We start from the raw sequence: 54,965 nt of genomic DNA on the forward strand, positions 1-54,965 counted from the left end.
GTCCGTCCCCCTCTCTACCCCCCGCCTGATCCTCGAGCCCGCCGCCCGCAACACCGCGCCGGCGATCGCTTTGGCCGCGCTCGCCGCCGGTCCGGGCGCGCTGCTGCTCGTTCTCCCCAGCGACCATCTGATCCGGGACTCCGCCGCCTTCGTGGAGGCCGTCCGGCGCGGCCTGCCCGCCGCGCGCGACGGCTGGCTGGTCACCTTCGGCATGGCGCCGGACCGGCCGGAGACCGGCTATGGCTATGTGGAGCGCGGGGCGGAGATCGCGCCCGGCGTGCTGCGCGCGGCCCGCTTCGTCGAGAAGCCCGACGCGGCGACCGCCCAAACCTATGTCGACAGCGGACGCTACGACTGGAATGCAGGCATCTTTCTGTTCCAGAGCGGCACGTTCCTCGACGCGCTCGCCCGCCACGCACCCGACATGCGCGCGGCCGCCGAAGCGGCGATGGCGGCGGCGACCCGCGAAGGCGCGCGCATCCGCCCCGACGCCGCCCGCTTCCGCGCGTCGCCCGCCCAGTCGATCGACTATGCGGTAATGGAGAAGGAGGCGCGCATCGCCCTCGTGCCCGCCGCGATCGGCTGGTCGGACGTCGGCAGCTTCGACGCTTTGTGGGAACTCGCAGACAAGGACCCGCTCGGCACGGCCGCGCAGGGCGATGTTCTGGCGATCGACGCGGAGAATTGTCTGCTGCGCTCCGACGGTCCGCTGGTGGCGGCGGTCGGCGTCCGCGACATCGTCGTCATCGCCGCGCCTGACGCGGTGCTGGTGGTCCCGCGCGGCGACAGCCAAAGAGTGCGCGAAGCGGTGGAAGCGCTGAAGGCTTCGGGCCGCAACCTGCCCTGAGAGGTGCGGCCCCGCCGCCAAGGGGCGGCGGCGGGGTCGCGACTCGAGCCGCCTCCCCCAGGATCGGCGAGTCCGTTGATCCATATCAGTTTTTCGGGAGGATTGCCGGATTTTTCGCTACGGAAACGAGCGGCTATGCGCAAACGGGCCGGGCGCGAGGGGGCCTGCGCCCGGCCCTGACCGGCAGACAGGGTCCATCCGACCGGCTCCCGGCATCTTAGCACCCTTTTCGTCCCCGCAAAGGCGCAGATCGGTCCCGAACGAAAACTTTTTCGGCCGGCTGTCCTGATGCGGCGCGGGTCCGGCACGCCCGCCATGGCCGGCGGCGTCGCCTAGTTCGACACTGCGCCTTCCGCCACCGGCTGCGCGCGGCGCAGCAGCGCCAGGCAGTCGGCAAGCTCTTCCTGGCGGAACGGCTTGGCGAGGCGCGCGAAGGCGCCGTCGAGTCCTTCCACCTCGGCATAGCCGGAGACGATCAGGACCGGCAGCTCCGGGTCGAGCTCCCGCAGGCGCAGCGCCAGCTCCACCCCGGTCACTCCCGGCATCAGATGATCGGTGACGACGATGTCGGCGCTGAGCCCCTGGTGCAGCCAGGCAAGCGCCTCGGTCGCATTGTCCGCCTGCACCACCCGGTAGCCGAGCTCCTCCAGCATCGCCGCGGTCGATCCGCGCACCAGTTCCTCGTCGTCGACCAGCAGCGCGACGCCGGATGCGCGCGGCGTCTCCGTCCGCGCGCCGGCCTGCCTGCCCTCCGGCTGCACCTCCGCCTCGCGCAGCCAGATTTCGGCGCGCGTGCCCGCGCCGGGGCTGCTTTCCAGCCACAAGGCCCCGCCGAGCTGAGCGGCCAGGCCATGGACCATCGACAGTCCAAGCCCGGTGCCCCGGCCCAGCCCCTTGGTCGAGAAGAAGGGTTCGATCGCCCGCTTCAGCGTCTCTTCCGGCATGCCGACGCCATTGTCCTCGACCGAAAGCGCGACATAGCGGCCGGGCGGCAGGCCCAACCTGTTGTCCCCGGCAAGTTCGGCCTGCGCCGCCGACAGAGCGAGGATGCCGCCGTCCGGCATGGCGTCGCGCGCGTTGAGGCAGAGGTTGAGCAGCGCCATCTCGATCTGGTTGGCGTCGGCATGAACCGCGGGGAGCGGCCGCGCCACGTCGAGCACGATCCGCACCCTCGGCCCGAGCGTGCTTTCGATCAGGTCCGCCATGCCTTCGACGAGGGCGGACAGATCGACCGCGGTCGGTTGCAGCGGCTGGCGGCGCGCGAAGGCGAGCAGGCGCTGGACGAGGGTGCGCGCCCGCTCGGCCGCCTGCAGCGCGCCTTCGATGATGCGTTGGTCGCGGGCGTCGCCGACGCCGCGCCGCTGCAACAGGTCGAGTCCGCCGATGATCGGGGACAGAAGATTGTTGAAATCGTGCGCCACGCCTCCGGTCAGCTGGCCCATCGCCTCGACCTTCTGGCTCTGGCGGAGCGCTTCCTCGGTCTTCCTCTTGCCGGTGATGTCGACCAGGGCGGCCATGGTGCGGGCGAAGCGCCCCTGGGAATCGTGCCAGATGCGCGACGAGACCAGCACCTGCGCGATCTCGCCATTCTTCTTCACCGCTTCATATTCGACATCGTCGAAGCCGCCCTCGGCCAGCAGGCGCGGCCAATGCTCGGATAGGTGCCGTTCGATCGAGGCGGCGGTCATGAAGTCGCGGATCGGCCGCCCGATCACCTCGTCGCGGCTGTCATAGCCCATGAATTCCAGCCAGCGGTCCGATACGCTGATCAGCCGCCCCTCCGGGCTTTGGGAATGAAGGAGCGTCGGCGTGCGCTGATACAGAGCGTCGAGCTCGGCGGTGCGCTCGTCGACCAGCGCCTGAAGGCTCGCCTCCAGCGTCATCCGCTCGGTGACGTCGCGCAGATAGACGGCGAGGCCGTCATGTTCGGGAAAGATGCGCGCTTCGAGCCAGCGGCCCTCGTGCCGGGCCGAAGGTCCGACGAATTCGGTCGGCGTGCGGTCGGCGAGGGCCTGACGGTAGTGGGTTTCGCATTCGGTGCCGAGCAAACCGGGCGCAAGCTCCCAAAGCGTCCGGCCGACCGCCTCGCTTTCGGGCGTCGCGAAATAGAAAGCCGCGATCGCGTTCAGCTCCACGATCCGCCACGACCCGTCGATCCGGTAGAAGCCGTCGAGAGGCGCCGCTCCGGGGCGGGCGACGGAGGGCGCGGGCTCGACAAGATCGAAGGTCGGCAGGACCGGATCGGCGTCCCCGTTCATCCTCGCGCGACTCCCGACACGGCCGCCCCGTCGGCAGCCTGCAGCCGGTCTAGCAAAGCGCCCCGCAATGGCAATTTCGATTTTTCGCTCCCAGCCTCGGTCAGCGCGCCGAAAAGCGCCAGAGGATGCGGTGGCGGTAGGTGTCGCCCGGATCGAGGCGGATGGAGCCGAAATGGGGGCGGTTCGCCGTGTCGGGGAACATCTGCGGCTCCAGCACGACGCTGTCGCCCTGGCGGTAGAGCCGCCCGGACTTGCCGGCGCTGGTGCCGTCGAGGACGTTGCCGGAATAGAATTGGACGCCGGGCGCGGTCGACAGCAGCTCCATCGCCCGTCCGGAGCCCGGATCCTCCACCCGGGCGAGCAGCCGCGGCTCGGCCGCCGGGGCGCGGTCCACCACCATATTGTGATCGTAACCCCGGCCGATGCGGATCTGCGCGTCGGATGCGTCGCGCACTCCTCCGGCGACGGCGCGCGGCGTCCGGAAATCGAACGGCGTTCCGTCCACCGGCCGCAGCTCCCCGGTCGGGATCGCCTCCTCATCGGTGGGCAGATAATGATCGGCCGGGATCGTCAGCACATGGTCCATCGCGCCGCCGGCGCTGCCTTCGCCGGCGAGGTTCCAATAGGCATGGTTGGACAGGTTGACGATCGTCGGGCGGTCGGTCCGCGCGACATAATCGAGCGTCAGCACGTCGTCCTCCGACAGCGCGTAGCGCGCCGTCACCCGCAGCGTGCCGGGAAAGCCCTGGTCTCCGTCCGGGCTGGTGAGCGCGAAGGTGACCGCATCCGCCTCCACCGCGGCGACCGTCCAGTTGCGCTTGTCGAACCCCTCCGGCCCGCCGTGCAGCGCATTGCCGCAATGGTTGGCGGGCACGCGATAGATGTGTCCGTCGATCTCGAACCGGCCGCCGGCGATGCGGTTCGCCACCCGCCCGACGGTGGCGCCGAAATATTGCGGCTGATCGAGATAGGGCCGGAGCGTCCCATGGCCGAGCGTCACGTCGGCGAAGCGGCCGGCGCGGTCCGGCACCAGCAGCGACTGGATGGCGGCGCCGTAGCTTATGAGACCCACCGTCATGCCGCGCGCGTTGACGAGCGTCAGCCGCTCCACCTGCCGACCGTCCGGAAGGGTTCCGAAAGGATCCCGGTCGATCCTCACCATTCGGCGAAGCTGCCGTCGGCGTGGCGCCAGACGGGGTTGCGCCAGCGGTGCCGTTCCTTGTCGGCTTCGCGGACCTTCTGCTCGTCGATCTCGACGCCGAGGCCCGGGCCGGTGGGGATGGCGAGGAATCCGTCCTCCGGGGTCAGCACCGACGCGTCCGCGCAGAAGCTGAACAGATCGTGCCCTTCATTGTAATGGATGCCGAGCGACATCTCCTGCAGCACCACGTTGGGCGTGCAGGCGGCGAGCTGCAGGCAGGCGGCGAGCGCCAGCGGACCTAGCGGACAATGCGGCGCCACCGCCACGTCATAGGCCTCCGCCATCGCCGCGATCCGCCGGCATTCGCTGAGGCCACCGGCGTGGCTGAGGTCGGGCTGGATGATGTCCACCGCGCCGCTCGCCAGGAACGGCTTGAAGTCCCAGCGCGAATAGAGCCGCTCGCCGAGCGCGATCGGCGTGCCGACCAGCTGGGCGATCTGCAGCAGCGCCTCGGCATTTTCCGACAGCACCGGCTCCTCGATGAACAGGAGCCCCATCGGCTCCAGCACCTTGGCGAGCTGCTTGGCCATCGCCCGGTGGACCCGGCCGTGGAAGTCGAGCCCCACGTCCATGCCCGCCTGCTGCGCCGCCGCCACCCGGTCCGCCACGTCCTGGAGCTTGGGCGCGACCAGATAGTCGATCTCGGCGGTGGCGTTCATCTTGACGGCGGTGAAGCCCTGCTCCCGCCGCGCCTGGGCGGCCGACGCGATGTCGTCCGGCCGGTCGCCGCCGATCCAGGCATAGGCCCGCACCCGATCGCGGACCCGGCCGCCCAGCATCTCGTGCGCGGGCAGGCCGTAATGCCGCCCCTTCCAGTCCCACAAGGCCTGGTCGAGCCCCGCCAGCGCCGACATCAAGACCGGTCCGCCGCGATAGAAGCCGCCGCGATAGGCGACCTGCCAGATGTCCTCGATCCGCCGCGGATCGGCGCCGACGAAGCGGTCGCGCAGCGCCTCGAACGCGCCGGCCACCGCCTCGGCATGCCCCTCCAGGCTCGCCTCGCCCCAGCCGAACGATCCGTCGCCCGCCTCGACCCGGACGAACAGCCACCGCGGCGGCACGAATAAGGTTTCGATACGGGCGATCTTCATCTTTTGGGCTTCACATCCGGCAAGCTGTCAGCAATTGGCTATTATACGATAAATGAACCGCGGCAACATCGCTTCCGCGCGAACGCCGCCCTGCGGGCGGAGGAGAAACGGACGAAAATGGGCTGGCGCGAGGGCTATATAGCGGTCGATTGGGGCACGACCAACCGGCGCGCCTATCTGATCGACGGCGCGGGCCGGCTGGCCGATTCGTTCGAGGACGCCCTCGGCCTGATGGCGGTGCCGGCGGGCGGGTTCGAGGCGGCGGCCGCGGACATCCGCGACCGGCTCGGCGACCGGCCGATGCTGCTCGCCGGCATGGTCGGATCGAACCGCGGCTGGCGGGAGGCGCCCTACGCCCCCTGCCCCGCCGGCGCGGACGACCTGGCGGAGGCGATCCTCTGGATCGAGCCGGGGCGGACCGGGATCGTGCCGGGCGTCTGCCAGCGCGGCGCGGCCGGCGCCGACGTGATGCGGGGCGAGGAGGTGCAGGTGCTGGGCGCCGTGGCGCGCGGCCTGGTGCCGCCCGACGCGACGATCTGCCACCCCGGCACCCACGCCAAATGGATCGTGATGGAGGACGGCCGCATCGCCGCCTTCCGCACCATGATGACCGGCGAGCTGTTCGCGCTCCTCTCCGCCCACGGCATCCTCGCCGACCAGCTCAACGGCGAGGTGCGGGCGGACGCGGCCTTCGAAGCCGGGGTCCGGGACGCGCGCGCGGGTGAGGGCATCCTGTCCGGCCTGTTCCGGATCCGCGCCCGCCATCTCCTCGGCGAGACGGTGGGGGAACCCGCTTCCTATGCCAGCGGTCTCCTCATCGGGCGCGATGTCGCGGCGGGGCTGAAGCTCCATCGCGGCGGCCCGCTCGCTCTGGTCGGCCGGCCCGACCTGTGCGCGCTCTACGCCGCCGCGCTGGCCGGGGCGGGACATGAGACGACGCAACTGGACGGCGCTGAAGCGTTTCTCGCCGGCATGCACATGTTGACGGAGATGCTGTGATGAGCGCGCTCGACGATTTCCGCCGCCTGTTCGCCGCTTGCCCGCTGGTGGCGATCATCCGCGGCGTGCGGCCCGGGGAGGCGGAGGCGGTCGGCGACGCGCTGGTCGCGGCGGGGATCCGCATCGTCGAGGTGCCGCTCAATTCGCCCGACCCGCTGGCCAGCATCAGCCGCCTCGCCCGCCGCTTCGGCGACGAGGCGCTGATCGGCGCGGGCACGGTGCTGCGCGCGGAGCAGGTGCCGGAAGTGCAGGAGGCCGGCGGGCGGATCGTCGTGTCGCCCAATTCCGATCCGGACGTGATCGCCGCGACGGCCGCGGCGGGGCTCGTCTCGGCGCCGGGCTATTTCACGCCGGGCGAGGCCTTCACGGCGTTGAAGGCGGGCGCCCATGCGCTGAAGCTGTTCCCCGCCGAGGCCGCTTCGCCGGCGGTGGTGAAGGCGCAGCGGGCGGTGCTTCCGCCCGACTTGCCGCTGATCGTGGTCGGCGGGATCACGCCGGAGCGGATGGCGGACTATCTGGAGGCGGGAGCGAGCGGCTTCGGCCTCGGAGGCGCGCTCTACCGGCCCGGCGACGGCGCCGAGGCGGTGGCGGAAAAGGCGCGCGCCTTCGTCGCCGCGCTGGCGAACAGGGGGCCGCGGTGACGATCCGGGTCGCGATCGTCGGCTTCGGCAAGATCGCGCGGGACCAGCATGTCCCCGCCATCGCCGCCGATCCGCGCTTCGAACTCGCCGCCATCTCCACCCGCAGCGGCGATCCGGGGCTGGGGGTTCCGAGCTTCACCGACCCGGCCGACCTGTATCGCGAGATGGCGGGCAGGCTCGACGCCGTGGTGATCGCGACGCCGCCCTCCGTCCGCCACGCCATCGCCGCCGAGGCGATGGAGGCCGGGCTGGCGGTGCTGCTCGAAAAGCCGCCGGCCGCGACGCTCGGCGAGATCGAGGATCTGGAGCGGCGCGCCCATGCGCTCGGCCGCTGCCTCTATGCCGGCTGGCATTCGCAGCATGCGCCCGCCGTCGCGGCCGCGGCCGAGGCGTTGCGCGGCAGCCGCGTCGAACGGCTGCGCATCTCCTGGCTGGAGGACGTGCGCAAATGGCATCCGGGCCAGGAATGGATCTGGGAGCCGGGCGGGTTCGGCGTGTTCGATCCCGGCATCAACGCGTTGTCGATCGCGACCGCCATCCTGCCGATGCCCCTGTTCGTCGCCGAAGCGCGGCTGGACGTGCCCGCCAACCGCCAGGCGCCGATCGCCGCGCGGCTCGCCTTTTCCGGCGGGGACCATGCGGCGGAGTTCGACTGGCGGTTCGAGGCGGGGGAGCAATGGACCATTCGCGTCGACACGGCGGACGGCCGCTCCGTGGAGCTGCGCGACGGCGGCGCGCGGCTGTTCGTGGACGGCGCGGAGCGCCCCGTGGCGCCGCACGGCGAATATCCCGCGCTTTACGCCCGCTTCGCCGAACTGTTCGAGACGAACCGCGTCGAAGTGGACAGCGAGCCGCTGCGGATCGTCGCCGACGCCTTCCTGATCGGCCGCCGCGAGGCCGCCGAGCCGTTCAACTGGACCCGAACCTCTTGATCGCGCATGATGTCTTGGCGTGGGGGCAGCCGGAGGTTCGGACATTGAGTGACAGAGCGGCCAGGCAGGAGGCATCCGGCTCCCAGGGGCGCAACCTCACTTATGGAATGCTGGACCGGCTCGGCAAGGCGATCGTCACCGGCCGCTACGACGACGCGCCCTTTCCGACCGAGGCCGATCTCGCCAAGCAGCATGCCGTCAGCCGGTCGGTGACGCGCGAGGCGGTGAAGATGCTGACCGCCAAGGGCCTGCTCACCGCCCGCCCCCGCAAGGGCACCAGCGTCCAGCCTTCCGCCAACTGGAACCTGTTCGATCCGGACGTGCTGCGCTGGCTGCTCGAACGCAAATTCTCGCTGGAGCTGCTGCGCCAGTTCACCGAGCTGCGCATGGCGATCGAGCCCGCCGCCGCGGCGCTCGCCGCCCGCGCGGCCGATGCCGACGGCATCGCCGACATCCAGGCCGGCTACGAACGGATGGCGGCGGCGGAGGCGGGACGGGACGATCCGCTGGAGGCCGACATCGCCTTTCACATCGCGATCCTCAGCGCGTCGGCCAATCCCTTCTACGCGCAATTCCAGGACGTGGTGACGACGGCGCTGCGCACCTCGATCCGCTTCACCAACCGCTTCAAGGGCCGCACCGCCAGCCTACCCCAGCACCACAAGGTGCTGAGCGCGATCGAGGGGCGCGCGCCGCATCTGGCGAACGACGCGATGACCGATCTGATCGCCGACGTGATGGCGCTGATCGCCGATGCCGAACGAAAGGGCTGAGATGGACTGCATTGCCGATGTGAAGGCCACGCTCGGCGAGGGCCCGATGTGGGTCGCGCGCGAACAGGCGCTCTATTGGGTCGACATCATGGAACGGCGGATCTTCCGCTGGTCGGAGGCCGACGGCGTCCGCACCATCGAGGTGGACCGCCACGTCTGCTCGCTGCTGCCGCGCGCGCGGGGCGGCTTCGTCGGCGGCGGCTATGACGGCTTCCTCGCGATCGGCCCCGAATTCGATGTCGAGCCGATCGCCAATCCCGAGGCCGACCTCCCCGGCAACCGCTTCAACGACGGCAAGGTGGACCGCGAGGGGCACCTGTGGGCCGGGACGATGGACCGCAAGGAGCGGGAGGCGAGCGGCGCGCTCTACCGGCTCGACGCGGACCTGTCCTGGCACCGGGCGGACGCGGGCTATCGCGTCACCAACGGCCCCGCCTTCAGCCTGGACGGCCGGACCATGTATCACACCGATTCGGCGCGGCAGACCGTCTACGCCTTCGAGCTGAGCCCAGGCGGGGAGGCGACGAACCGCCGCGTCCACCTGCGCTTCGGCGAGGGCGAGGGTTATCCGGACGGCATGACGGTCGACGCCGAAGACTGCCTGTGGATCGCCTTCTGGGACGGATGGTGCGTGCGCCGCTTCTCGCCGGAGGGCGAGCGGCTGGCGGAGCTGCGGGTACCGGTGCAGCGCCCGACCAGCGTCGCCTTCGGCGGCCCCGGGCTCGACCGGCTGTTCATCACCAGCGCCGCCCGCGACCTCGACGAAGACGAACGCGCCGCCCAGCCGCAGGCCGGCGGGCTGTTCGCCGCGACGCCCGGCGTGCGCGGGGTCGAGGAGCCGATGTTCGCCGGCTGACGCGCCGGGCGGGCGGTCAGAGCATCCGCGACAGGAGTTCGTTCACCCGCCGCTCGGCGTCGGCGAGCGCGCGTTCGACCGGCTTGATGCCCGTCACCGCCGCCTCCAGCTCCTCGCCGATCAGGCCCTGGATCGCGCTCTGCCGCTGGACATAGTCCGGCAGCTGCACGCCGATCTCGGCGATGGCGGCATAGTCGCGGCGGTGCGGCAGGCGCTGGAATTCGGGCATGGCCAGCACCGCCTCGAACGCGGGAAGCTGCCCGGTGCGCGCCCATTCGTAATTGTGGTCGGCCAGGAAGCGCAGAAAGCGCGCGATCGCCGCCCGCTCGCCGGCGCTCCGGTCCGCGCGCGGCATCACCCAGGCATGGCCGTCGACGAAGGCGGTCGCCTCTCCCCACAGGCGCGGGAACGGGCGCACCATATAATGGCCGTGGAGCGGCCGCCCCGGCAGGGCCGCTTCCGCCTCATAGGGTCCGATCATCCAGGTTCCGACCGGAAAGATGCCGCCGTCGCCCTTGATGAAGCTCGCCGTGGCGGCGGGGAAATCCTGGTTGCGGGTGGTGAGCGCCTCCTGGTGGATCTGCCGGAACAGCGCCACGATCTGCCGCGCCTCGGGCGTGTTCAGCCGCACCCGCCGCTCGTCCGGGAAGACGATCGCCCGCTGCGCCAGCAGATAGGTGTAGAGCAAGGCGACGTGGAAATCGGGTGCGTTGACATGCGCCTGGATGAGATAGGGCTTGCCGGTCGCCGCCCGGAAACGGCGGGCATGGTCGAGCAGCTCCGCGGGCGAATTGGGGAGGACCGGCCGGCCATTCTCCATCAGCCCCGCCTCCGCCATCAGCGCGGCGTTGATGTGGAACAGGCGCCCGATCGTGTCCCAGGGCATGGCGTAGATGTCGCCGTCCTTGACGACGCCGGCCCGCGCCGCCGCGGTGAACCCGGCCGGATCGATCCCCGCCTCGCGCAGCACGCCGCTCACCGGCTCCAGCAGGCCGCGGCGCTGATAATCGGAGATGACCGACTGGTGCATGGTGACGAGATCGGGCGGATCGCCGGCGGCGACCTGCGCGGACAGCTGTGCATAACCCGGCCAGGCGACGACGTTCACCTTCACCCGCACGTCCGGATTTTCGGCCTGGAACCGGTTGATGAGGGTGGTCAGGATCCCGCATTCGGTGTCGGCGGCGGCGACGTCGGTGCTCCGGCCGTAGACGGCGCCGCATTCGCCGAAGAAGCGCTGGACGACGATCTCCGTCCCGTCGCCGCCGCGCGCGCAGCCCGCCGCCAGCAGCGCCAGCGCGATGGCCACCAGCCGCTTCATCGCACCGCCGCGCCCGCCATCGCGCGGACGATCTGCTTCTGGAAGATGATGTAGACGATGAGGATCGGGATCGACGCGAACACCGCCTGCGCCATCAGGAAGCCGAGCCCGCTCGTCTGCGCATAGTTCATCTGCGCGGAGGCGAGGCCGACCGTCAGCGTGAAATAGTCGCTGGTCGTGGCGGAGATGAGCGGCCACCAATAATCGTTCCACGAGGCGAGGAAGGTGAACACGCCCAGCGTCGCCTGGGCCGGGATGGTGAGAGGCAGCAGCACCTTCCAGAAGATGCGGAAGCGCGACGCGCCGTCCAGCATCGCGGCTTCGTCCAGCTCCTTCGGGATCGCGCGGAAATATTGGGTCATGAAGAAGACGCCGAACGAACCGGTGAGGCCCGGCAGCATCAGGCCGGGATAGGAATTGTGGAGCCCGAGGTCGGCGAAGAACTGGTGGCGCGGCAGGATCACCGCCTGCTCGGGAATGGCGAGGCCGAGCAGCACGAACACGAACAGGGTCCGCCGGAACGGAAAGTCGAGCCGCGCGAAGCCGTAGCCGGCGAGCGAGCAGAGGATCAGCACCCCCGCCGTCGTGCCGAGCGACACGATCAGGCTGTTCACCAGCCACTGGGTGGTGAGCGATCCGGCGAAGATCGCGCGGTAGTTTTCCAGCGTATAGGGCGCCGAGAAGGCGGCGGCGCTGTTCCCCATCAGCTCCGCATTGCTCTTGAACGACAAGAGCAGGGTCCACAGCATCGGCGTCAGCATGACGAGGGCGCCGAAGCCGAGCGCCGCGAGCACGGGCAGCGACAGCCGCCGGGAGCCGGTGGCGGCGCTCACCGCTCGGTCTCCTGCCGCGTCACCAGCCAATATTGGAGCAGGGTGACGCTCAGGATCATCAGGAACAGGATCTCCGCGATGGCGACGGCATAGCCCAGCTCCCACCGGCCGAACGCGGCTTCGAAGATGTAGAGGACGATGGTGCGCGACGCGCCGCTCGGGCCGCCCGCGGTCAGGAGCTGCGCCTGGCCGAACAGCTGCAGCTGCGCCGCCGTCTGCAGCATCACCACCAGCAGCATCGTCCGCCGGATGGACGGCAGGGTGATGCGGCGGAAGGTGGTCCAGCGGCTCGCTTTGTCGAGCGCGGCGGCTTCGTAGATGTCGGCCGGCACCTGCTGCAGCCCGGCGAGGAACAGCATGATCGGGAAGCCCAGCGACCACCAGATGGTGGCGACGGCGAGCGAGGGGAGCGCGAGGTTGGGATCGCTGAGGAAGGGGATCGGCTCGCCCCCCGCCGCGCGCGTGATCTCCGCCACCAGCCCCGCGTCCGGCGTCAGGATGAAGCGCCAGATCAGCGTGACGATGGTCACCGACAGGACCGAGGAGGAAAAGAAGATGCCGCGGAAGATCGCCGCGCCCCGCGTCGCCCGGTTGAGCGCCAGCGCCAGAGCGAGCGCGAGCAGGGTGAGCGGCGGCACGATCATCAGCGCGAGCAGGATCGTGTTCAGCAGCGACTGGTGGAACACCGGGTCGGCGAGCACCAGCGCGTAATTCTGGAGGCCCACCCATTCGCGTGCGCCGAACGGATCGGCGCGGTGGAAGCTGATGCCGATGCCGAGCAGCAGCGGCCAGATCAGCACCGTCGCATAGAGGAACAGGAACGGCGCGACGAAGGCGAAACCGGCCAGCTGCGGGCGGGCCCGTCCGCCGCTCATGGAGCGGCCTCGCCATGGTGGCCGGCGCCGTCCGCGCCGAAGATGTGGGCGGCCGCGCCGTCGATCCGGAGTCCGATCCGGTCGCCCATGCGGATGCGGCTCGCGCCTTCGTCCTGCGCGGTGACCTCCAGCCCGTCGGGGAGCCGGGCATAGACCAAAGTCCGGTCGCCGAGCCGCTCGACCAGCACCGCCTCGGCAGCGATCCCGCCCTCGGGCTCCGTCACCGCGACATGTTCGGGGCGCAGGCCGAGCTGCACCCGCTCCCCGTCCGCGAGGCCCTCGCGCGCGACCCGCGTCTCGACCTCGTCGCCGCCGGCGAGGCGGACGCGCGCATGGCGGCCCGTCCCCGGCACGATCTCGCCCGGCGCCAGCGTCATCGCCGGCGAGCCGACGAAGCGCGCGACGAAGGTGTTGACCGGCCGCGCATAGATGTCCATCGGCGCGCCGACCTGCTGGATGCGGCGGTCGTTCATCACCACCATCCGGTCGGCCAGCGTCATCGCTTCGGCCTGGTCGTGGGTGACCATGATGAGCGCCGCGTCGACCCGCTGCCGCAATTGCGCGAGCTCGACCCGCGTGCGGTTGCGCAGCGCCGCGTCGAGGTTCGACAGCGGCTCGTCCAGCAGGAACAATTTGGGCTGCTTCACGATCGCCCGCCCGATCGCCACTCGCTGGCGCTGGCCGCCGGACATCTGCCCCGGCTTCTTGTCGAGCTGCTCCTCGATCTCCAGCACGCGGGCCGCCTGCGCGATCCGGCTTTCGATCTCCGCCTTGGGGACGCGGGCGTTGCGGAGGCCGAAGGCCATATTCTCGCGCACCGTCATGTGCGGGTAGAGCGCGTAATGCTGGAACACCATGGCGACGTCGCGCGCGCCGGGCGGCAGCGGATCGATGCGGCGCCCCTCCAGCCACACCTCGCCTTCGTCCAACGTCTCGAGGCCGGCGATGATGCGCAGCAGGGTCGATTTTCCGCTGCCCGAGGGGCCGAGGAAGGCGATGAACTCCCGCGCCTCGACGCTGAGCGAGACTCCGTCGAGCACGCGCGTGTCGCCATAGGATTTGCGAACGTCGTTCAGCTCGAGGCTGGCCACGGGCATCCTTCTTTTATCTTATTTATTGCGCTTGTCGGTCAGAAACGGGGAAGCGTCAATGGCTCAGTAGGCCGGGCTCAGCAGCCCTTCGATCACATGATGCTGGATCACCGGCTCCAGCCGCTCGACCACGCGGCAGGCGAGATGGTCGCGCACCCGCGGCGGCAGCCGGTCATGATAAGCGCGCGTGACCTGCAGGTCGTGATGGTCGGCATTGGTGGCGTCGGGCGCGTCCACGCCGACCACCAGCACCGGGCGCGGCGCGTTCGACCGGTTGGCGGTGCCGCGATGGACGGTGAGCGCCGAGCGCGCCGAGATGTCGCCGCGCCGGGGCAGCTTCCGCACCGCCCGCGCCGCGTAGCGTGGCCAGAGATCTCGCGGCGGGAACATGCCCTTGGGGCAGCCTTCGAACTCGTCCCACTGCGTGCCGGGGGCGATTTCGAACGGCCCATGTTCCGGCCGCGTGTCGACGGTGGTGAGGTTGAAGGCGAGCGAGTTCAGCCGCCGGCCCCGGGTGGTGGCCTGCGGGACGGCGAAGTCGCGGTGCCACGGCTGGTCGGCGGCGCCCGGAAAGGGGATGTCGAAGCCGACCTCCACGATCCGGTACTGGCGGGTCAGCACCGCCTCGCACACCGCCACGAACCAGGGATGGGTGGCGATCTCGACGAAGCCGCTGATCCGCTCCGGCTGCACCTCGACATAGAAACGCTCCGGGCCCCGCGGCAGCGCGCCGCCGCGCACCCGCCGCGCCTCTTCGAACAGCGCCATGATCTCGCCGTGCATCCGGTCGGCGAAGGCGGTGTCGAACGCGCCCTGGAGGCCGATGATGCCGTCGCCGTAGAGGCCGCCCATGATCTCGGCCGGCTCGAAGATTGCGGCTGCGGAACGACTCGTCACAGGGACCTCACGATTTATCGTACAAATCAGATTTAACCTCTTTTCGGCGCCATGGCGAGGCCGCTAACAGGCGCGCCCATGAGCCAGACCGAATCGTTCGAAGTCGAACCCGTCGCCGAGGGAATCGCCACCCGCATCACCGTCCGCTTCGGCGGGGAGGAACGGGAATACCGTCTCCCCACCGGCCAGCATCAGCATTACACCATCTTCTTCAGCCAGCTCGCCCGCGATTTCGGCACCCGCACGCCCGAAGTCCACAAGACGGTGCCGCTGACCGACGAGCCCGAGCCCGACTGGCGGCCGCTGATCATGGAGAATCTGAGCCCGCGCACCACCGCCGGCTATGGCGATCCGGCCGTGCTCCGGACGGACGAGGGCTATTGGCTGGTGGCGACGTCGAACGACGCGCCCGACGCCTTTCCGATCCTCCATTCGGACGACCTGGAATCCTGGACCCATCGCGGCTTCGTCTTCCCGGAAGGGGAGGCGCCGGCCTGGACCGCGCACGGCCGCAACGTCGGCGATTACTGGGCGCCGGAAATGGCCAAATGCGGCGACGAATATTGGCTGGTCTACACCGCGCGGGAGCGGTCCAACGCGCTCGCCATCGGCCTCGCCAAGGCGCCGCATCCGACCGGCCCGTGGCGCGACCTCGGCGGTCCGCTGATCAGCGGCCATGCGGTCAACACCACGTCGCTGCCGGACGATCCCACCCAGCCGCGGATGAGCGGCGGCGTCATCGATTCGCACATCTTCATCGACACCAACGGCGAGCGCTACCTGTTCTGGAAGCGGGACACGAACGGCGTCTGGCCGCGGCCGCTGGCGGGGCTGCTCGGCCGCCGGCCCGACCTGATCGCGCGCCTGTTCGACAAGGAGGCCGATCGCCGCACCGCCGCCTTCGCGGCCGCAGTCCAGCCCTGGGCCGACGGCCGCCGGCCGATGGAGCGCTTCTTCCTGATGCAGCTGCTGATCGAGGCGGTGCTCGACAATTGGGCGCATGTGAAGGACGTGCTCGCCGGGGTCGAGGGCGCCGAGCCGATCCTCGACGCGATGAGCACGCCGATCCACGCCCAGCGGCTCGGCGAGGACGGCGAACTGATCGGCGAGGACCGGATCGTCCTCACCAACGATCAGGAGTGGGAAGGCCATCTGATCGAGGGACCCTGGGTCACCTGCCAGGAGGGGCGCTACTGGCTGTTCTACGCCGGCAACGATTTCGGGACGCCCGCTTACGGCATCGGCGTCGCGGTCGCCGATCACCCGCTCGGCCCCTATGTCAAGCAGGAGGCGCCGCTCCTCAAATCCACCCGCAGCTGGTGGGCGCCGGGCCACGCCTCGGTCGCGCCGGGGCTGGACGGCGCGCCGCAGCTCTTCTTCCACGCCTTCTTCCCTGGCACCGGCGGCTACAACGCCTTCCGCGCCCTCCTCACCACCCCGCTCCATTTCACCCGCGACCGCGTCGAGGTCCCCTGAACTTCCCCAGCGTTTCCGCTGAGAGCGTTCAGGCGAGGAATGGGTGAACGCTGCGTCCGGCGCGTATCTGCCACGAGCGGGTCTGACGTTCCGCTCACGGTCGCACCGGAACGCCACAGCACCTGAATTGTTATAGTATATCGTCATGTTATACTGTATCGTGACACTCAGCCGCAGCATAAGCGGCGTGTGATGGAGAGGACCGATGACCCGCAACCCTGCTTTGCCTCCCGCTCTTTCCCGGTCGCCGGAGGGATCCGGAAGCTTCCTGGACCAGAAGCCGCGCAGCCCCGGCAGTCTCATGATCGTCATCCTGCTGCACGGCGCCGCGATCGGCGCGCTGCTGCTCGCCAAGGGTCCGATCATTGTGTCCGACCCCTGGGTCCGGACCGAGGTCGAGTTCATCAAGGAGCCGCCCCCGCCGCCGCCCACCGAGCCCGAGGCGCGGCCCGAACCGCCGGAATCGGTGATCGCACGCGTGGAAAGGATCGTGCCGACGCCGCCGATCGAGCGGCCGCCGGTGATCGACCAGGTGCCGCAGGCGCAGCCCCCTATCTTTGATCCGCGGGTCGGCCAGACCGCCGAACCGCCGCGGATCGAGCCGACACCGCTGCCGCCGATGCCGGTGCCGAGCCCGTCGCCGGTGCGGGTCGAGGCGGACGTCGATCCGCGCTACGCCGCCCAGCTGCAGCCGCCTTACCCCGCGTCCGAAGAGCGGGCCGGGAACGAAGGAACGGTCGCCATCCGGGTGACGATCGGTACCGACGGACGCGTGAAGGATGCGGAGAGGGTGCGCGCGTCGAGCGAGACCTTCTGGCGGGCGACCGAGCGCCACGCCCGCGCCAATTGGCGGTTCAAGCCGGCCACGGTGGACGGCCGCCCGGTCGAAAGCCGCAAGACGATGACCGTCCACTTCCGGCTAACGAACTGAACCGAAGGGGAAAAGCGGGGCTGGCGCCGGGCGGTGCCGAGCACTATCTTGGCGCCATGCCCCTTCCCCGCCCCGCTTCCCCCAAGGCGCTGTGGACCGACCTCAGGTCCTTCTTCCGCCAGCGCAGCAAGCACCAGCTGATCGCCGCCTTCCTGGCGCTCACCATGCCGCTGGTCATCATCTTCGGCTTCATCCGCGACGCGCAGACCAATATCGGCCCCAGGCCGCAGGTCATCTATGTCGAAAGCTGGCCCGAGGACCGCACCGACGAGGAAATCGTCGCGGCGCAGCGCGAGCATCAGGCGCAGCGCGAGGCGGCGCAGGCCGAGCGCCAGCGCCAGTATAAGGAGCTGCAGCGCCGGCTGGGCATGCAGTGAGCGACGCGCGCTGGATGGCGGCGGCGATCGCGCTCGGCGAGCGCGGCCGCGGCCGGACGGCTCCCAATCCCCATGTCGGCTGCCTCGTCGTGAAGGACGGTGCCGTTCTCGGCCGCGGCTGGACGCAGCCCGGCGGCCGCCCCCATGCCGAACAGGTCGCGCTCGACGCCGCCGGTCCCGAGGCGCGCGGCGCGACGCTCTACACGACGCTGGAGCCTTGCGCCCATCAAAGCCGCCGCGGCCCGACCTGCGCCGATCTGATCGTAAAGGCCGGCATCGGCCGGGTGGTGGCGGCGCTGATCGATCCCGACGCGCGCACCTTCGGCGGCGGCGTGCGGCGGCTGCGCGAGGCCGGCATCCAGGTGAAGGTCGGCACGCGCAAGCGCGAGGCGGAGCGGTCGCTCGCCGGTTTCCTCGCCCGCGTGACGCTCGGCCGGCCCTACATCACGCTGAAGCTCGCCATGTCGCTCGACGGCAAGATCGCGCTTCCGTCCGGCGAATCGAAATGGATCACCGGCGAGGACGCCCGCGCCCACGTCCATCTGGAGCGGGCGCGGGCGGACATGATCCTGGTCGGGCGCGGCACCTACCTTGCGGACCGGCCCCAACTCGACGTGCGGCTGCCGGGGCTCGAGGAACGCAGCCCGCGCCGCGCGCTCCTCACCCGCGGCGCGGCGGTGGACGGCTGGACCCGGATCGGCGATCCGGACGAAGTGTTCGGCCTCGCCGACGTCAACGACCTGCTGGTCGAAGGCGGGTCGGGCGCCGCTTCGGCCTTCCTCGCCGCCGACCTCGTCGATCGGATGCTGATCTACCGCGCGCCGGTGCTGATCGGGGAGGGCAAGTCGTCGGTCGGCTATATCGGGCTGGACCGGATCGCCGACGCCCATCATCGCTGGCGCCTCGCCGACACCCGGCCGCTTGGCATCGACCGGCTCGAAGTCTACGAGCGGGTGCGCTGACATGTTCACCGGAATCATCACCGACATCGGCCGGATCGAGGCCGCCGAACAGAAGGGTGACCTGCGCCTGACGATCGCCTGCGGCTACGACATGGCGACGGTCGATCTCGGCGCGTCGATCGCCTGTTCGGGCGTGTGCCTGACGGTGGTGGACAAGGGCGAGGGCTGGTTCGCGGTCGACCTTTCGGAGGAAAGCGTCTCGCGTACCGCGCCGGGCCGCTGGCGCGAGGGCGCGCGGCTCAACCTCGAACGCGCGCTGAAGGTCGGCGACGAACTGGGCGGCCACATCGTCACAGGCCATGTCGACGGGGTGGGGATGGTCGTGGCGGCCGAACCGCAAGGCGATTCGACCCGCCTCACCATCGCCGCCGGACCGGAGATCGCGCCCTTCGTCGCGTCCAAGGGATCGATCGCGCTCGACGGCGTGTCGCTGACGGTGAACGAGGTCGCGGGCGGGGCGGACGGCGTGCGCTTCGGCATCAACATCATCCCGCATACCGCCGAGCAGACGACGTTCCGCGACGTCGCGGCCGGCGATCCGGTCCATATCGAGATCGACATCCTGGCCCGCTATCTCGGCCGCATGATGGAGCTTCGCGACAGCAGGGTGTGATTGGCTCTTGCGGCATCACATCAGGGTGTGATAGCGGCGCCGCATGAGCACTCTCCTGATCGATCGCCTGTGCGAGATCGTCTCGGCCGGCGAGATGACCCGCTCCGGCCTCGCCCGCGCCGCCGGGCTTCACCCCAATTCGCTGCGCAAGCTCGGCGACGGCGACTGGAATCCCACCGCCGACACGCTGCTGAAGCTCGAGCGCTTCATCGCCTCCGGCCGGAGCGGGGTGATGGTCGGCCCCGAGCAGATCATCGAGGAAGCGCGCAACGGGCGGATGTACATCCTGGTCGACGACGACGACCGCGAGAATGAGGGCGACCTCATCATCCCGGCGCAGATGGCGACGCCCGATGCCATCAACTTCATGGCCAAGCACGGCCGCGGCCTCATCTGCCTCGCGCTCGCGAAGCAGCGGGTGGATCAGCTCGGCCTGCAGCTGATGAGCAGCCACAACCGCACCCGGCACGAAACCGCCTTCACCACCTCGATCGAGGCGCGCGAGGGCGTCACCACCGGCATCTCCGCCGCCGACCGCGCGCGCACCATCTCGGTCGCGATCGACGCGTCGAAGGGTCCGGAGGACATCGTCACCCCCGGCCACGTCTTCCCGCTGGTCGCGCGCGACGGCGGCGTGCTGGTCCGCGCCGGCCACACCGAGGCGGCGGTCGACGTCTCCCGCCTGGCCGGCCTCAACCCGTCTGGCGTGATCTGCGAGATCATGAAGGAAGACGGCACGATGGCGCGGATGGACGACCTCATCGAGTTCGCCCAACTCCACGGCCTCAAGATCGGCACGATCCGCGATCTCATCGCCTACCGGCTGCAGAAGGACAATCTGGTCCGGCAGACCGCCGAGGCGCAGTTCGAAAGCCGCTGGGGCGGGACCTGGACCGCCAAGACCTTCCTCAACAAGGCGATGGGCAACGAACAGATCGCGCTCGTCAAAGGGCGGATCGATCCGGACAAGCCGACCCTGGTGCGGATGCACGCTTTGTCGCTCTTCTCCGACGCCTTTGCCGAGGCGGGCTGCCGCGGCGGCCTGCTGCGCGGGGCGATGGAGGAGATCGCGCGCGCGGGGGCGGGCGTGATCGTCGTCATCAACCGGCCGGTGCCCGACGCGCTCAGCCAGTCGCTCAACGTCCGCGCCGGCAAGGCGGAAGCGCGCGACACCGGCGAGCTGCGCGACTATGGCGTCGGCGCGCAGATCCTCGCCGCTTTGGGAGTCCACGACATGATCCTTCTCACCAACAGCCATCAGACGCCGGTGGCGCTCGGCGGCTACGGCCTCGCCATCGTCGGCGAGCGGCCGATCCCGGTGGAAGGCTGAGGCAATGGCGCGGATCCTGATCGTCGAAGCCCGTTTCTACGACCATCTGAACGACCTGCTGATCGCCGGCGCCCGCGCCGCGATCGAGGCGGCGGGCCACGCGCACGAGACGGTGACGGTCCCCGGCGCGCTCGAAATCCCGGCGGCCATCGCGCTCGCGGCGGAGACCGGCCGCTACGACGCCTTCGTGGCGCTCGGGGTGGTCATCCGCGGCGAGACCTATCATTTCGAGATCGTCGCCAATGAAAGCGCCCGCGGCATCATGGCGCTGAGCCTCGACGGCCTCGCCGTCGGCAACGGCATCCTCACCGTCGAGAACGAAGCCCAGGCCCTCGCCCGCGCCCGCCCGGACGACAAGGACAAAGGCGGCGAAGCGGCCAAAGCCGCGCTCGCCATGCTGGACCTGCGGTCAAGGTTCTGAGCCAAACCCCCTTCTCCCCCTCTCCCTCCGGGAGAGGGTCGGGGTGAGGGTCCCCGAGGCAAGAGGGCGTCCGCAAACGCCGGAGCCCCCCACCCTACCCTCCCCCACAGGGGGAGGGGGAGTTAGGCGGCCCCCAGCTCCGGATAGTCGGTGTAGCCCTCCGGCCCCTGCGCGTACCAGGTGGCGCGGTCGTCGGGGGCCAGGGGAGCGTCGGCGGCGAGGCGGCGGACGAGGTCGGGGTTGGAGATGAACGGGCGGCCGAAGCTGATCGCATCGGCCGCATCGCTCGCCAGCGCCGCCTCGGCGGTGGCGCGCCGGTAATCGGAGTTCAGCACCAGCGGCCGGCGGAACACGCGTCTTATCGCGGGGGACACGGGCGGCGCGTCGGCGGCACCGAACGTGCCGTCGGGGCCGGGCTCGCGCAGTTCCAGGAAAGCGATGCCGATCCGGTCGAGCGCCTCCGCCGCGGCCACGAACAAAGGCTCCGGATCGGGTTCCGCGCAGCCCTGCGTCTCGGTGTTAGGCGACAGGCGCACGGCGGTCCGGTCCGCTCCCGCCTCGGCGACGATCGCCTCGGTCGCCTCCCGTAGCAGCCGGATGCGGTTCTCGATCGGGCCGCCATAAGCGTCGTCGCGCAAATTGGTGCCGCTGCGCAGAAACTGGTCGATCAGATAGCCGTTGGCGGCATGGAGCTGGACGCCGTCGAACCCGGCCGTCATCGCCAGTCGCGCGGCGCGCGCATAATCGTCCAGCAGGCGCGGGATCTCGTCGCCGCGCAGCGCCCGCGCCTCGGCATAAGGCTGCCGCCCGTCATAGGTGTGCGCCTTGTAGGGCGCGGTGGTGGCGGAGGCGGAGACCGGCGCCGCGCCGCCGAGGAAGCTCGGATGGACGACCCGGCCCATGTGCCACAGCTGGCAGAAGATGCGTCCGCCGGCCGCATGCACCGCCGCCACGACGGGCTTCCAGGCCTCGGCCTGCGCCTCGCTCCAGATGCCGGGCGCGTACGGCCAGCCGAGCCCTTCGCGGCTGATGCCGGTCGCTTCGCTGATGATGAGGCCGGCGCCGGCGCGCTGCCGGTAATAATCGGCCATCAGCGCGGTCGGCACATGATCCCTGGTCGCGCGGGCGCGGGTCAGCGGCGCCATCAGCACGCGGTTCGGGCAGCGGAGGGCGCCCAGCTGAATGGGATCGAACAGGGTCGGCATGGCGGCTCCTTGACGGGATGGCGGCGCGAGGCCTAGCGGCCGCTGCGGATGCAGCAGCCCCGCTCCCTACAGGCCCCGGCGGCGGGACGCTACGCCTTCGCGGCGGTGGTGGCGGGCAACGTCTTCCTGGCGGCCGGGCCTTGGATGGTGCGGGCGGCAGACGTGGGGCCGGTCGCGGCCGGGTTCTGGCGGCTGGCGCTCGCCGTCCCCTTCCTGGCTTTGCTCGCCTTCTGGCAGTCGCGCGGGCGCGGGGCGCCGTCCTGGCCGCTGGTGGCGCTGATCGCGCTCGCCGGCCTGTTCTTCGCGCTCGATCTCGCCGCCTGGCACGAGGGGATCGTGCGCACCAAGCTCGCCAACGCGACCCTGTTCGGCAACATGTCGAGCTTCATCTTCGCGCTCTACGGCTTCATCGTCGCCCGCTCCCTGCCGCGCCCGGCGCAGGGCGCCGCTTTGCTGATCGCCGCGATCGGCGCCGCGCTGTTGATGGGAAGCAGCTACGAATTGTCGCCGACCCATTTCGCCGGCGACCTCCTCGCTCTCCTCGCCGCCTTCTTCTACGCCCTCTACCTCATCGTGGTCGATCGGGCGCGGCGGACGATGGCGCCGATGCCGGTGCTGGCGATCGCCACGGCGGCGGGCGCAATGCCGATCCTGGCGCTCGCATTGGTGATGGGTGAGCAGGTCATGCCGACCGACTGGACGCCCGTGCTGCTGCTCGCGCTCGGATCGCAGGTGATCGGCCAGGGCCTCGTCGTCTACGCGGTCGGCCATCTGTCGCCGGTGGTGGTGGGGATCGGCCTTCTCACCCAGCCGGTCGCGGCGGCGCTGATCGGCTGGATGGTCTATGACGAGACCTTTTCGGCGGCCGACGCGGCCGGCGCCGTCCTGATCGCGGCGTCGTTGATCCTCATCCGGCTGCCCGCCCGGCTTGCATCCAATCGCGACGCGGCTCATTGACGGGGCATGATCGCGCCTCAGGACATGAACCTCGACGAGCTGCGCGCCGCGCTCGCGCCGCTCATTCCGGCCCATGCGGTGTTCGACGGCTGGAGCGACGACGCGCTCGCCATGGCGGCCGGCGAATTGGGCGTTCCCGCGGCGCGCGCGCGGCTCGCCTTCCCGGACGGCCAAGTGGGGATGATCGATGCCTGGTTCGACTGGGTGGACAAGACGATGCTCGACGCCTTCCCGCCCGATCGGATCGCGGCGATGAAGATCAGGGAGCGGATCCGCGAGCTGGTGCTCCACCGCCTGTCGGTGATCGAGCCGCACCGCGAGGCGCTGCGCCGGGCGCTCGCGATCCTCGCCCAGCCGCACAATGCGGCGCGCGCGGCGAAGCTCGGCTGGCGCGCGGCCGACCGGATGTGGCGGGTGGCGGGCGACACCGCCACCGACTTCAACCATTACAGCAAGCGCGCCATCCTGATGGGCGTCTACGGCACCACCACGCTCGTCTTCCTGGACGATCAGAGCGAGGACCTCGCCCAGACCCGCGCCTTCCTCGGCCGCCGGATCGACGATGTCATGAACTTCGAGAAGCTGAAGGCGAGTTGGCGGGGAAGCCGTGAACGGCTGCCCTCGCTCAGCCGCTTCCTCGGCCGGCTGCGCTACCCGACCGTCTGACTGGTCAGAGCGGCAGCGGGAACAGCAGCAGGAAGCCGTTCAGCGTCAGGATCGATCCCATCACCCCGAGCCCGGCGGAGAAGACCAGCACCAGCCGGTTGAGCGCCAGGATGGCAACCGATCCCAGCACCAGGGCCAGCTGCAGCGCCACCTCGGCGAGGTCGAAATTGTTGTCCTGCAGCGCCGCGCGGTCCCGCGCCTCCTCATGGGCGCGGGCCTGCGCCATCAGCTGCACCTTGCCTTCGCCGCGCAAGGAATCGTCGGGTGCGGCGGCGTCCGGCTCGCTTTCATAGCGCTCGGCCGTGGCGCGGTAGCGGCCGAGCCGGGCCTCCGCCGCGTCCCGCTCGGCACCCGACAGCGCCGGCAGCTCCGCCTCGATCTCCTCCGCGGCGAGGCGGTACATGTTCTGGCGGATGTTCTTGGCCTGGTAGAAGGACCAGGTGTCGCTCGCATGGATGTTGTAGCCGATCAGGTCGTCGGTCGCGTTGCCGCCGCCGAGGCCGCCCACCGCCAGCACCGCCGCCAGGAAGGCGATCATCAGCGCGGCGAAGTTGCGGAAGCGATCGTTCTGCGCCTGTTCGGCGCGGTCTTCGTTCAATTCGGCGATCAGCTCCGCCGCGTCCTTCGAATCCATCTGAAATCCCCCGGTATTTCGCCATGGCTGGCAAATCCGGCGGGCGCTGTCGAGAGGCTTCTGAGAAGAAGCTGCCGCCGCGGCGACTCAGTCGAACAGGCTGGAGACGGAGGATTCGTCGGCGATGCGGCGGATCGCCTCGGCGAGCAGAGGCGCGATGGTGAGGATGCGGATCTTGTCCGTCTCGCGCGCCGCTTCGTAGACGCCGATCGAATCGGTGATGACCAGCTCGCTCAACACCGATTTCTCCACCCGCTGCACCGCCGCGCCCGACAGGACGCCATGGGTGCAGTAGGCGACCACTTCCTCGGCACCGCCCTCTTTCAGCGCCGCGGCGGCGTTGCACAAGGTCCCGGCCGAATCGACGATGTCGTCGACGAGGATGCAGAAGCGGCCTTCGACCTCGCCGATGATGTTCATCACCTCCGATTCGCCCGGCCGCTCCCGGCGCTTGTCGACGATGGCGAGCGGCGCGTTGTCGAGCCGCTTGGCGAGCGCGCGGGCGCGCACGACGCCACCGACGTCCGGCGACACGACCGTGATGTCGCGGCCGGCGAAGCGCGCCTGGATGTCGGCGGACATGACCGGCGCGCCGTAGAGATTGTCGGTGGGTATGTCGAAGAAGCCCTGGATCTGCCCGGCGTGGAGATCGACGGAGAGCACGCGGTCGGCGCCCGCCACGGTGATGAGATTGGCGACGAGCTTGGCGGAGATGGGCGTGCGGGGGCCGGGCTTCCGGTCCTGCCGGGCATAGCCGAAATAGGGCAGGACGGCGGTGATCCGCTTCGCCGACGCGCGCTTCAGCGCGTCGATGCAGATCAGCAGCTCCATCAGATTGTCGTTGGCGGGATAGGAGGTGGACTGGACCACGAACACGTCCTCGCCGCGGACATTCTCGTGGATCTCGACGAACACCTCTTCGTCGGCGAAGCGGCGGACCGACGCCTCGGTGATCGGGATTTCGAGATAGCTGGCGATCGCTTCGACCAGCCTCAGGTTCGAATTGCCCGACATCAGTTTCATCGCTGGTCCCCGCAAAGCCTCAGGTGTGGAGGCTCCTTAGACGCGCGCCGCCCGCGCTGCAAAGACCCCGGGGTCGCCTTCCGCCCGTCGGGGCGGGAAGGCGGCCGCGCGGAGCGGTGGCCGGTCAGCGCCAGGCGCTGAGCCGGCCGTTGTCGTCGAGGATATAGAGCGTGTTGTTCGCGACGATCGGCTGGAGCGACACCGGCGCCCCGATGTCGACCTGGGCGTGGATGGTGCCGTCCTGCGGCAGGACATGCGCCATCTGGCCGAGCGAGCTCACCAGGATCAGCCGGTTGCCGGCCAGGATCGGCCCGCGCCAGTAGATCGGTCCGGTCCGCCGCTCCGCATTGCGGTAGCGGGGCAGCTGGGTCATCCAGCGGATGCGGCCGGTGGTGCGCGCGATGGCGAGCAGCTGGGCCTGGTCGGTGACCACGAACACCCAGTCGCCGGCGACCGCCGGAGTGGAGATGCCCGCGACGTTCAGCTCCCAGATGCGCTGGCCGGTGACGAGTTCGGTCGCGATCATGCGCCCGCCCTGGCCGATCGCATAGACGCGGCCCTGGTCGATCACCGGATCGGCGTCGATGTCGGCCAACGCGGCGACGGCGGTGCTGACGGTGGTGCGGGTGAGCGCGTCCTGCCACACGACGCGGCCGTTCTCGTAGCGATAGGCGGTGAGCTCGCCCGAGGAATAGCCGGCGACGACCGTCCCCTGCGCGGCGGCGGGGGTGGCGGCGCCGAACACGCCGGAGAGCTCGATCGAGCCCGAGCCGGTCCAGCGGGTCTCGCCGTTGCGCGGATCGAGCGCGAACAGCTGATTGTCCTGGCTCAGCACATAGACATTGTCGTTGGCGATGGTCGGCGCGCCGCGCAGCGGGCCGCCGGGACGCACCATCCAGATGATCGCGCCGGTGCGGGCGTCGAGCGCGGCGGCATAGCCGGCGCCGTTGGTCGCATAGACGCGGTCTTCGTCATGGCTGACGCCGCCGCCGAACAGGGTCGCCGCCGGCGCGCCTTCGCCGCGCACCTGCGTCTGCCAGATCGTGCCGCCATTGTCCGGGCTGATCGCGCGGACGACGGCATTGGTGTCGATGGTGTAGATGCGGCCGTCCGCCACCACCGGCTCGGCGGCGAGGCGGGCGCGCGGGCCGCTGCCGGCGCCGATCGACACCGACCAGGCCTGCGCCACCGAATCGCCCAAGGCGACATGGCCCATCGACTTGGCGGCATTGCCGCCGGGCTGCGACCAATCGGCGTTCACATAAGGGGCGGGCAGGACCACGGGCACGCCCGCCAGCGCGGGATCGACCTCGACCTGCTGCTCGCCCGACAGGATCGCGATCCGCTCGCCGACCGTCGGCGTGCGGGGGCCGCGATCGCCGCGATTGAGGACGTTGCAACCGGCAAGCAGGCTGACCGCGGTCAGCGCCAGTACGACACGCTTCATTGACTGTTTTCCTCCGCTGCGCCTTCGCCGGCCGCATTCCCGGCCGCAGGCGCTTCAACTGCTGCATCGAGACCCAAAGCAGCCGCCATCTGAACGGCGCGCGAACGGATCGGCTCGGGGACGTTTTCGTCGCGCGAAATCGCGGTCAGGATCGGACCGGCGGCTTGGGGCCGGCCGGCCTTGATATGGGCGGCGGCGACCATCTCCCCGGCCGAGCCGAACCAGGGATTGCCGGCCTGGGCGAGCGGGCCGAGCCGCTCGATCACCTGGGCGGGCTGCAGCCGGTCGAATTCGATCTGGGTCTGGCGCAGCAGCGCGGCCTGCCGGTAGGGCTCCGCGACGGCGGTGTCGCCGGAGATCGCCTGCAGCGCCTCGATCGCGGCCGCCTCGTTGCCTTCGTCCATCGCGAGGCCGGCCTTGGTGAACAAAGCGGCGACCCGGTAGCCGCGATTGCCGCCGTCGGCCAGCTCGTCGAGCCGCTGGGCCGCGCCTTCGCGCCGCCCCGCCTCGATGTCGTCGAGCACGCCGACCAGCGCCTCGCCCTGCTCGCCGGCGCGCACGTCCTGGCGATGCTGCCAGTAGATCCAGCCGCCGGCCGCCACGAGCAGCAGCACGGCCAGGCCGATGATCAGCCAGCCGTAACGCTGGAACGCCTGGCTGAACCGCTCCTTGCGCAGTTCCTCGTCGACCTCGCGGTAGAAGGTCTCGTTCTCGGTAGGCTTGATCGCCAATCGTCTCTCCGTTCGCGAAGGCGCGCGCGCGCGCCGGTCCGCCAATAGCTTCCGGTCCGCCCTAAGGATCGAAGATGAACCGGAAATTGGCGGATCGGCCCGAATGCCCCACGCGCTCCTTACCGGGGCGGGGGCGGCGAGGAAAGCCTAGTTCTTCGGACGGTAGATCTGGTCCTCGGTCGGGAAGGCGCGGCTGCGCACCTCGGCGGCATAGGCCGCGGCGGCATCGCCGATCTCGCGGGCGAGGTCGCCATAGCGCTTCACGAAGCGCGGCGTGCGCTCGAACAGGCCCAGCATGTCCTCGGTCACCAGCACCTGACCGTCGCACTCGGCCGACGCGCCGATGCCGATCGTCGGGCAGGCGACGCGGCGGGTCGCCTCGTTGGCGATTTCCTCCATCACGCCTTCCAGCACGAGGAGGAAGCAGCCCGCCTCCGCCACCGCCTTGGCGTCGGCGAGGATCTTCGCCGCTTCCGCGTCGTCGCGGCCGCGCGCGCGATAGCCGCCGAGCGCGTTCACCGCCTGCGGCGTCAGGCCGACATGGCCGATGACGGGAATGCCGCGGGCGGTGAGGAAGGCGACCGTCTCCGCCATCGCCTCGCCGCCTTCCAGCTTCACCGCCGCCGCGCCGGTTTCCTTCAGGATCCGCGACGCGCTGCGGAACGCCTGTTCGGGGCTCTCCTCATAGGATCCGAACGGCATGTCGACCGCCACCACCGCATGCCACGACCCGCGCACCACGGCGGCGCCGTGCGCGCACATCATGTCGAGCGTCACGGGGACGGTGGACGGCAGGCCGTAGATCACCTGGCCCAGGCTGTCGCCGACCAGCAGCACGTCGCAATGCGGGTCGAGCAACTGCGCCATCCGCATCGTATAGGCGGTCAGCATCACGATCGGCTCGCCGGTCATCCCGTCCGCGTTCTTGCGCCCGCGAATGGCGGGAACGGTAAGCCGCTTCATCGGCGCCGGCTGCGGATTGGCGCGGCTGGTGGCGGTGTCGATCGTGTAGGTGGACATGTCGCGCTTCTAACGGGTCCGGAACGTCATGGCGAGTGCAGGGCTTCAGCCGGCGAATGCGCTTTCGTAAAGCTCCGGCTTGAAGCCGAGCAGGCGGCGGTCGCCGAGGTCGAGGACGGGGCGGCGGATCGTCGAGGGATGCGCCAGCATCAGGCGAACGGCCTTGTCGCGGTCCAGCCCCTCCCTGTCCGCTTCGGGGAGCTTGCGGAAGGTGGTGCCGGCGCGGTTGAGGAGCCGCTCCCAACCGAATTCGTCCGTCCAGGCGCGCAGCCGCCCCTCGTCCACGCCGGCGGTCTTGTAATCGTGGAAGTCATGAGCGACGCCGCGCGCGTCGAGCCAGGCCCGCGCCTTCTTCACCGTGTCGCAGTTGCGGATGCCGTAGAGCGTGGCCGTCATTCGGAACCCTTCCTGTTCGTTCGCCGGGAGCGCCCTTGGTGCCGCCGGCGACGGTGTCGCGCAAGCTCTCGGCCGCCCCTCTCGTCGACATAGAAAAACTCCCGGGTGAGCCGATGCCCACCCGGGAGGTCAAGGAAACCGAATGTCGAAGATCAGCCGCGTTCACCGGCCCGACGCGGCGGGGGCGGCGGCGGAGCGGGCGGCGGCGGGCAGAAGCTCGTCGCCGGGATTACCGAGCCGTCCGGGCAGACCTGGGTCTGGGGCTGCGGCTGCGGCTGCGGCGGCGGGGGCGGCGGGGGCGGCGGCAGCGGCGCGGCTGCCGGGATCGGCGCGGGTCCGGCCCCGCCGAAGTTGAAGGTCACGCCGCCGAGCAGGCTGTGCGTGCGCAGCCGCGACGTCGTCTCCTGAACGGCCAGCGCCGCCGTGCCCTGGGCCGCGGTCGCGCCGAGCCGCAGGTTCGGCACGTTGAAGAAGCGGTAGCGGACATGGACGTCGACATTGGGGCTGATGGCCTGGCGCGCGCCGGCGATCAGCTGCCACGCGAAGCGGGCGTCGCTGTCGTCAACGAAGGCGGCCTGGTTGGCGAACACCCGAGCGTCGCGGACGCGGACGCGGGCGATACCGGCGCCGCCGCCCACGAACGCGGACACGCCGTCATCATCGCCGAAGTCGACGAGCGCATTCACCATGCCGCTCAGCGCGCCGACGCGGCCGCTGCCGATGCGCTCGCCGGTCGGGAAGGTCCGGCCGTCGCCCGGCAGGCGGAAGCCCGACGTCACTTCGTCGAGGCGGGCGCGCTTGTATGAGCCTTCCAGCTCCACGCGGAAAGCGCCGAAGTCGTAGCCGGCGAACATGCTGGCATCATAGCCATGGCGGAAGCCGACCGAAGCGACTCGCGTCTCGGTGTTGCGCAGATCGAAGCGCAGGTCGTTGACCCGCATCGCGCCGAAGTCGGCGCCAATATAGCCGGCGCCTTCACGCGCCACGGCAGGAGTGGAGATCATGGCAGCCGCGGCCGCCATGAAGATGTACTTACGCATATTGTTTCCCTTTCCGATGCGGACGGGGGCTAAACCGCGCGGGAACCTGCAGGTTGCAGAGGTGAATCCGCTTTCATCGCAGGTGTTGCAGGAAAACCACGGTGGCGTCCTGCCGGGCGGATCAGCGACCATGCGCGTGCAGGTCGGGGGCCGGGAGCGGCGGCGCTTCCCCGGTTCCGGTGCCCTCGACGCCGGCCCGGGCACGGATCATCTCGCTGGTCTCGCGCGATCCGTCATGGCTCCAGCCGGGTTCGCGGACGAGATAGTTCCATTTGTTGCGCCAGCCGGGCGCGGTCCGCACGTCGCGCGCGATGCCGACCCATTCGTGGAAGGCGGCCCAGAGGATGTTGAAGCTGCCCAATTGGCGGACGATGCCGTAGCGCGGGCGATCCTCGTCCCGCTCCGGCTCGAACGTGCCGAACATCTTGTCCCACACGATGAACACGCCGGCATAATTGCGGTCGAGATAGCGGGCGTTGACCGCATGGTGGACGCGGTGGTGGGAGGGCGTGTTCATCACCGCCTCGAACCAGCGCGGCATGCGGCCCACCGTCTCGGTGTGGATCCAGAACTGGTAGACGAGATTGAGGCCGGCGCAGAAGAACACCATCGCCGGCGGAAAGCCGATCAGGAACAGCGGCAGGCGGAAGATGAAGGCCAGGCTGAAGAAGCCGGTCCAGGTCTGCCTGAGCGCCGTCGACAGATTATAATGTTGGCTCGAATGGTGGATAACGTGGCTCGCCCAGAACCAGCGCACCCGGTGGGCCGAGCGGTGGAAGACGTAATAAGCCAGGTCGTCGAGCACGAAGCAGAGCGCGAACGCCCACCAGGTCCAGGGAATGTCGAACAGCCGGAACTGGTGCAGCCAGACGGCGAGCGCGAACACCAGCCCGCCCGACAGCAGGCCGGCGACGCTGCTGCCGAGGCCGAGGCCGAGCGAGGTCAGCGTATCCTTCGGACAATAGCGTCGCCGGTCCTTGAGGCGCGCGACCACCATCTCCGCGAGGACGAGGAGAACGAAGGCCGGAATGGCCAGGTCCACCGGATTGGGCAGCGTCATCGCGAATCAACTTACACCAGTGTGAGCAGCCTGTCGCGCTCCGCCGCGTCGAGCTTCAGCAGCACGTCGCCGAACATCCGCTCGCCGGTCGCGATGCGGATGCCTTGCGGGTCGGGCGCGGCGCGCAGTTCGGGGAGACGGCGAACGGCGGGACGGGTGCCGTGCTGCTTCAGCACCGCCGCCGCGCCGCCGGCGCCGAGCACCAGCGCGGCCGTGCCGTCGGCCGAAAGGAAAGCGCGTTCGGCGCGGAAGCCGCCGAGATCCTCCTCGGCGATCCGCATCGCCTCCGCTTCGTCGCCGATGGCGCCGCCGCCGAGGCCGAGCAGCCAGGCGACCGCCGCCAGCGCCAGCACCGCGACCAGCGAGCCGGCGAGCAAAGCGAGTTTCACCGCAGCCAGCCCATGATCGGCGCCAGGTCGTAGCCCGCCGCCGCCGCCTGCTCGGCGAGCCGGTCCGGATCGGCGCCCCGCCGCGCTTCCGCCAGCGCCCAGAGGAAGGTGGAGCGGGTGCCCGACTTGCAGAAAGCGAGCAGCCCGCCCGGGCCCTCGAGCAGCTCCGCCATCTCGGCCAGCTGCGCTTCGGAAAAGCCGCCGGCGACCGGGATGTGGCGATAGGCGATGCCGGCCGCCGCCGCCGCGACCGCGATCTCCGCGGAAGGCGGCTGTCCCGGCTCCTCGCCGTCGGGCCGGTTGTTGACGATCGTCGCGATCCCCGGCGGGAGCGCGGCAATCTCTTCGGCACGGATCTGGCCGGAGACGAAAGTGCGGGAATCGAGCTGGCGCATGGTTCGACTGTAGAACATCCTCAACGGGACGGGGAGGGGGACCGGCCGAAGGACGGTGGAGGGGGTTGATTGAAGGCCACCGCGCGGTGGCGCCCCCCTCCACCATGCTTCGCATGGTCCCCCTCCCCGTCCCGGGGAGGATTGCCTAGCGCTCGAAGCCCCGCACCACTTCGACGAAAGCCGCGCCATATTTGTCGAGCTTCGCCGCGCCGACGCCGGCGACGCGCGAGAGGGCTTCGAGGCTGGTCGGCCGAAGCTCGGCCATCTCGCGCAACGTCGAATCGTGGAAGACGACATAAGGCGGCACGCCCGCTTCGGCCGCGAGGTCGCGGCGCCTGAGGCGCAGCGCCTCGAACAGGGGATCGTGCGGATGATCGGCGCCGCCGGAGCGGTCGCGCCGCCGCCGGGCGCGCTTGGGCGGAACCACCACCTCGACCTTTTCCTCGCCTTTCAGGATCGGGCGGGCGCCCGGGCCGAAGGAGAGGCCGCCATAAGCGTCGGCGCGGAGCGCGTCCCGCGCCATCAGCGCGCGCGCGACCGGCTTCACCATCGCCAGCTCCGCCTCGTCGGCGATCCCGAACACGCTGAGGCGATGGTGGCCGAAATTGTGGACCTTGTCGGTCTCGCGCCCGGCGAGCACGTCGGTCAGATGGCCGATCCCGAACCGCATCTCGGTGCGGAAGGCGGCGGAGAGCAGCTTGCGGGCGATCTCGGTCGCGTCGATCCCCTGGGGCGGAGACAGGCAATTGTCGCAATTGCCGCAGCGCTCGGGCGGCTGCTCGCCGAAATGCCTGAGCAGGATGGCGCGGCGGCAGGTCGGCGCTTCGACCAGGGTCGCGAGCGCGTTCAGCCGCTCGCGCTCGGCCGGTTGCCGCTCGGGCTCCACCTCCTTGTCGAGCCGCTGGCGGGCGCGCGCGAAATCGTCCGCGCCCCAGAACAGCCACGCCTCGGCCGGGTCGCCGTCGCGGCCGGCGCGGCCTGTTTCCTGATAATAAGCCTCGATCGATTTGGGCAAACCGGCATGGGCGACGAGGCGCACGTCCGGCTTGTCGATGCCCATGCCGAAGGCGATGGTCGCGACCATCACCATCTCCTCCGAAGCGACGAAGGCGGCCTGGTTGCGGGCGCGCACCGACGCGTCGAGGCCGGCATGATAGGGCAGGACGGGCCGGCCGGCCGCAGACAGCTGCGCGGCGAGCTTTTCGGTGGCGGCGCGGCTCGGCGCGTAGACGATGCCGGGGCCGGGCCGCTCGGCGAGCAGCGCCTTCAGCTGGGCCGCGACGCCGTCGCGCGGCTGGATGTGGTAGCGGATGTTCGGCCGGTCGAACCCGGCGACGATCAGCCCGTCTTCCGGAATGCCGAGCTGGACGAGGATGTCGGCGCGGGTGCGCCGGTCGGCGGTCGCGGTGAGGGCGAGCCGCGGCACGTCTCCCAGCGCGTCGAGCAGCGGGAGCATGAGCCGGTAGTCCGGCCGGAAATCATGGCCCCATTCGCTGACGCAATGCGCCTCGTCGATCGCCACCAGCGACAGCTTCACCCGCCGGATGAGGTTGCGGAACGCCTCGCCGGACGCGCGCTCCGGCGCGACGTAGAGAAGATCGAGGTCGCCGCGGCGCAGCCGGTCCACCGTTTCCTCGCGGTTCGAATCGGCCGAGGTCAAAGCCGCCGCCTTGATCCCGAACGCCTCCGCCGCGCGGATCTGGTCGTGCATAAGCGCGATCAGCGGCGACACGACCAGCGCGGTCCCCTCCCGCGCCAGCGCCGGCACCTGGTAGCAGAGCGACTTGCCCGCCCCGGTCGGCATCACCGCCAGCGTGTGCGCGCCGGCCATGGTGCGCCCGATCACCTGTTCCTGGACGCCGCGAAAGGCGGAGAAGCCGAAGGTGGTATGGAGGATCGAGAGCGGCGACGGCACGTGGACCGCCTTACCAGCTTCCCGGCCCGCGCCAAGCCGCGACTCGGCCGCGGCGCGCGAAAGGTCCCAATGTTCCCACTCGTGCGCCGTCCGGCCGGCATACGAGGCGCCGTTCTCGCGGGCGCAGGCGGCGAGGAAGTGGTCGGTCATCCGTGAAACATAGCATGAACAAGACCTGTAGGAAATTCGGCGTTCCGGTCCGAAAATCGTACGCGCCGCTCCTGCCGTACCGATCCGCTTCTCAGCGGGCGATTCCGAGGTGCAAGCTTGCTTTCGGCGGCGGCGCTTGCTTGTCTGAGGCCCTCCAGGGGGGACCTATGATGCGCCATCTTCAACAACTTGCACTCGCCGCCGCGATTCTCGGCCTCGCGCCCCTCTCCGCGCAGGCCCAGCCGCTGCCCCACCCGGCGCAGGCGGCGACCCCGGACGAGCAGGCGCTCGCGGCCGAGCTGATGGCCTTGCTGCAACAGGCCGGGCCGGACCCGACCACAGTCGACCTCGCGCGTCTCGACGATCTGCTCGCGCGCGCCGAGCGACGCACCCCGTTCCGCGGCACCGTTCAGTTCGCGCGTGTCGCTCCCCTCTACCGGCTCCACCGGATGGAGGAGGCGATGCGCGCGGCGGAGGAGAGCATCGAACTCCTGCCCGGCTTCGGCCTGCCGCATCTGGCGGCCTTTCATGTGGCGCTGTTCCTCGATCGGCCGATTGAGGCGGGGCAGCATCTGCTGCAGGGCGGCCGGATCAGTCCCGAGCTGTTGGTGCGGACCGAGTCCTATTATGTGGGGGGTCTCGCCTACCGACTGGAGGGGCTGGGCGAGCATCGGCTGCTGGCGGCGCTGGGCGACATGTTGATCGCCGCAGGCTGGACCGGCACGGATCCCGCGCTCCGTTCCAGCATGGCCCGATTCGCCGTCGAAGAAAAAGTGGAGCGGGGCGATCTTGCCGGCGCGCGCGCGCTCGTGGAGCAACTCACCATGCCGTCCGACGTGCGGCGGCTGTTGATGCAGAATGCCTATCGGCCGCTGTGGAACGATCTCGATCGCTGGGCCGGGGCCGGGCAGCGCCGTCTGTGGCAGGCCCATCTCACCGACCTTCGCAACCGCTGGGCGGAGAGCGGCGATCGCGAGGCCGGCCTCGCTTATGCGCGCGGATTGCGCGAGGCGGGCCTGATGGAGGCGGTTATCCGCGATTTCCTGCCGCTGTTCGGCGACGGGCTCGATCGGGCGCGCGACTATCGGCTGCTGTGGGCCGTGGTGGATATGGGCCACGCACTGTCGCAGACCGGGCGCTGGCGCGAGCTCGACGAGGTCTACGACCGGGCCGAAGCGGCCTGGCCGCTCGGCAGCGAGGCGAACGCGATCAACATCGCGGCCAACCGCGCCTATTTCGACCTTCAGCGCGGCGATGCCGAAACGGCCCTCCGCCGCATGCGCGCCGCGCATTCGGACGGGGAGCGCCGCCCAGGCGAGGTCGGGGCGACCACGACGGCGATATCCTTCGCGAACCAAATCTGCGCGCTGGCGGCGCTTGGCCGCGAGGCGGAGGCGCGTGAGCTGCTCCCCCGCGCCCGCAGCGGGGCGGCCGGCCCGGAAGTCGTCGTCGGCGCGCTCCTCTGCCTCGACGAGCATGATGCGGCGCGCGACCTGCTGATCGCCGGCCTCGACGACCCCGCCCGGCGGCCGCAGGTCCTGAGCTATGTCCAGTCGGCCCCGACCCGGCCGGCGGACAGCGACTGGGGTCGCGCAAGCTTCGAACGCCACCGCCGCCTCGCCGCCGATCCGCTGCTGCGCGCCGCCGTCGCCCGCCACGGCCGCATCCTCCCGCCGACCGACCCCGGCCCGGCACCCGAACCGGTGGGCACGGCCGCTCGATGACGGAGCCATTCAACTCCTCCCCCGAGCGCAGTATTGGGGGACGAGTTGCCGCGCGTCAGTCGCGCAGCAGCTCGTTGATGCTGGTCTTGGCGCGGGTGCGTTCGTCGACGCGTTTCACGATCACGGCGCAGGCGAGCGAGGGACCGCCGTCCTTCGCCGGGAGCGTGCCGGGGACGACGACGGCATAGCTCGGCACCCGGCCCATGAAGATTTCGCCCGAGGCGCGGTCGACGATCTTGGTGGAGGCGCCGATGAAGACGCCCATCGACAGCACCGCGCCGCGCTCCACGATCACGCCTTCGGCCACTTCGGAGCGGGCGCCGATGAAGCAATCGTCCTCGATGACGACCGGGCCAGCCTGCAGCGGTTCGAGCACGCCGCCGATGCCGGCGCCGCCGGAGATATGGACGTTGCGGCCGATCTGGGCGCAGCTGCCGACCGTCGCCCAGGTGTCGACCATCGTCCCTTCGTCCACATAGGCGCCGATATTGACGAAGCTGGGCATCAGCACGGCGCCCTTGCCGACGAAGGCGCCGCGGCGGACGATCGCGCCGGGCACCGCGCGGAAGCCGGCGGCGGCGAAGCGGTTGTCGCCCCAGCCTTCGAACTTGGAAGGCACCTTGTCCCACCAGCTGGCGCCGCCCGGACCGCCGGGGATCGCCGTCATCGGGTTCAGCCGGAAGGACAGCAGCACGGCCTTCTTCAGCCACTGGTTGACCGTCCAGCCGTCGGCGCCCGGCTCGGCGACGCGCGCCTCGCCCGCGTCCAGCAGGCGGATCGCCTCCTCCACCGCGTCGCGCACCTCGCCGGCCGTGCCGGCGCCGATGCCGTCCCGATCTTCCCACGCGCGATCGATCGTCCGGGCAAGGCCGTTCATTGCTGCTCTTCCTTCAATATGTCGTGGAGCCAGGCACCGATGTCGCCGGTGCGGTAGTCGATGAAGCCGCCGTCCGCCCCGAGCGCGCCCGATTCCGAGCCGTTGTCCACCCAGACGGTGGTCATGCCGAGCGCCTTGGCCGGCTTCAGGTTGCGGGCCATGTCCTCGGCGAACAGAGCGCCGGCGGGATCGATGTCCCACCGCGCGCACAAGGCGGCGTAGGAATCGGGTTCGGGCTTCGGGCGATAGGCCATGGCATGGATGTCGTGCAGCCCGTCGAAGGCATTGGCGAGGCCGAGCCGGTCGAGCACGCGGCGCGCATAGGGCTCGTCGCCGTTGGTGAAGACGAACTTGCGCCCCGGCAGACGGTCGAGCGCGGCGAGGATGGCGGGATCGGCCGAGATGCGCGCCAGATCGATGTCGTGGACGAAGTCCAGGAAGTCGTGCGGATCGACGCCATGGGCGCGCATGAGCCCGGCGAGCGTGGTGCCATGTTCGTGGAAATAGGCCTTCTGGATGCGGCGCGCCTCGGGCGCATCCACTCCGAGCAGTTTTGAGATATATTCGCCCATCCGGATGTCGATCAGATCGAACAGGTTGGCGGACGCGGGATAGAGGCAATTGTCGAGATCGAAGATCCAGGCGTCGATATGGGCAAGCTCCGGGCGCATCCCGGGCGCCCTAGCCGATCCGCGCCCCTTCATCAAAACGAAAGCATCTGTGTAGTAGTAAGCATCTGAAAGTGGGGGAGAAAAGACGGGGCCCGCGGCATTGCCGGGAAAGCGAGGTGCGCATGACCATGTCCCGAAGGAGCCTCGCGCTCTCCGCTTCGGCAGCGGCGCTGGCGCTTGCCGGATGCGGCGGCGGCGGCTCCCGCCCCGCGCCCGTCCCGGCGCCGCCTTCGGTCGCGCCGGCCCCGACTCCGAGTCCGCCGCCGCCGCCGGCGCCTCCCCCGGCGCCGCCCGCGCCGACCGGCATCAACTATAACGACGCGGAATATCAAAGGTCGAACGGCGCCAACGCGAACGGCGCGATCCACGCCTACAATGCGGGCGGCACGGGGCGGAACGTCAAGATCGGGGTCATCGACAGCGGCATCAATCCAGGCCTCGCCGAATTCGCCGGCAAGATCGACCCGGCGAGCCGCGACATGGTCGCGAGCCGGGGCGTCGCGGACAGCGAAGGCCACGGCACCGCCGTATCGGCGGTGGCGGCGGCGGCGCGCAACGGCGTCGGCATGATGGGCGTCGCGTTTGACGCCACCATCATCTCGCTCAACACGTCCAACCCCAACAATTGCGACGACAAGGGCTGCAAGCATTCGGACAGCGCGATCGCCCAGTCGATCGACGTGGCGCGGTTGAACGGCGCCCGGGTGATCAACATTTCGCTCGGCGGCGAAGGCGTGGGCGGCAGCGTGCTGAACGCCGTCAACCGCGCGACGTCGGCGGGCGTCGTCGTGGTGATGTCGGCCGGGAACAAGAGCGAGCCCAACCCCAACAGTTTCGCCACGATCAGCGGGCAGCAGGCCGGCAACGGCGCCTTCATCATCGCCGGCGCCCATGACGCGTCACGCAACATCGCCAGCTTTTCCAACCAGGCGGGGAACGGCGCGGCCTTCTACCTGACCGCGCTGGGCGACCGGGTGCGGTCCATCAACCATGAAGGCCAGGCCTATCTCTATTCCGGCACCTCCTTCTCCGCGCCGGTGATCAGCGGCGCCGCGGCCTTGCTCGCCAGCGCCTTCCCGCATCTGACCGGCGCGCAGATCGTGCAGCTGCTGCTCAGCACCGCCGACGACGCCGGCGCGCCGGGCCGCGACGCGGTGTTCGGCAACGGCATCCTCAACATCCAGCGCGCCTTCGCGCCGCAGGGGCGGACGACCTTCGCGGGCAGCGGCGTCCCGGTGTCGACCGGCACCAACGGCCAGACGTCCGGCGCGATGGGCGACGCGGGCGGGGAGATGACCGGCGCGATCATCCTCGACGGCTATTCGCGCGCTTACGCGATGGACCTCGCCGCGACGCTGGCCCGCGCGCCGCAGCAGCGGCCGCTGGCGCAGGGCATGCAGGCGGGGCTGCACAGCGCGACGGCCAGCGCCGGCCACACGTCGGTGTCGATCACCATGGCGCGCAACGTCTCCGGACAGCCGCATGTCGGCCTCGCCCAGGCGGGGATGAGCCGCGACGACGCACGCCAGGCGCGGGCGATCGCCGGCCACGCGCTGACCCGGCTCGGCGCCGACACGGCGGCGGCGCTCGGCTTCTCCGAAAGCGGACGGGCGCTGCAGCAGCGGCTGATCGGGGCGGAAGGGCGCGCCTTCCTGATCGCCACCGATCCGCTGGCGCGCGCCGGTTTCCAGCCGGACGCCGGCCACAGCATCGGCCTGCGCCACGATCTCGGGCCGGTCGGCCTCACCGTCACCAGCGAGCGCGGCGAGGTTCATGCCTCGGAACTGCCGGCCGACATCGGGCGGGCCGGCTACAGCGTGGGCGCGGTGACGGCGGACCGGCGGATCGGACCGCTGGCGCTGACGCTGGGAGTCTCGCGCCTGTCGGAAGATGCGACGGTGCTCGGCGGCCGCTTCGCGTTCGGCGCGGGCGGGGCGACCAGCCTGTTCCTCGACGTGACCGCCGCCTACGATTTCGGGCGCGGCTGGGCGGCGCAGGGCAGCTACCGGCGCGGCTGGACGGCGATGGCGGGAGCGGTGGGCCTGGTGGAGCGGGGGCGGCTCGGCTCCGACGCCTTCGCGTTCGACCTGTCGAAGACGGGCGCCTTCGCGCCGGGCGACCGGATCGCGCTGCGGGTGATGCAGCCGCTCCGGGTGCGGTCGGGCGGCTGGGATCTGCGACTGCCGGTCAGCTACAGCTACGAGGATTTCAGCGTCGGCTACGAGACGCGGCGGATGAGCCTGGCGCCGAGCGGACGGGAGCTGGACGTGGAGGCGGCCTACACGCTGGGCCTGCTCGACGGGCGCGGCAGCGTCACGGCCAACGCGTTCCTGCGGCGCGATCCGGGCCATGTCGCGGCGATGCCGGACGACGCCGGCGCCGCCCTGCGCGTCCGCCTCGGCTTCTGAAGGTCAGCCGCCGATCAGCGAGGCGGCGACCGAGGGATTGATCCGCTCGGGCTGCATCTTCTCGATCGACGGGAGCAGCCGTTCGGCCTTCAGCCGGTCCTGCTCGTCCAGCGCGGTCTGGACCGGCTCGGCGGCGGCGAGGCCGGCGAGCAGAGCCTGCACCGCCGCCGGATCGGCTTCGGCGGCGGGCGCGTCGGCGCAGGCGGAGCCGAGCAGCACCAGCGGCGCGAGAGGGAGAATCTTCATCATCTTGTCCGCCCAACGCGCGGCGGCCGATCGGGATGCATCCTTTCCCTCCCCCCCGATCAGCGCAAGCACCTGATCTTTTTGCCGTATCGACAAAGCGGGAGCGAGAACATATATCGAACGGCATGGCCCGTCTCGATGTTCAGGAGAAGCTCGCCATCCTCGCGGACGCGGCGAAATATGACGCGTCCTGCGCCTCGTCCGGATCGGCGAAGCGCGACAGCCGCGGCGGCAGCGGCATGGGCTCCACCGAGGGAATGGGCATCTGCCACGCTTATGCGCCGGACGGCCGCTGCATCTCGCTGCTGAAGATCCTGCTCACCAACAGCTGCATCTTCGACTGTCATTATTGCATCAACCGCAAGAGCTCCAACGTGCGGCGCGCGCGCTTCACCGCGGAGGAGGTCGTCCGGCTCACCCTCTCCTTCTACAAGCGCAATTATATCGAGGGCCTGTTCCTCTCCTCGGGCATCATCCGTTCGCCCGATTATACGATGGAGCAGATCGTGGAGGTGGCGCGGTCCCTGCGCGAGGACCATGATTTCCGCGGCTACATCCACCTCAAGACCATCCCCGACGCCGATCCGGAGCTGGTGCGCCTCGCCGGCGTCCATGCCGATCGCGTGTCGATCAACGTCGAGCTGCCGACCGCGCGCGGCCTCGCCCGGCTGGCGCCGGAAAAGGACGGGGAGCGGATCGAAGGCGCGATGGGGAAGATGAAGGCAGCGATCGAGGACGGGAAGGACGCCCGCTCCCGCTACCGCAGCGCCCCCGCCTTCGCGCCGGCCGGCCAGTCGACGCAGATGATCGTCGGCGCCGACAGCGCCAGCGACGGCGAGATCATCGCCCGCGCCGACACGCTCTACGGCCGCTTCGGCCTCAGGCGCATCTATTATTCCGCTTTCTCGCCGATCCCGGACGCGAGCGCGGTGCTGCCGCTGAAGCGACCGCCGCTGATGCGGGAGCACCGGCTCTACCAGTCCGACTGGCTGATGCGTTTCTACGGGTTCAAGGCCGGGGAGGTGGCGGACGCGGCCGATCCGTCGGGCATGCTGCCGCTCGACATCGATCCCAAGCTCGCCTGGGCGCTGAAGTTCCGCGACAGCTTTCCGGTCGATCTCAACCGCGCGCCGCGGGAACTGCTGCTGCGGGTGCCCGGCCTGGGCGTGAAGGCGGTGGACCGCATCCTGGCGAGCCGCCGCTGGCGCCGGCTGCGGCTGGAGGACGTGGCCCGGCTGACCGTGTCCATCGCCAAGGTGCGGCCCTTCATCCAGTGCGAGGGATGGCGTCCCGCGGCGCTCACCGACCGGGGCGATCTCAAGGCCTTGGTCACGCCGAAGGAAACCCAGCTCGAGCTGTTCGCCGCCTGAGATCGTGATGCGGCGGGTGCGGCTTGAGCGGGAGGACGATTTCGACGGCTGGCGCGAGGCGGCGCGGGCGCTGGCGACGGCGGGCGTTCCCGCGGAGGAGGTCGGCTGGCAGGCCGGCGACGGCGGCGATCTGTTCGGGGCCGGACCGGCGCCGCTTCCGCCTCCTTCCGCGCCCGCTTTCGCGGTGCCGCGCGCCTTCCTGACGCTGGCGGAAACCGCGATCTGCCATTCCGACCCGGAACGTTTCGCCCTGCTCTACGCCCTCCTGCTGCGCCTCCGCGGCCAGCCGCGCGCGATGGAGGACGCGGCCGATCCCCTGATCCAGCGGCTGGAGCGAATGGCGAAGGCGGTGCGGCGCGACATCCACAAGATGCACGCCTTCGTCCGCTTCCGCGAGGTTCCGGACGCGGGCGGCAACCGCTACGTCGCCTGGTTCGAGCCGGAGCATCACATCGTGCGCGCGGCGAGCGGCTTCTTCGCGCGCCGGTTCGCCAACATGCGCTGGTCGATCCTCACCCCGCGCGCCTCGGTCCATTGGGACGGCGCGACCCTGATGGAGGGGCCCGGGGCGGTACGCGCCGACGCGCCGGAAGGCGATCCGATCGAGGAGGTGTGGAAGACCTATTACGCCTCGATCTTCAATCCGGCGCGGCTGAAGATCGGGGCGATGCTGAAGGAGATGCCGAAGCGCTACTGGAAAAACATGCCCGAGACGGCGTTGGTGGGGGAGCTGGTGGCAGGCGCCCAGGCGCGGGAGGCGCGGATGGTGGAGGTTTCGCGAGGACAGATCGGCGGCAATGCCCGCGCCGCCTGGGAAGCGGTGCGCGCCGAGGCGAAAGGATGCACCCGCTGCCCGCTCTACCGCCACGGCACCCAGACGGTGTTCGGTGAAGGGCCGCTCGCCGCCAGGATCATGTTCGTGGGCGAGCAGCCCGGCGACCAGGAGGATCTGGCGGGACGCCCCTTCGTGGGTCCGGCCGGGCAATTGTTCGACCGCGCGCTGAACGATGCCGGCGTCGACCGGGCGGAGACCTACGTCACCAACGCCGTGAAGCATTTCAAGTTCGAGCAGCGCGGCAAAAGGCGCATTCATGCCAAGCCCGACGCCGGCGAGATCGACGCCTGCCGCTGGTGGATCGAGCAGGAGCGTATCCTGATCCGCCCGCCGCTCACCGTGGCGCTCGGCGCGACGGCGGCGCGGTCGCTGTTCGGCAAGGCCGTCACCGTGTCGAAGCTGCGCGGGCAGCCGCACCAGCTGGACGGCGGCGAGGCCTGGGTCACCGTCCATCCGAGCTTCCTGCTGCGCGTGCGCGACGACAAGGAAGGCGAATATGCCCGCTTCGTCGAGGATCTGCGGCGGATCGGCGCGCGGGCGCGGGCGATCGCCCGAGGCTAGTCGCCGAGGCTCTTCGACGCCTGTTCGAACACGTCCTTCGACAGGCCCGGCGTGGCGACGATGCGGCGCAGCTCCTCGCGCATCAGGCCGGCGCGATTCTCGTCGAAGCGGCGCCAGCGGCCGAGCGGCGGCACCAGCCGCGCCGCCGTCTGCGGGTTGAGCCGGTCGGCGGCGACGATCATCCCGCCGAGGAAGCGGTAGCCGGAGCCCGACGGATCGTGGAGCGCGCGCTGGTTGGCGGCGAAGGCGCCCACCAAAGCGCGCAGCCGGTTGGGATTGGCGAGCGTGAAATCGGGATGTTCGGCGAGCCGCCGCACCGCGTCCCCGGTATCGTCGCGAGACGAGAGCGCCTGCACGGTGAACCATTTGTCGATCACCAGCGCGTTGCCCCGGTAGCGGCGGTAGAAGTCGGCCAGCGCCTCTTCCCGTTCCGGAGCGTCCGAGTTGGACAGGACGCCGAGCGCGCCCTGCCGGTCCGTCATATTGTCGGCCTGGTCGAACTGGCGGCGGGCGATGGCGGGCGCGTCGGCCGCGCCGGAGGCGGCGAGATAGCCGAGCGCCACGGTGCGCAGCCGGCGCGCGCCTTTGGCGGCGGGGCTGTATTCGAAGCGGTTGGCGGCGGTGGCGGCATAAGCCGCGCGCCACAGAGTCTCGAGCTCGGTCCCGAGGTCGGCGCGCAGCGCCTCGCGGGCGGCGTGGATCGCCTCCGGATCGACCACCAGCATCTGATCCCCGACGAAGGCCTCGCTCGGCGGCAGCACCGCTTCGGCTACGAAGGCGGGATCGAGCGAGGCGTCGGACAGCGTGTCGCGCACCGCCTCGATCACCGGCCCGTGATCGGCCGTGCCGCCCGAAATGGCGGCGATCAGCGTGTCGAGCATCAGCTGGTGCATCGCTTCGTAGCGGGCGAAGGGATTGTCGTCCTGGGCCGAGAGGAAGGCGAGGTCTTCCGGCGTGCGTGTCGTCTCGACGATCACCGGCGCGGAGAAGTCGCGGTTGATCGACAGGATCGGCCGTTCGCCGATGCCGTCGAACAGCACCTCCTGCTCGCCCTCTTCGAGCATGACCAGCCGGTCGGCGAGCTTTTCCGCGCTCCGTTCGCCGAACAGGGCGATGCGGAGCGGGATCGGCATCGGCTTCTTGGCCGATTGCCCCGGCGTCGGCGGCACATGCTGTTCCAGCACCAGATGGGCGCGGCCGTCGCCGGGCCGATGGGTCAGCGCGGCCTTGACGCGCGGCGTGCCCGCCTGGGCGTACCACAAGCGGAAGCGGGACAGGTCCTCGCCGCTCGCATCCTCCATCGCCTTGACGAAGTCCTCGCAGGTCGCGGCCTCGCCGTCGTGCCGGTCGAAATAGAGGTCGCACCCGGCCCGGAACCGCTCCGGCCCCAGCAGGGTGTGGAGCATGCGGATGACCTCCGCGCCCTTGTTGTAGACGGTGGCGGTGTAGAAGTTCGAAATCTCGATATAGCTTTCCGGCCGGATCGGATGGGCGAGCGGACCCGCATCCTCCGGAAATTGCGCGGCGCGCAGCATCCGCACGTCCTCGATCCGCTTGACCGCGGCCGAGCCCTGATCGGCCGAGAATTGCTGATCGCGGAAGACGGTGAAGCCTTCCTTCAGCGACAGCTGGAACCAGTCGCGGCAGGTGACCCGGTTGCCCGACCAATTGTGGAAATATTCGTGCGCCACCACCCCGGCGACGGCGTCGTAATCGGCGTCGGTCGCGGTGTCCGGATCGGCCAGCACATAGCGCGAGTTGAAGATGTTGAGCCCCTTATTCTCCATCGCGCCGAAATTGAAATCGGAGACGGCGACGATGTTGAACACGCCCAGATCATATTCGCGGCCATAGACCGCCTCGTCCCAGGCCATGGCGGCCTTGAGCGCGGCCATGGCATGTTCGGTGCGGGGCAGGTCCCCGTCGCGCACCCATATGCCGAGCTGGACCTCGCGGCCGGACGCGGTGCGGAACCGGTCGCGATTGACGACGAGATCGCCCGCCACCAGCGCGAACAGATAGCAGGGCTTGGGGAAGGGATCCTCCCACTCCGCCCAGTGGCGCCCGTCCGGCAGCTGCCCGGCGCCGACGGAATCGCCGTTCGACAGCAGCACCGGATAGGATGCGCTGTCGGCGATCATCCGCACCCGGTAGCGGCTCAGCACGTCCGGCCGGTCGGGGAAGAAGGTGATTCGGCGGAAACCTTCCGCCTCGCACTGGGTGCACAGGATGCCGCCGGATTCGTAAAGGCCCATCAGCTGGCTGTTGGCGCGCGGCGCGATCTCCACCTCGGTCTCGACGGTCGCGGCGTCGCCGTCGATCGAAAGGGTGAGGACGCCCGCTTCGTACTGATGCTCGGCGGGCCGGCCGTCCACCTTCAGCGACAGGAGCTTCAGCCCTTCCCCGTCCAGCTTCAGCGGGGCGTCGTGATCGCCGTTGCGGACCACCACCAGCCGCGCGCGGACCAAAGTGCGTTCGGCGCCGAGATCGAAGTCGAGCGCAATGTCGGGCACCAGCCAGAGCGGCGGGCGGTAGTCTTCGCGGCGGATCGCGGTCGGCGGCACGGCGGGGGCGGACTGGGCGTCGAGCATCCGTCCCATCTAGGTGCGCCGAGGCGGCGGCACAATCGGATGTGTCGGGGGGGCGCCTGGTCTGCTCCAGGACCGTCATGGTGGTGAGGGCGCCGACCCCTGGATTGCTTCGTCGCTTCGCTCCTCGCAATGACGGTGAGGGTGTCGTTCAGGCCGGATCGGCGGCCAGCGCGTCGGCCAGCCAGGCCGGAATGAGGGCGTCGCCGAGGTCGTCGATCCGTCGGTGCTCCACCGCGAGGCCGAGGTCGGGATAGTGGATGCGCGCGCGCGGGCCGGGGGCGTCGGACGGGACCACCACCAGCCGGCGGTTCACCTTGTTGCGGTAGTTCATGCGGGCGGTGTTCTCCTGCCCGACATAGCAGCCCTTGGCGAAGCTGACGCCGTTCAGTTCCCGGGCGTTGCATTCGAGCCAGAGGATCTGGTCGGACCCCAGCTCCGCCACGCCTTCGGCGACGCCGAGCGACAGCCGCCGCTCCCGCCAGCCCTCCGCGGGCTCCGACGGCGGCGCGAGCCAGCGATAGCCCAGCCGCGCGAGGCGCGGGTCCGGGACGGCGCCTTGGGTCAGCGACCAGTGGACGGCCAGCCGCTCCTCGCGGCAGATGCTGATCGGCCGGCGCAGGCGATAGAGCGTCAGCCGCTTCGCGAGCGCCTGCGCCTGCTCCGCCTCGCAGTCGATCAGCACATCCTCCCCGTCCGCCCAGAGGATGAAGTCGAACAACGCCTTGCCTTGCGGCGTCAGCAGCCCCGCCCAGAGCGGCGCGTCCTCCGCCAGCAGCGACAGATCGTTGGTGACGAGGCTCTGGAGGAAGTCGCGGACGCCTTCTCCGCCGAGGCGGAGCAGGGCGCGGTCGATGAGGGTGGTCGCGGCCATGCCGTCTTGATAAGCAGCGGCGCGTCGAAACCCAAGCCGGAGCGCGCATGACCGACCCGCAGAGCCTGACGATCCGACGGCCCGACGACTGGCACGTCCACCTGCGCGACGGCGAGATGCTGGCGGCGGTGGCGCGCTACACGGCGCGGCAGTTCGCCCGCGCGATCGTCATGCCGAACCTCACCCCGCCGGTCGTGACCGTGGCCGCGGCCGAAGCCTATCGCGCGCGCATCCTCGCCGCCCTTCCGGCCGGCGCGGACTTCACGCCGCTGATGACCTGCTACCTGACCGACGACGCCGATCCGGACGAGATCGCGCGCGGCTTCGAGGCGGGCGTGTTCGCCGCCTGCAAGCTCTATCCCGCCCACGCCACCACCAATTCCGCCCACGGCGTCACCGACATATGCAACATCCGCCGCGTGCTGGAGCGGATGGAGCGGATCGGCATGCCGCTTCTCATCCATGGCGAGGTGACCGACGCCGATGTCGACATATTCGACCGGGAGGCGGTGTTCATCGAACGCATCTTCGCGCCGCTGCTGCGCGACTTCCCGGCGCTGAAAACCGTGTTCGAACATATCACCACCGCCGACGCGGCGGACTTCGTCGCGGCGGCGGGACCGAACGTCGCCGCCACGGTGACGCCCCAGCATCTCGTCATCAACCGCAACGCGATGCTGGTCGGCGGCATGCGGCCGCATTTCTACTGCCTGCCGGTCGCCAAGCGCGAGCGGCACCGGCTGGCGGTGCGCCGCGCGGCGACGTCGGGCTCGCCCAAATTCTTCCTGGGCACCGACAGCGCGCCGCATGCCCGCGAGGCGAAGGAATCGGCGTGCGGCTGCGCCGGCATCTTCAACGCGCCTTATGCGCTGGAAAGCTATGCCGCCGTGTTCGACGAAGAAGGCGCGCTGGACCGCTTCGAAGCCTTCGCGTCCGAGAACGGGCCGCGTTTCTACGGCCTGCCGCTGAACGAGGGTTGGGTGACGCTGGAGCGGGCGGAGGTGGAGGTGGAAGCGAGCCTGCCGGCGGCGGGGACGACGCTCGTCCCCTTCCACGCCGGCGAGACGCTCCGCTGGAAGCTCAGAACGGAACCCAGCGGTTGTTCTCGCTGAAGCGCATATAGCCGGCATTGACGCCGAGCCGCAGGCCGACGCCCATCCGGATCGGGATCAGCACCACGTCGCCGCGGCGCATGTAGGACGCGGTGAAGCCGCCCAGCACATAAGCGTTGCCCTCGGCTCCGGGGTAGCGCTTGAACAGCTCCTGCGCGTCGTAGAGGTTGTAGACCAGCACGAACACCTTCTTGGCGTCCGCGCCGAAATCGAAACCGAGCGAGGGGCCGGTCCAGTAGACGGGGCGTTCGCCCTCGATCTGGTGGCGCATCACGCCCGATCCGTAGCGGACGCCGAACACGAAGGCGCCGCCCGCTTCCTGGCCGGAGATATAGGCAATCGGCTCGCCCTGATCCTTGAGGATACGCTCGATCAGGCCGGCAAGGCCCTCGGCGCCGCGACCGAACAGATTCTCGGCGGCGGTGAAGATGTCCTTCTGCGGAACCGTCGATCCCGCGGGCGCCTGGGCGGCGGCGGGCGGCGCCTCGGCCGCGGGCGGCTGCCAGGACTGGATGGGGCTGTATTCGTCTTGCGGCGCCTCCCGGGCGCCGCCGCTGTCGACCGGCGTCCATTCGTCCGCGCTCTGCGCCAAAGCAGGGCTCGCGGCCGCGACGGCGAGGCCGGCGGCCGCCGCCAGCTTCAGGATGAACGATGTCGACATGGGTGGTACTCCCCCGCAAAACTGCCCGCGTTCCGAGAGTAGCCCCTCGGCGCATGTCCCCGCAATGAACGGGCGGCGACCCGAGTCGATAGCGCGGCGAAACGAATCGAGGAGACGGTCGCGCGCGACAGGCGCGGCGCTCAGGCGCGCCGGAGCAGAACCCACTTGCCGCTCCGCAGCCGCCGCATCGGGCGCCCGCAGAAGCGGCATTGGCTGAGGGTGTACACCCCGTCGAAGCGAGCGTGGTCCTTGGATCGTTCGTGAAAGCCCAACAGGCACCAGAATCGCACCGAATCCTCCCTGCCAACCAGGAGAGCGATAGCGATAACACCGTAAATCCACTAGGTTCTTTTGCGTCTCAGCGGAAAAAAGTTCAAAATGGACGTAATTTGGCGCGCCCGCGGACGCGCCGGAAGGGCTAGGAGAAAATCTCGCTCGCCGGCCGGTCCTCGCCCCGGAACCAGGCGAGAGCGGGCGGCGTGAACAGGAAGTAGATCGCTGCGGTCGAGATGCCCCACTGGACCAATATGGCGATGCCGGGGAACGCGAACCCGGCGGCGAAGAACTCGACGACTGCGAACGGGAGGGAGATCGCGAAGAATATGACAATGATCCAGCGGGCGATGTTGCTCCGCCTGCGCGAAGCCAGCAGGGCGAGAAGCAGGCTGAGCCCGAACCCACCGCCGACGATCGCAACGACAATCAGAGTTCCGGCCCCTTCAAAGAGCGTCCCGTCCCGCGTCACGGCCGTGTGGATGATGCCGAGCGCCAGACTGCCGAGATAAAGCCGTTCGAAAAGCGTGATGTCCTTCGGTCGCATAAGTCCCCCCTGTCGTTATCGGACGGCCGCGCTCAGCGGCCGCCCACCTCCATGCCGGTCCAGCGGGCGATGAAGGCCCACATGTCGGCATATTCCTCGATGATCTTGTCGGTCGGCTTGCCCGATCCATGGCCGGCGCGGGTCTCGATCCGGATGAGATGCGGCCGCGCGCCGAGGTCCACCGCCTGAAGCGCCGCCGCATATTTGAAGCTGTGGCCCGGCACGACCCGGTCGTCGGTGTCGGCGGTGGTCACCAGGATCGCCGGATAGTCGGCGCCGGCGCGGATGTTGTGATAGGGCGAATAGGCCCGAAGCGTGCGGAAATCCGCCTCGCGGTCGGGATAGCCGTAATCGTCCACCCAGTAGCGCCCGGCCGTCCAGCGGTCGAAGCGCAGCATGTCCATCACGCCGACGGCGGGCAGGCCGGCGGCGAACAAGTCCGGCCGCTGGTTGATCACCGCGCCGACCAGCAGGCCGCCGTTGGAGCCGCCCTGGATGGCGAGCCGCTGCGGCGACGTGATCCCCTCGGCGACCAGATATTCGGCCGCCGCGATGAAATCGTCGAACACGTTCTGCTTGTTCTGGAGCCGGCCGGCGTCATGCCACGCCTTGCCATATTCCCCGCCGCCGCGGATGTTGGCGAGCGCATAGACGCCGCCTTGCTCCAGCCAGGCGATGCGGGTCGGCGAATAGCCCGGCGTCAGCGAGACGTTGAAGCCGCCATAGCCGTAGAGCAGCGTCGGCTGCGGCTTCGACAGGTCCAGATCCTTGCGGTGGACCAGGAACATCGGCACCCGCGTCCCGTCCTTCGACGTGTAGAAACGCTGGCTGACGGTGAACGCGTCGGGATCGAAGGCGACCCGCGGCTCGGCCCAGGCCTGGGTCGCGCCGCTCGCCGCATCGAAGCGGTAGATGGCGGTCGGCCGGTTGAAGCTGGTGAAGGCGTAGAAGGTCTCGTTGTCGCCGCGCTTGCCGGTGAAGCCGCTCGCGGTGCCGATGCCCGGAAGCGTCACCGTGCCGAGCCGGCGGCCGTCGAGCGCGAAGGTGCGCACCTCGGTCTTCGCGTCGACCAGATAGGAGGCGATCAAGGTGTCCCCGACGATCGAGGCGGTGTCGAGCGTCGCCGCGTCCTCCGCGACCAGCTCGCGCGCCTCGGCCGCCGGGCGGCGGACGTCGGCGGCCACGATCCTCAGGCGGGGCGCGCCGACATTGGTGCGCCAGTAGAAGGTGTCGCCGTCATTGCCGACATAGGACCAGTCGTTCTGGCGCCCCTCGACGAAGCGGATCGGCTGCGCTGAAGGGTTGCGCAGGTCGACGAGGTGGACGTCGTAGCGGGCGTCGGTGCCTTCCGAGGAATAGACGATCAGCCAGTGGCCGTCCTGCGACACCTGCGCGAAATTGCTGAGCCGCGGCGCCTCCGGCCGGGCGAAGACCAGCCGGTCTTCGCTCTGCGGCGTGCCGAGCCGGTGGAAATAGACCGCCTGATTCTCGTTCAGCGATTGGAATTCCTGCCCCGCCTGCGGCTCGGGAAAGCGGGAATAGAAGAAGCCGGAGCCGTCCTTCGCCCATTCGAGCGAGGAGAATTTCACCCACTTCACCTCGTCGTCGAGCACCTGGCCGCTGTCGACGTCGAGCACGCGCACGGTGCGCCAGTCGCTGCCGCCGTCCTGGATGCCGTAGACGATCCGCCGCCCGTCGTCGGAAGCGGCCCATTGCGACAGCGCCGTCGCGCCGTCGGCCGACCAGCCGTTGGGATCGATCAGCAGGCGCGGCTCGCCGGTCAGGCCCTCGCGCATGTAGAGGACCGACTGGTTCTGAAGCCCGTCGTTGCGCATGTAGAAATAGCGCCCGCCCTTCTTCACCGGCACGCCGTAGCGCTCATAATCGTAGAGCTGGCGCATCCGCTCGCGGAAGGTCTCGCGCGCCGGCAGCGTGGCGAGATAGGCGTCGGTCACCCGGTTCTGCGCCGTCACCCAGTCGCGCACCCTCTGGTCCTCGCGCACGTCGTTCTCGAGCCAGCGGAACGGATCGGCGATCTCCATGCCGAATTGGGTTTCCACCACATTCTCGCGGGCGGTCTGCGGATAGGCGATCGCGGCCGGCGAGGCGGCGGCGAGGAGCTGGCTTGGGGTCATGGCGCAGGCGGCGAGCGGAAGGAAGAAGTGAACGGCATGAAATCGCATGTAGGGGATCTTTCGCTTCGGATCGAAGGAGAGGGGCAGACTAACGGTGCGCGGCCGCTTTGCAACATCGGGTCTGTACCGGGCGTGAAGCGGGCCGCGTTCAGCGCCAGCCGAGCGACTTGCGCTTGCGCATCACCAAGGTCGGCCAGTCGCCGCGCAGCACGCGGAACGCCGCCATCAGCCCGTGGCGACGATAAGCGACGGCGACCCTGTTCGCCTGATGGTCGAGCAGGCCGGCCAGGATCAGCCGCCCGCCCGGCGCCAGCGCCGCCGACACGGCGGGCGCCAGATCGACCAGCGGGCCGGCCAGGATGTTGGCGATGATGAGATCGTAGGGCGCCCGCGCCTTCAGCCTCGGATGGTCCATGCCTGGGCCGACGGCGAGCTCGAGCTGGCCGCGCGCCCGGCCGATGCGCACCGAATTGATGGCGGCATTTTCGGCCGCCACCTCGATAGAGATCGGATCGATGTCGGAGGCGATCGCCCGCGCGGCCGGCCACAGCCGCATCGCCGCGAAGGCGAGGAGGCCGGTGCCGGTGCCGAGATCGAGGATGTCGTGGAAGCTGCCGCCGGTCGCCTTCAGCCGGTCGAGCGCATGGAGGCAGCCGGTGGTGGTTTCGTGCTGGCCGGTCCCGAAGGCGCGGCCGGCGTCGATCTCGAACGCGATCGCGCCCTCGGGCACGTCGTCGCGGTGGGCCGGGGTGTGGACGAAGAAGCGGCCGGCGCGGATCGGCTCAAGACCCTGCTGGCTGAGCGTCACCCAATCCTCTTCCTCCACCCGCTCGATCGCCGGCTCCGCATCGGCGGCGCTGGGGATGAGGTCGTGGAGCAGCTGGAGCACCGGCCGGCTCGGCTCTTCCTCGAAATAGGCGTCGAGCCGCCAGCGATCGGGATGCTCGGGATCGGCCTCGCTGGTCATCAGCACCGGCGGCCGCTCCAGCATGGCGAGCGGGGTGAAATCCTCCTTCAGCGCCTCGGCCTCGGCCTTGGTGCAGGGCAGGCTGACCTTCCAACTGGTCATCGGCGCGCGTCCCGGAACTCAGCGGACATAGCTCGCTCCGTTGACGTCGATTACCGCGCCGGTCGCGGAGGCCGGCGCGTCCACGGCGAGCCAGCGCACCGTCTCCGCCACCTCGCCCGCGTCGGCGACCCGGCCGAGCGGGATATCGGCCAGCAGCTTCGATCCGCCGCGGCTTTCCAGATAATCCTCGGCCATGCCGGTCATGGTGAAGCCGGGGCAGACCGCGAAAGCGAGGATGTTCCGCCCGGCATAGCCGCGCGCGATCGTCTTGGTCATGCCGATCATGCCGGCCTTGGAGGCGGCATAATGCCAATGCTGCGGCGAATCGCCGCGATAGGCGGCGCGGCTCGCGACGTTGACGATGCGGCCGCCGCCTTGCTCCTGGAAATGCAGCACGGCGCGGCGGCAGAGCTCGGCCGCGGCGGTGAGGTTGACGCGCATCGTGCGTTCCCAGTCGGCCGCCCAGTCGGCCTCGTCCTGCTCGATCGGCGAGGCTTCGAACATGCCGGCATTGTTGATGAGGACGTCGATCCGGCCGTCGAGCCGGTCCAGCGCCTCCTCCCACAAGGCCGCGGCGGCGCCGGGCTGCGCCAGGTCCGCCCCGATCCGCCCGTCGGCGGCGCGGCTGCCATGGCCGATCAGATTGTGGCCGGACAATGCGGCCGCGATGGCGCTGCCGATTCCCCGGCTGGTGCCGGTCGCGAGGATGTTGAGCCTTCGTGTCATCGCCGCGCCTTAGGCGGGCCAGGGAGCGAGAACAACTCTTGCCTGCTTATCCTTCCTGTGGAGCGACGCTCCATGAGGAGGGGGACCGCGCGCAGCGCGGTGGAGTGGCGAAGACGCCGATTGCCCCTCCACCATGCTTCGCATGGTCCCCCTCCCCATCGCCTGCGGCGACCGGGAGGCAAGCGAGAGGTTCAGGCGGCGAAGGTGCGGACGAATTCGCCGGCGGTGCGCTTGAAGCGGCCCATCTGCTCGTCGACGGCGGCGAAGCCTTTTTCCACCTCGTCGATCTCGCTGGCGACATTTTCCGTGTCGGCGCGGATGGCGGCGATGGTGGAGGACATCGAATCGGCGGCGAGCGCGGTCTCGTCGACGGCGGCGGTGATCATCGTCACCGTCTGGGCCTGGATCTCCATCGCCTGGCGGATGCGGTCGGCGCTGACCTGCACCTCCTCCACCGTGCGCTGGATCGAATCGTTGGCGTCGACGGTCTGCTTGGTGGCCTGCTGGATGGCGGCGATCTTGGCGGTGATGTCGTCGGTCGCCCGGGCGGTCTGGCTGGCGAGGCTCTTCACCTCCTGCGCGACCACCGCGAAGCCGCGGCCGGCATCGCCCGCGCGTGCCGCCTCGATGGTGGCGTTGAGGGCGAGAAGATTGGTCTGGCCGGCGATGTCGCGGATGAGGCCGAGGATCGATTCGATCGCGACGACATGGCCCGACAGCGCCTGGCTGACCTGCACCGCGTCGCAGGCCTGCGCGCCCGCGCGGGTGGCGACGCCCGCCGCCACCTCGACCTCGCTGCGCGCCTCTTCGATCGCCATGATGAGGCCGGCGGCGGTTTGCGCCGCCTCCCGCATCGCGACGGCCGACTGCTGGGCGGCGGCGGCGACTTCGCTGGTCTTGCCGAGCATCCCGCGCGCGGCCTGGCTCGCTTCCGCGGCCTGGGTCCGGACGGTGCGGCTACCGGCGGCGGTGCGTTCGATGACGCTCATGATCTCGCTGTTGAACTCGGCGCCGCGGCCCGCCAGCCGCTCGCGCTCGGCGCGCTTGCGCAGCGCGTCGAAATGGGCGGCGAAGACGTCCACCTCGAGGATCGTCGCCTGGGTCAGCGCCTTGCCGAGCCGCGCCAGCCGCTCCGGATCGTCGCCCAGCCGCCGCATCAGGACGTCGTGTCCCGCCTGCGAGGCTGCCGACACGCCGGAGAACAAGGTCGTCAGCGACACGCCGCCGGCGGCCGCGGCCGCGACATAGTCGCCGGCGGTCCGCACCCAGCCGGGGCTCAGCAGGTCCATATATTTCGAATCGAGATAGGGCACGATGCGGGCGGCGAGCGCGTCCAGCTTGTCCTCGCCGATCGGGTCGCGCACTTCGGGCGACCGGGCATATTGCGTCCAGAAGCTGCGTGCGACCTCGCTCTTGTCGGCGCCGATCACCGACCAGATTTCGCGGCAATCCGCGGCGAAGCGCTGCTTGTCGCCATAGAGCTCGATCCGCCCCTCCAGCCCCACTTCTTCGCTGTGTCCCGATGCCGACGTCATATGCCCCATGTCCCGCTCTGGCCTTGTCGCCCCCTGCTAACGCGGCAATGGTTAAGAGGATGTTAGGTCGCGCCCCGCCCGCGCCCCGCCCTGCCCCGCCAGACCGCCGCCCTTGCAACCTCCCGCGCCACGGCTAAAAGCGGCCCCGACCACGCCAGGAGCGAAGCTTCATGCACCGCAATCCCACCCGTCCAATGTCGCCGCACCTCACCATCTGGAAATGGGGTCCGCACATGCTGGTCTCGATCCTGCACCGCATGACGGGCGCGGGGCTGGCGACCGTGGGCGCCGCGGCCTTCGTCTGGTGGCTGGTGGCGCTGGCGTCGGGGCCGGACGCCTATGCGACCTTCGTCTTCTGGGCGACGCACTGGACCGGCATCGCGATCGCCGTTGGGCTGACCTGGGCCTTCTGGCAGCACACGCTGACCGGCCTTCGCCACCTCGTCCTCGACATCGGGGCGGGCTACGAGCTTTCGACCAACAAATTCTGGGCGATGATGACGCTCGTCGGCTCGGTCGCCCTCACCGCCCTCAGCTGGGCCTTCATCGCGGGGATCTTCTGATGCGCATGCAAACGCCCCTCGGCCGGGTCCGCGGCCTCGGCTCCGCCAGGTCGGGCACCCGCCATTGGTGGCACGAGCGGCTGAGCTCGGTCGCGACGCTGCTGCTGTTCGTGTGGCTGATCGTGTCGCTGCTGCGGCTGCCGCGGCTCGACCACGAGATGCTGACCTTGTGGCTGTCCGGCCCGCTGGTCGCGGTGCCGATGCTGCTCCTCGTCGCCGCCACCTTCTGGCACCTGAAACTCGGCCTGCAGGTGGTGATCGAGGATTATGTCCATGACGACGGCAACAAGCTGTTCTGGATCGCGGTGCTGAACTTCGCGGCTTTGTTCGGCGCGGGGCTCGCCATCTTCTCGGTGCTGAGCATCGCCTTCGGAGGCGCGGCGGGCAGCTGAGCCGCGCCCGCCGCCTTGATCGATTCCGTCGCTGGATTTGACGCA

53 protein-coding genes are annotated in these 54,965 nt (G+C 70.0%); 22 read left to right on the forward strand and 31 right to left on the reverse strand.

The genetic code is table 11. From position 1 onward, the window contains the following. Positions 1 to 847, forward strand: an 847-nt coding sequence (locus ACK4K7_RS00195; RefSeq protein WP_431863096.1) for a mannose-1-phosphate guanylyltransferase, incomplete at its 5' end; no start/stop codon positions are given. Between the two features lie 332 nt (positions 848 to 1,179). On the opposite strand, the gene ACK4K7_RS00200 is transcribed toward ACK4K7_RS00195, so the two are convergent. From ACK4K7_RS00200 to dgoD, 3 genes are all read right to left on the reverse strand, one after another. Continuing rightward, positions 1,180 to 3,105 carry a PAS domain-containing protein gene (locus tag ACK4K7_RS00200; RefSeq protein WP_431863097.1) on the reverse strand — a complete coding sequence of 642 codons (1,926 nt, stop codon included), beginning with the start codon at positions 3,103 to 3,105 and terminating at the stop codon, positions 1,180 to 1,182. 100 nt (positions 3,106 to 3,205) lie between these two features. After that, entirely contained in the window at positions 3,206 to 4,267 is a 1,062-nt protein-coding gene (locus ACK4K7_RS00205; protein WP_431863098.1) for an aldose epimerase family protein, read from the reverse strand. Continuing rightward, a complete protein-coding gene (gene dgoD / locus ACK4K7_RS00210) occupies positions 4,261 to 5,397 on the reverse strand; it encodes a galactonate dehydratase (protein WP_431863099.1) in 1,137 nt (378 codons plus the stop codon). The genes ACK4K7_RS00205 and dgoD overlap by 7 nt, the downstream gene beginning before the upstream one ends. A gap of 117 nt (positions 5,398 to 5,514) precedes the next feature. On the opposite strand from dgoD, the gene ACK4K7_RS00215 reads away from it, so the two are divergent. The 5 genes from ACK4K7_RS00215 (at position 5,515) to ACK4K7_RS00235 (ending at position 9,598) form a co-directional block, all read left to right on the forward strand. Next, a complete protein-coding gene (locus tag ACK4K7_RS00215) occupies positions 5,515 to 6,396 on the forward strand; it encodes a 2-dehydro-3-deoxygalactonokinase (protein ID WP_431863100.1) in 882 nt (293 codons plus the stop codon). Then, the gene (locus ACK4K7_RS00220) at positions 6,396 to 7,037 is read left to right on the forward strand and encodes a 2-dehydro-3-deoxy-6-phosphogalactonate aldolase (RefSeq protein WP_431863101.1); all 642 of its coding nucleotides are present in this window, start codon (positions 6,396 to 6,398) and stop codon (positions 7,035 to 7,037) included. Before ACK4K7_RS00215 ends, ACK4K7_RS00220 begins: the two co-directional genes overlap by 1 nt. After that, positions 7,034 to 7,969, forward strand: a complete 936-nt coding sequence (locus ACK4K7_RS00225) for a Gfo/Idh/MocA family protein (RefSeq protein WP_431863102.1) — start codon at positions 7,034 to 7,036, stop codon at positions 7,967 to 7,969. The genes ACK4K7_RS00220 and ACK4K7_RS00225 overlap by 4 nt, the downstream gene beginning before the upstream one ends. A gap of 107 nt (positions 7,970 to 8,076) precedes the next feature. After that, complete coding sequence (locus ACK4K7_RS00230; RefSeq protein ID WP_431863608.1) at positions 8,077 to 8,742, forward strand: FadR/GntR family transcriptional regulator; 666 nt, start codon at positions 8,077 to 8,079, stop codon at positions 8,740 to 8,742. Then, the gene (locus ACK4K7_RS00235) at positions 8,723 to 9,598 is read left to right on the forward strand and encodes an SMP-30/gluconolactonase/LRE family protein (protein ID WP_431863103.1); all 876 of its coding nucleotides are present in this window, start codon (positions 8,723 to 8,725) and stop codon (positions 9,596 to 9,598) included. Before ACK4K7_RS00230 ends, ACK4K7_RS00235 begins: the two co-directional genes overlap by 20 nt. A gap of 16 nt (positions 9,599 to 9,614) precedes the next feature. Here the strand turns inward: ACK4K7_RS00235 and ACK4K7_RS00240 are convergent, their stop codons facing one another. The 5 genes from ACK4K7_RS00240 to ACK4K7_RS00260 form a co-directional block, all read right to left on the reverse strand. Beyond that, positions 9,615 to 10,919, reverse strand: a complete 1,305-nt coding sequence (locus tag ACK4K7_RS00240) for an ABC transporter substrate-binding protein (protein WP_431863104.1) — start codon at positions 10,917 to 10,919, stop codon at positions 9,615 to 9,617. Continuing rightward, on the reverse strand, positions 10,916 to 11,752 hold the full coding sequence (locus tag ACK4K7_RS00245) for a carbohydrate ABC transporter permease (RefSeq protein WP_431863105.1): 837 nt from the start codon (positions 11,750 to 11,752) through the stop codon (positions 10,916 to 10,918). Before ACK4K7_RS00245 ends, ACK4K7_RS00240 begins: the two co-directional genes overlap by 4 nt. After that, on the reverse strand, positions 11,749 to 12,627 hold the full coding sequence (locus tag ACK4K7_RS00250; RefSeq protein WP_431863106.1) for a carbohydrate ABC transporter permease: 879 nt from the start codon (positions 12,625 to 12,627) through the stop codon (positions 11,749 to 11,751). The genes ACK4K7_RS00245 and ACK4K7_RS00250 overlap by 4 nt, the downstream gene beginning before the upstream one ends. Next, entirely contained in the window at positions 12,624 to 13,718 is a 1,095-nt protein-coding gene (locus ACK4K7_RS00255; protein ID WP_431863107.1) for an ABC transporter ATP-binding protein, read from the reverse strand. Before ACK4K7_RS00255 ends, ACK4K7_RS00250 begins: the two co-directional genes overlap by 4 nt. Before the next feature lie 63 nt (positions 13,719 to 13,781). Continuing rightward, positions 13,782 to 14,615: a phytanoyl-CoA dioxygenase family protein gene (locus ACK4K7_RS00260; RefSeq protein WP_431863109.1), complete on the reverse strand. Its 834-nt coding sequence runs from the start codon at positions 14,613 to 14,615 to the stop codon at positions 13,782 to 13,784. Between the two features lie 78 nt (positions 14,616 to 14,693). Between ACK4K7_RS00260 and ACK4K7_RS00265 the strand changes: the two genes are divergently transcribed. The 7 genes from ACK4K7_RS00265 (at position 14,694) to ribH (ending at position 20,725) form a co-directional block, all read left to right on the forward strand. Then, positions 14,694 to 16,091: a family 43 glycosylhydrolase gene (locus ACK4K7_RS00265; RefSeq protein WP_431863111.1), complete on the forward strand. Its 1,398-nt coding sequence runs from the start codon at positions 14,694 to 14,696 to the stop codon at positions 16,089 to 16,091. 205 nt (positions 16,092 to 16,296) lie between these two features. Then, entirely contained in the window at positions 16,297 to 17,022 is a 726-nt protein-coding gene (locus ACK4K7_RS00270) for an energy transducer TonB (protein ID WP_431863112.1), read from the forward strand. A 56-nt stretch (positions 17,023 to 17,078) separates the two neighbouring features. Further along, positions 17,079 to 17,399 (forward strand): hypothetical protein, encoded by a 321-nt coding sequence (locus ACK4K7_RS00275; protein WP_431863113.1) that lies wholly within the window; start codon positions 17,079 to 17,081, stop codon positions 17,397 to 17,399. Between the two features lie 14 nt (positions 17,400 to 17,413). Next, entirely contained in the window at positions 17,414 to 18,361 is a 948-nt protein-coding gene (gene ribD / locus ACK4K7_RS00280) for a bifunctional diaminohydroxyphosphoribosylaminopyrimidine deaminase/5-amino-6-(5-phosphoribosylamino)uracil reductase RibD (protein ID WP_431863609.1), read from the forward strand. 1 nt (position 18,362) lies between these two features. Beyond that, positions 18,363 to 18,974: a riboflavin synthase gene (locus ACK4K7_RS00285; RefSeq protein ID WP_431863114.1), complete on the forward strand. Its 612-nt coding sequence runs from the start codon at positions 18,363 to 18,365 to the stop codon at positions 18,972 to 18,974. A gap of 43 nt (positions 18,975 to 19,017) precedes the next feature. Next, positions 19,018 to 20,304: a 3,4-dihydroxy-2-butanone-4-phosphate synthase gene (gene ribB, locus ACK4K7_RS00290; protein ID WP_431863115.1), complete on the forward strand. Its 1,287-nt coding sequence runs from the start codon at positions 19,018 to 19,020 to the stop codon at positions 20,302 to 20,304. A gap of 4 nt (positions 20,305 to 20,308) precedes the next feature. Further along, positions 20,309 to 20,725 (forward strand): 6,7-dimethyl-8-ribityllumazine synthase, encoded by a 417-nt coding sequence (gene ribH, locus ACK4K7_RS00295; RefSeq protein ID WP_431863116.1) that lies wholly within the window; start codon positions 20,309 to 20,311, stop codon positions 20,723 to 20,725. Positions 20,726 to 20,847: 122 nt separating this feature from the next. On the opposite strand, the gene ACK4K7_RS00300 is transcribed toward ribH, so the two are convergent. Beyond that, the gene (locus ACK4K7_RS00300; RefSeq protein ID WP_431863117.1) at positions 20,848 to 21,930 is read right to left on the reverse strand and encodes an alkene reductase; all 1,083 of its coding nucleotides are present in this window, start codon (positions 21,928 to 21,930) and stop codon (positions 20,848 to 20,850) included. A 48-nt stretch (positions 21,931 to 21,978) separates the two neighbouring features. Between ACK4K7_RS00300 and ACK4K7_RS00305 the strand changes: the two genes are divergently transcribed. Both ACK4K7_RS00305 and ACK4K7_RS00310 read left to right on the forward strand, forming a co-directional pair. After that, a complete protein-coding gene (locus ACK4K7_RS00305) occupies positions 21,979 to 22,887 on the forward strand; it encodes a DMT family transporter (protein ID WP_431863118.1) in 909 nt (302 codons plus the stop codon). Between the two features lie 24 nt (positions 22,888 to 22,911). After that, a complete protein-coding gene (locus ACK4K7_RS00310; protein ID WP_431863611.1) occupies positions 22,912 to 23,553 on the forward strand; it encodes a COQ9 family protein in 642 nt (213 codons plus the stop codon). A 4-nt stretch (positions 23,554 to 23,557) separates the two neighbouring features. Here the strand turns inward: ACK4K7_RS00310 and ACK4K7_RS00315 are convergent, their stop codons facing one another. From ACK4K7_RS00315 to recQ, 11 genes are all read right to left on the reverse strand, one after another. Next, entirely contained in the window at positions 23,558 to 24,187 is a 630-nt protein-coding gene (locus ACK4K7_RS00315) for a DUF4337 domain-containing protein (protein ID WP_431863120.1), read from the reverse strand. Between the two features lie 87 nt (positions 24,188 to 24,274). Continuing rightward, positions 24,275 to 25,210, reverse strand: coding sequence for a ribose-phosphate pyrophosphokinase (locus tag ACK4K7_RS00320; RefSeq protein ID WP_431863122.1), 936 nt, complete (start codon positions 25,208 to 25,210; stop codon positions 24,275 to 24,277). Positions 25,211 to 25,334: 124 nt separating this feature from the next. Beyond that, positions 25,335 to 26,657, reverse strand: a complete 1,323-nt coding sequence (locus ACK4K7_RS00325; RefSeq protein ID WP_431863123.1) for a PQQ-binding-like beta-propeller repeat protein — start codon at positions 26,655 to 26,657, stop codon at positions 25,335 to 25,337. Next, positions 26,654 to 27,388 (reverse strand): tetratricopeptide repeat protein, encoded by a 735-nt coding sequence (locus ACK4K7_RS00330; protein WP_431863124.1) that lies wholly within the window; start codon positions 27,386 to 27,388, stop codon positions 26,654 to 26,656. Before ACK4K7_RS00330 ends, ACK4K7_RS00325 begins: the two co-directional genes overlap by 4 nt. A 147-nt stretch (positions 27,389 to 27,535) precedes the next feature. Then, a complete protein-coding gene (panB, locus tag ACK4K7_RS00335) occupies positions 27,536 to 28,408 on the reverse strand; it encodes a 3-methyl-2-oxobutanoate hydroxymethyltransferase (RefSeq protein ID WP_431863125.1) in 873 nt (290 codons plus the stop codon). 45 nt (positions 28,409 to 28,453) lie between these two features. After that, positions 28,454 to 28,804, reverse strand: coding sequence for an ArsC family reductase (locus tag ACK4K7_RS00340; protein ID WP_431863126.1), 351 nt, complete (start codon positions 28,802 to 28,804; stop codon positions 28,454 to 28,456). Between the two features lie 152 nt (positions 28,805 to 28,956). Then, positions 28,957 to 29,844, reverse strand: coding sequence for an outer membrane protein (locus ACK4K7_RS00345; RefSeq protein WP_431863127.1), 888 nt, complete (start codon positions 29,842 to 29,844; stop codon positions 28,957 to 28,959). A gap of 121 nt (positions 29,845 to 29,965) precedes the next feature. Beyond that, on the reverse strand, positions 29,966 to 30,904 hold the full coding sequence (locus tag ACK4K7_RS00350) for a sterol desaturase family protein (RefSeq protein WP_431863128.1): 939 nt from the start codon (positions 30,902 to 30,904) through the stop codon (positions 29,966 to 29,968). Between the two features lie 11 nt (positions 30,905 to 30,915). Beyond that, entirely contained in the window at positions 30,916 to 31,293 is a 378-nt protein-coding gene (locus tag ACK4K7_RS00355) for a hypothetical protein (protein ID WP_431863130.1), read from the reverse strand. Continuing rightward, complete coding sequence (locus ACK4K7_RS00360; RefSeq protein ID WP_431863131.1) at positions 31,290 to 31,688, reverse strand: TIGR01244 family sulfur transferase; 399 nt, start codon at positions 31,686 to 31,688, stop codon at positions 31,290 to 31,292. Before ACK4K7_RS00360 ends, ACK4K7_RS00355 begins: the two co-directional genes overlap by 4 nt. Before the next feature lie 145 nt (positions 31,689 to 31,833). Beyond that, on the reverse strand, positions 31,834 to 33,603 hold the full coding sequence (gene recQ / locus ACK4K7_RS00365) for a DNA helicase RecQ (protein WP_431863612.1): 1,770 nt from the start codon (positions 33,601 to 33,603) through the stop codon (positions 31,834 to 31,836). Positions 33,604 to 33,920: 317 nt separating this feature from the next. On the opposite strand from recQ, the gene ACK4K7_RS00370 reads away from it, so the two are divergent. Then, positions 33,921 to 35,477, forward strand: a complete 1,557-nt coding sequence (locus tag ACK4K7_RS00370) for a hypothetical protein (protein WP_431863132.1) — start codon at positions 33,921 to 33,923, stop codon at positions 35,475 to 35,477. Between the two features lie 55 nt (positions 35,478 to 35,532). Here the strand turns inward: ACK4K7_RS00370 and dapD are convergent, their stop codons facing one another. Further along, complete coding sequence (dapD, locus tag ACK4K7_RS00375) at positions 35,533 to 36,354, reverse strand: 2,3,4,5-tetrahydropyridine-2,6-dicarboxylate N-succinyltransferase (RefSeq protein ID WP_431863133.1); 822 nt, start codon at positions 36,352 to 36,354, stop codon at positions 35,533 to 35,535. Beyond that, positions 36,351 to 37,025, reverse strand: a complete 675-nt coding sequence (locus ACK4K7_RS00380; RefSeq protein WP_431863134.1) for a pyrimidine 5'-nucleotidase — start codon at positions 37,023 to 37,025, stop codon at positions 36,351 to 36,353. The genes dapD and ACK4K7_RS00380 overlap by 4 nt, the downstream gene beginning before the upstream one ends. Positions 37,026 to 37,147: 122 nt before the next feature. Here ACK4K7_RS00380 and ACK4K7_RS00385 point away from each other — a divergent pair, with 122 nt between their 5' ends. Next, positions 37,148 to 39,433 (forward strand): S8 family peptidase, encoded by a 2,286-nt coding sequence (locus ACK4K7_RS00385; protein ID WP_431863135.1) that lies wholly within the window; start codon positions 37,148 to 37,150, stop codon positions 39,431 to 39,433. Positions 39,434 to 39,436: 3 nt separating this feature from the next. On the opposite strand, the gene ACK4K7_RS00390 is transcribed toward ACK4K7_RS00385, so the two are convergent. Then, positions 39,437 to 39,682, reverse strand: coding sequence for a hypothetical protein (locus ACK4K7_RS00390; RefSeq protein ID WP_431863136.1), 246 nt, complete (start codon positions 39,680 to 39,682; stop codon positions 39,437 to 39,439). A 122-nt stretch (positions 39,683 to 39,804) separates the two neighbouring features. Here ACK4K7_RS00390 and ACK4K7_RS00395 point away from each other — a divergent pair, with 122 nt between their 5' ends. Continuing rightward, a complete protein-coding gene (locus ACK4K7_RS00395; RefSeq protein ID WP_431863137.1) occupies positions 39,805 to 41,049 on the forward strand; it encodes a putative DNA modification/repair radical SAM protein in 1,245 nt (414 codons plus the stop codon). 7 nt (positions 41,050 to 41,056) lie between these two features. After that, positions 41,057 to 42,445 carry a UdgX family uracil-DNA binding protein gene (locus ACK4K7_RS00400; RefSeq protein ID WP_431863613.1) on the forward strand — a complete coding sequence of 463 codons (1,389 nt, stop codon included), beginning with the start codon at positions 41,057 to 41,059 and terminating at the stop codon, positions 42,443 to 42,445. Here ACK4K7_RS00400 and pepN read toward each other — a convergent pair. Both pepN and ACK4K7_RS00410 read right to left on the reverse strand, forming a co-directional pair. Further along, positions 42,442 to 45,036, reverse strand: coding sequence for an aminopeptidase N (gene pepN, locus ACK4K7_RS00405; RefSeq protein WP_431863138.1), 2,595 nt, complete (start codon positions 45,034 to 45,036; stop codon positions 42,442 to 42,444). The genes ACK4K7_RS00400 and pepN overlap by 4 nt on opposite strands. Positions 45,037 to 45,184: 148 nt before the next feature. Beyond that, the gene (locus ACK4K7_RS00410; RefSeq protein ID WP_431863139.1) at positions 45,185 to 45,907 is read right to left on the reverse strand and encodes a YgfZ/GcvT domain-containing protein; all 723 of its coding nucleotides are present in this window, start codon (positions 45,905 to 45,907) and stop codon (positions 45,185 to 45,187) included. Positions 45,908 to 45,954: 47 nt separating this feature from the next. On the opposite strand from ACK4K7_RS00410, the gene pyrC reads away from it, so the two are divergent. Then, positions 45,955 to 47,019: a dihydroorotase gene (pyrC, locus tag ACK4K7_RS00415; RefSeq protein ID WP_431863140.1), complete on the forward strand. Its 1,065-nt coding sequence runs from the start codon at positions 45,955 to 45,957 to the stop codon at positions 47,017 to 47,019. On the opposite strand, the gene ACK4K7_RS00420 is transcribed toward pyrC, so the two are convergent. The 6 genes from ACK4K7_RS00420 to ACK4K7_RS00445 form a co-directional block, all read right to left on the reverse strand. Continuing rightward, on the reverse strand, positions 46,988 to 47,680 hold the full coding sequence (locus ACK4K7_RS00420; RefSeq protein WP_431863141.1) for a DUF1134 domain-containing protein: 693 nt from the start codon (positions 47,678 to 47,680) through the stop codon (positions 46,988 to 46,990). The genes pyrC and ACK4K7_RS00420 overlap by 32 nt on opposite strands. Positions 47,681 to 48,098: 418 nt before the next feature. Further along, the gene (locus tag ACK4K7_RS00425) at positions 48,099 to 48,500 is read right to left on the reverse strand and encodes a hypothetical protein (RefSeq protein WP_431863142.1); all 402 of its coding nucleotides are present in this window, start codon (positions 48,498 to 48,500) and stop codon (positions 48,099 to 48,101) included. A gap of 32 nt (positions 48,501 to 48,532) precedes the next feature. Beyond that, complete coding sequence (locus tag ACK4K7_RS00430) at positions 48,533 to 50,683, reverse strand: prolyl oligopeptidase family serine peptidase (protein WP_431863144.1); 2,151 nt, start codon at positions 50,681 to 50,683, stop codon at positions 48,533 to 48,535. 100 nt (positions 50,684 to 50,783) lie between these two features. Next, positions 50,784 to 51,704 (reverse strand): 50S ribosomal protein L11 methyltransferase, encoded by a 921-nt coding sequence (locus ACK4K7_RS00435; RefSeq protein WP_431863145.1) that lies wholly within the window; start codon positions 51,702 to 51,704, stop codon positions 50,784 to 50,786. Between the two features lie 18 nt (positions 51,705 to 51,722). Beyond that, on the reverse strand, positions 51,723 to 52,430 hold the full coding sequence (locus ACK4K7_RS00440; protein WP_431863146.1) for an SDR family NAD(P)-dependent oxidoreductase: 708 nt from the start codon (positions 52,428 to 52,430) through the stop codon (positions 51,723 to 51,725). A gap of 191 nt (positions 52,431 to 52,621) precedes the next feature. Then, positions 52,622 to 53,965 carry a methyl-accepting chemotaxis protein gene (locus ACK4K7_RS00445; protein ID WP_431863614.1) on the reverse strand — a complete coding sequence of 448 codons (1,344 nt, stop codon included), beginning with the start codon at positions 53,963 to 53,965 and terminating at the stop codon, positions 52,622 to 52,624. Between the two features lie 170 nt (positions 53,966 to 54,135). Here ACK4K7_RS00445 and sdhC point away from each other — a divergent pair, with 170 nt between their 5' ends. Together sdhC and sdhD are read left to right on the forward strand one after the other, a co-directional pair. Next, entirely contained in the window at positions 54,136 to 54,528 is a 393-nt protein-coding gene (gene sdhC, locus ACK4K7_RS00450) for a succinate dehydrogenase, cytochrome b556 subunit (protein ID WP_431863148.1), read from the forward strand. Next, positions 54,528 to 54,920 carry a succinate dehydrogenase, hydrophobic membrane anchor protein gene (sdhD, locus tag ACK4K7_RS00455; protein ID WP_431863149.1) on the forward strand — a complete coding sequence of 131 codons (393 nt, stop codon included), beginning with the start codon at positions 54,528 to 54,530 and terminating at the stop codon, positions 54,918 to 54,920. Before sdhC ends, sdhD begins: the two co-directional genes overlap by 1 nt. Positions 54,921 to 54,965 lie beyond the last annotated feature (45 nt).

Source organism: Allosphingosinicella sp. (assembly GCF_046295735.1).
Classification (GTDB): Bacteria; Pseudomonadota; Alphaproteobacteria; order Sphingomonadales; family Sphingomonadaceae; genus Allosphingosinicella.

What these genes read in the sequence shown, in the direction of transcription:
- ACK4K7_RS00200 (WP_431863097.1), bottom strand. Translation starts at nt 3,105, where the DNA reads ATGAACGGGGACGCCGATCCGGTCCTGCCGACCTTCGATCTTGTCGAG.
- ACK4K7_RS00205 (WP_431863098.1), bottom strand. Translation starts at nt 4,267, where the DNA reads ATGGTGAGGATCGACCGGGATCCTTTCGGAACCCTTCCGGACGGTCGG.
- dgoD (WP_431863099.1), bottom strand. Translation starts at nt 5,397, where the DNA reads ATGAAGATCGCCCGTATCGAAACCTTATTCGTGCCGCCGCGGTGGCTG.
- ACK4K7_RS00215 (WP_431863100.1), top strand. Translation starts at nt 5,515, where the DNA reads ATGGGCTGGCGCGAGGGCTATATAGCGGTCGATTGGGGCACGACCAAC.
- ACK4K7_RS00220 (WP_431863101.1), top strand. Translation starts at nt 6,396, where the DNA reads ATGAGCGCGCTCGACGATTTCCGCCGCCTGTTCGCCGCTTGCCCGCTG.
- ACK4K7_RS00230 (WP_431863608.1), top strand. Translation starts at nt 8,077, where the DNA reads ATGCTGGACCGGCTCGGCAAGGCGATCGTCACCGGCCGCTACGACGAC.
- ACK4K7_RS00235 (WP_431863103.1), top strand. Translation starts at nt 8,723, where the DNA reads ATGCCGAACGAAAGGGCTGAGATGGACTGCATTGCCGATGTGAAGGCC.
- ACK4K7_RS00240 (WP_431863104.1), bottom strand. Translation starts at nt 10,919, where the DNA reads ATGAAGCGGCTGGTGGCCATCGCGCTGGCGCTGCTGGCGGCGGGCTGC.
- ACK4K7_RS00250 (WP_431863106.1), bottom strand. Translation starts at nt 12,627, where the DNA reads ATGAGCGGCGGACGGGCCCGCCCGCAGCTGGCCGGTTTCGCCTTCGTC.
- ACK4K7_RS00265 (WP_431863111.1), top strand. Translation starts at nt 14,694, where the DNA reads ATGAGCCAGACCGAATCGTTCGAAGTCGAACCCGTCGCCGAGGGAATC.
- ACK4K7_RS00270 (WP_431863112.1), top strand. Translation starts at nt 16,297, where the DNA reads ATGACCCGCAACCCTGCTTTGCCTCCCGCTCTTTCCCGGTCGCCGGAG.
- ACK4K7_RS00275 (WP_431863113.1), top strand. Translation starts at nt 17,079, where the DNA reads ATGCCCCTTCCCCGCCCCGCTTCCCCCAAGGCGCTGTGGACCGACCTC.
- ribD (WP_431863609.1), top strand. Translation starts at nt 17,414, where the DNA reads ATGGCGGCGGCGATCGCGCTCGGCGAGCGCGGCCGCGGCCGGACGGCT.
- ACK4K7_RS00285 (WP_431863114.1), top strand. Translation starts at nt 18,363, where the DNA reads ATGTTCACCGGAATCATCACCGACATCGGCCGGATCGAGGCCGCCGAA.
- ribB (WP_431863115.1), top strand. Translation starts at nt 19,018, where the DNA reads ATGAGCACTCTCCTGATCGATCGCCTGTGCGAGATCGTCTCGGCCGGC.
- ribH (WP_431863116.1), top strand. Translation starts at nt 20,309, where the DNA reads ATGGCGCGGATCCTGATCGTCGAAGCCCGTTTCTACGACCATCTGAAC.
- ACK4K7_RS00300 (WP_431863117.1), bottom strand. Translation starts at nt 21,930, where the DNA reads ATGCCGACCCTGTTCGATCCCATTCAGCTGGGCGCCCTCCGCTGCCCG.
- ACK4K7_RS00305 (WP_431863118.1), top strand. Translation starts at nt 21,979, where the DNA reads ATGCAGCAGCCCCGCTCCCTACAGGCCCCGGCGGCGGGACGCTACGCC.
- ACK4K7_RS00310 (WP_431863611.1), top strand. Translation starts at nt 22,912, where the DNA reads ATGAACCTCGACGAGCTGCGCGCCGCGCTCGCGCCGCTCATTCCGGCC.
- ACK4K7_RS00315 (WP_431863120.1), bottom strand. Translation starts at nt 24,187, where the DNA reads ATGGATTCGAAGGACGCGGCGGAGCTGATCGCCGAATTGAACGAAGAC.
- ACK4K7_RS00320 (WP_431863122.1), bottom strand. Translation starts at nt 25,210, where the DNA reads ATGAAACTGATGTCGGGCAATTCGAACCTGAGGCTGGTCGAAGCGATC.
- ACK4K7_RS00325 (WP_431863123.1), bottom strand. Translation starts at nt 26,657, where the DNA reads ATGAAGCGTGTCGTACTGGCGCTGACCGCGGTCAGCCTGCTTGCCGGT.
- panB (WP_431863125.1), bottom strand. Translation starts at nt 28,408, where the DNA reads ATGTCCACCTACACGATCGACACCGCCACCAGCCGCGCCAATCCGCAG.
- ACK4K7_RS00340 (WP_431863126.1), bottom strand. Translation starts at nt 28,804, where the DNA reads ATGACGGCCACGCTCTACGGCATCCGCAACTGCGACACGGTGAAGAAG.
- ACK4K7_RS00345 (WP_431863127.1), bottom strand. Translation starts at nt 29,844, where the DNA reads ATGCGTAAGTACATCTTCATGGCGGCCGCGGCTGCCATGATCTCCACT.
- ACK4K7_RS00350 (WP_431863128.1), bottom strand. Translation starts at nt 30,904, where the DNA reads ATGACGCTGCCCAATCCGGTGGACCTGGCCATTCCGGCCTTCGTTCTC.
- ACK4K7_RS00360 (WP_431863131.1), bottom strand. Translation starts at nt 31,688, where the DNA reads ATGCGCCAGCTCGATTCCCGCACTTTCGTCTCCGGCCAGATCCGTGCC.
- ACK4K7_RS00370 (WP_431863132.1), top strand. Translation starts at nt 33,921, where the DNA reads ATGATGCGCCATCTTCAACAACTTGCACTCGCCGCCGCGATTCTCGGC.
- dapD (WP_431863133.1), bottom strand. Translation starts at nt 36,354, where the DNA reads ATGAACGGCCTTGCCCGGACGATCGATCGCGCGTGGGAAGATCGGGAC.
- ACK4K7_RS00380 (WP_431863134.1), bottom strand. Translation starts at nt 37,025, where the DNA reads ATGCGCCCGGAGCTTGCCCATATCGACGCCTGGATCTTCGATCTCGAC.
- ACK4K7_RS00385 (WP_431863135.1), top strand. Translation starts at nt 37,148, where the DNA reads ATGACCATGTCCCGAAGGAGCCTCGCGCTCTCCGCTTCGGCAGCGGCG.
- ACK4K7_RS00390 (WP_431863136.1), bottom strand. Translation starts at nt 39,682, where the DNA reads ATGATGAAGATTCTCCCTCTCGCGCCGCTGGTGCTGCTCGGCTCCGCC.
- ACK4K7_RS00395 (WP_431863137.1), top strand. Translation starts at nt 39,805, where the DNA reads ATGGCCCGTCTCGATGTTCAGGAGAAGCTCGCCATCCTCGCGGACGCG.
- ACK4K7_RS00400 (WP_431863613.1), top strand. Translation starts at nt 41,057, where the DNA reads ATGCGGCGGGTGCGGCTTGAGCGGGAGGACGATTTCGACGGCTGGCGC.
- pepN (WP_431863138.1), bottom strand. Translation starts at nt 45,036, where the DNA reads ATGCTCGACGCCCAGTCCGCCCCCGCCGTGCCGCCGACCGCGATCCGC.
- ACK4K7_RS00410 (WP_431863139.1), bottom strand. Translation starts at nt 45,907, where the DNA reads ATGGCCGCGACCACCCTCATCGACCGCGCCCTGCTCCGCCTCGGCGGA.
- pyrC (WP_431863140.1), top strand. Translation starts at nt 45,955, where the DNA reads ATGACCGACCCGCAGAGCCTGACGATCCGACGGCCCGACGACTGGCAC.
- ACK4K7_RS00420 (WP_431863141.1), bottom strand. Translation starts at nt 47,680, where the DNA reads ATGTCGACATCGTTCATCCTGAAGCTGGCGGCGGCCGCCGGCCTCGCC.
- ACK4K7_RS00425 (WP_431863142.1), bottom strand. Translation starts at nt 48,500, where the DNA reads ATGCGACCGAAGGACATCACGCTTTTCGAACGGCTTTATCTCGGCAGT.
- ACK4K7_RS00430 (WP_431863144.1), bottom strand. Translation starts at nt 50,683, where the DNA reads ATGCGATTTCATGCCGTTCACTTCTTCCTTCCGCTCGCCGCCTGCGCC.
- ACK4K7_RS00435 (WP_431863145.1), bottom strand. Translation starts at nt 51,704, where the DNA reads ATGACCAGTTGGAAGGTCAGCCTGCCCTGCACCAAGGCCGAGGCCGAG.
- ACK4K7_RS00440 (WP_431863146.1), bottom strand. Translation starts at nt 52,430, where the DNA reads ATGACACGAAGGCTCAACATCCTCGCGACCGGCACCAGCCGGGGAATC.
- ACK4K7_RS00445 (WP_431863614.1), bottom strand. Translation starts at nt 53,965, where the DNA reads ATGACGTCGGCATCGGGACACAGCGAAGAAGTGGGGCTGGAGGGGCGG.
- sdhC (WP_431863148.1), top strand. Translation starts at nt 54,136, where the DNA reads ATGCACCGCAATCCCACCCGTCCAATGTCGCCGCACCTCACCATCTGG.
- sdhD (WP_431863149.1), top strand. Translation starts at nt 54,528, where the DNA reads ATGCGCATGCAAACGCCCCTCGGCCGGGTCCGCGGCCTCGGCTCCGCC.